Origin of the sequence: Halalkalibacter akibai JCM 9157, from assembly GCF_000513135.1 — a bacterium.
Lineage (GTDB): Bacteria > Bacillota > Bacilli > Bacillales > Bacillaceae_D > Halalkalibacter > Halalkalibacter akibai.
In genome coordinates this window covers 57,672-115,342 of record NZ_BAUV01000008.1, presented here as the reverse complement: position 1 = coordinate 115,342, position 57,671 = coordinate 57,672, and the positions used below count along the sequence as shown (strand labels likewise).

The 57,671-nt window shown below is 35.8% G+C and carries 51 protein-coding genes, 1 pseudogene and 1 riboswitch (2 of these 53 cut by a window edge); of the genes and pseudogenes, 27 read left to right on the top strand and 25 right to left on the bottom strand.

The genetic code is table 11. The features are described from left to right. A protein-coding gene (locus JCM9157_RS07200; RefSeq protein ID WP_035663401.1) for a DNA-3-methyladenine glycosylase crosses the window boundary here: on the bottom strand, positions 1 to 20 show its 5' end (the start). It extends 571 nt beyond the left edge of the window; the window shows 20 of its 591 coding nt (coding positions 1-20); the start codon lies at positions 18 to 20; the stop codon falls past the left edge of the window. 41 nt (positions 21 to 61) lie between these two features. Continuing rightward, a complete protein-coding gene (locus JCM9157_RS07195; protein ID WP_035663400.1) occupies positions 62 to 604 on the bottom strand; it encodes a GbsR/MarR family transcriptional regulator in 543 nt (180 codons plus the stop codon). A 291-nt stretch (positions 605 to 895) separates the two neighbouring features. Here JCM9157_RS07195 and proV point away from each other — a divergent pair, with 291 nt between their 5' ends. From proV to JCM9157_RS07180, 3 genes are read left to right on the top strand one after another with little or no spacing between them, the layout of a single operon-like run. Beyond that, the gene (proV, locus tag JCM9157_RS24980; RefSeq protein ID WP_035663399.1) at positions 896 to 2,125 is read left to right on the top strand and encodes a glycine betaine/L-proline ABC transporter ATP-binding protein ProV; all 1,230 of its coding nucleotides are present in this window, start codon (positions 896 to 898) and stop codon (positions 2,123 to 2,125) included. Continuing rightward, a complete protein-coding gene (locus JCM9157_RS24975) occupies positions 2,126 to 2,974 on the top strand; it encodes an ABC transporter permease (RefSeq protein WP_035663398.1) in 849 nt (282 codons plus the stop codon). Then, positions 2,974 to 3,897, top strand: coding sequence for a glycine betaine ABC transporter substrate-binding protein (locus JCM9157_RS07180; protein ID WP_035663397.1), 924 nt, complete (start codon positions 2,974 to 2,976; stop codon positions 3,895 to 3,897). Before JCM9157_RS24975 ends, JCM9157_RS07180 begins: the two co-directional genes overlap by 1 nt. A gap of 234 nt (positions 3,898 to 4,131) precedes the next feature. On the opposite strand, the gene aguB is transcribed toward JCM9157_RS07180, so the two are convergent. Beyond that, positions 4,132 to 5,007 (bottom strand): N-carbamoylputrescine amidase, encoded by an 876-nt coding sequence (aguB, locus tag JCM9157_RS07175; protein ID WP_035663395.1) that lies wholly within the window; start codon positions 5,005 to 5,007, stop codon positions 4,132 to 4,134. 12 nt (positions 5,008 to 5,019) lie between these two features. Continuing rightward, entirely contained in the window at positions 5,020 to 6,054 is a 1,035-nt protein-coding gene (locus tag JCM9157_RS07170) for an agmatine deiminase family protein (protein WP_035663393.1), read from the bottom strand. 298 nt (positions 6,055 to 6,352) lie between these two features. On the opposite strand from JCM9157_RS07170, the gene JCM9157_RS23290 reads away from it, so the two are divergent. Beyond that, positions 6,353 to 8,278, top strand: coding sequence for a triple tyrosine motif-containing protein (locus JCM9157_RS23290; protein ID WP_052013002.1), 1,926 nt, complete (start codon positions 6,353 to 6,355; stop codon positions 8,276 to 8,278). A 63-nt stretch (positions 8,279 to 8,341) separates the two neighbouring features. On the opposite strand, the gene JCM9157_RS07160 is transcribed toward JCM9157_RS23290, so the two are convergent. Further along, positions 8,342 to 8,770: a GNAT family N-acetyltransferase gene (locus tag JCM9157_RS07160; RefSeq protein WP_035663391.1), complete on the bottom strand. Its 429-nt coding sequence runs from the start codon at positions 8,768 to 8,770 to the stop codon at positions 8,342 to 8,344. Positions 8,771 to 8,897: 127 nt separating this feature from the next. Between JCM9157_RS07160 and JCM9157_RS07155 the strand changes: the two genes are divergently transcribed. Beyond that, positions 8,898 to 9,452 (top strand): YpiB family protein, encoded by a 555-nt coding sequence (locus JCM9157_RS07155; protein ID WP_035663389.1) that lies wholly within the window; start codon positions 8,898 to 8,900, stop codon positions 9,450 to 9,452. Between the two features lie 106 nt (positions 9,453 to 9,558). After that, a complete protein-coding gene (locus tag JCM9157_RS07150) occupies positions 9,559 to 10,263 on the top strand; it encodes a Dps family protein (RefSeq protein ID WP_035663388.1) in 705 nt (234 codons plus the stop codon). 53 nt (positions 10,264 to 10,316) lie between these two features. On the opposite strand, the gene JCM9157_RS07145 is transcribed toward JCM9157_RS07150, so the two are convergent. The 3 genes from JCM9157_RS07145 to JCM9157_RS07135 all read right to left on the bottom strand — a co-directional run bounded on the left by JCM9157_RS07145 (position 10,317) and on the right by JCM9157_RS07135 (position 12,626). Next, the gene (locus tag JCM9157_RS07145) at positions 10,317 to 11,396 is read right to left on the bottom strand and encodes a GGDEF domain-containing protein (RefSeq protein ID WP_235714841.1); all 1,080 of its coding nucleotides are present in this window, start codon (positions 11,394 to 11,396) and stop codon (positions 10,317 to 10,319) included. A 333-nt stretch (positions 11,397 to 11,729) separates the two neighbouring features. Then, positions 11,730 to 12,197, bottom strand: coding sequence for a thioredoxin family protein (locus tag JCM9157_RS07140; protein ID WP_035663385.1), 468 nt, complete (start codon positions 12,195 to 12,197; stop codon positions 11,730 to 11,732). Beyond that, positions 12,198 to 12,626, bottom strand: a complete 429-nt coding sequence (locus JCM9157_RS07135) for a disulfide oxidoreductase (RefSeq protein WP_035663384.1) — start codon at positions 12,624 to 12,626, stop codon at positions 12,198 to 12,200. A 158-nt stretch (positions 12,627 to 12,784) separates the two neighbouring features. Here JCM9157_RS07135 and JCM9157_RS07130 point away from each other — a divergent pair, with 158 nt between their 5' ends. The 4 genes from JCM9157_RS07130 to JCM9157_RS07115 all read left to right on the top strand — a co-directional run bounded on the left by JCM9157_RS07130 (position 12,785) and on the right by JCM9157_RS07115 (position 15,870). Then, entirely contained in the window at positions 12,785 to 13,507 is a 723-nt protein-coding gene (locus JCM9157_RS07130) for a hypothetical protein (protein WP_035663382.1), read from the top strand. Between the two features lie 133 nt (positions 13,508 to 13,640). Further along, positions 13,641 to 14,549 (top strand): alkaline phosphatase PhoX, encoded by a 909-nt coding sequence (locus JCM9157_RS25685; RefSeq protein ID WP_268870926.1) that lies wholly within the window; start codon positions 13,641 to 13,643, stop codon positions 14,547 to 14,549. Continuing rightward, positions 14,477 to 15,079, top strand: a complete 603-nt coding sequence (locus tag JCM9157_RS25680) for an alkaline phosphatase PhoX (RefSeq protein ID WP_268870925.1) — start codon at positions 14,477 to 14,479, stop codon at positions 15,077 to 15,079. The genes JCM9157_RS25685 and JCM9157_RS25680 overlap by 73 nt, the downstream gene beginning before the upstream one ends. Before the next feature lie 527 nt (positions 15,080 to 15,606). Continuing rightward, entirely contained in the window at positions 15,607 to 15,870 is a 264-nt protein-coding gene (locus tag JCM9157_RS07115) for a hypothetical protein (protein WP_035663379.1), read from the top strand. A gap of 51 nt (positions 15,871 to 15,921) precedes the next feature. Here the strand turns inward: JCM9157_RS07115 and JCM9157_RS07110 are convergent, their stop codons facing one another. The 3 genes from JCM9157_RS07110 to JCM9157_RS07100 all read right to left on the bottom strand — a co-directional run bounded on the left by JCM9157_RS07110 (position 15,922) and on the right by JCM9157_RS07100 (position 19,708). Then, positions 15,922 to 17,688 carry a methyl-accepting chemotaxis protein gene (locus JCM9157_RS07110; RefSeq protein WP_035663378.1) on the bottom strand — a complete coding sequence of 589 codons (1,767 nt, stop codon included), beginning with the start codon at positions 17,686 to 17,688 and terminating at the stop codon, positions 15,922 to 15,924. A 229-nt stretch (positions 17,689 to 17,917) separates the two neighbouring features. Next, entirely contained in the window at positions 17,918 to 18,526 is a 609-nt protein-coding gene (locus JCM9157_RS07105) for a hypothetical protein (RefSeq protein WP_035663377.1), read from the bottom strand. A gap of 12 nt (positions 18,527 to 18,538) precedes the next feature. Next, entirely contained in the window at positions 18,539 to 19,708 is a 1,170-nt protein-coding gene (locus JCM9157_RS07100; protein WP_035663376.1) for a ParM/StbA family protein, read from the bottom strand. 437 nt (positions 19,709 to 20,145) lie between these two features. On the opposite strand from JCM9157_RS07100, the gene JCM9157_RS07095 reads away from it, so the two are divergent. Beyond that, positions 20,146 to 21,204: a sulfite oxidase gene (locus tag JCM9157_RS07095; RefSeq protein ID WP_035663375.1), complete on the top strand. Its 1,059-nt coding sequence runs from the start codon at positions 20,146 to 20,148 to the stop codon at positions 21,202 to 21,204. Between the two features lie 97 nt (positions 21,205 to 21,301). On the opposite strand, the gene rlmN is transcribed toward JCM9157_RS07095, so the two are convergent. Next, positions 21,302 to 22,363, bottom strand: a complete 1,062-nt coding sequence (gene rlmN, locus JCM9157_RS07090; RefSeq protein WP_035663374.1) for a dual-specificity RNA methyltransferase RlmN — start codon at positions 22,361 to 22,363, stop codon at positions 21,302 to 21,304. 237 nt (positions 22,364 to 22,600) lie between these two features. On the opposite strand from rlmN, the gene JCM9157_RS07085 reads away from it, so the two are divergent. From JCM9157_RS07085 to JCM9157_RS07075, 3 genes are all read left to right on the top strand, one after another. Beyond that, positions 22,601 to 23,407: an alpha/beta fold hydrolase gene (locus tag JCM9157_RS07085; RefSeq protein WP_035663372.1), complete on the top strand. Its 807-nt coding sequence runs from the start codon at positions 22,601 to 22,603 to the stop codon at positions 23,405 to 23,407. Positions 23,408 to 23,436: 29 nt separating this feature from the next. Continuing rightward, on the top strand, positions 23,437 to 24,669 hold the full coding sequence (locus JCM9157_RS07080; RefSeq protein ID WP_035663370.1) for a SpoIIE family protein phosphatase: 1,233 nt from the start codon (positions 23,437 to 23,439) through the stop codon (positions 24,667 to 24,669). 239 nt (positions 24,670 to 24,908) lie between these two features. After that, on the top strand, positions 24,909 to 25,565 hold the full coding sequence (locus JCM9157_RS07075) for a hypothetical protein (RefSeq protein ID WP_052013000.1): 657 nt from the start codon (positions 24,909 to 24,911) through the stop codon (positions 25,563 to 25,565). Between the two features lie 352 nt (positions 25,566 to 25,917). On the opposite strand, the gene JCM9157_RS07070 is transcribed toward JCM9157_RS07075, so the two are convergent. From JCM9157_RS07070 to JCM9157_RS25225, 4 genes are all read right to left on the bottom strand, one after another. Beyond that, a complete protein-coding gene (locus JCM9157_RS07070; protein WP_035663368.1) occupies positions 25,918 to 27,558 on the bottom strand; it encodes a thiamine pyrophosphate-binding protein in 1,641 nt (546 codons plus the stop codon). A gap of 23 nt (positions 27,559 to 27,581) precedes the next feature. Next, on the bottom strand, positions 27,582 to 30,359 hold the full coding sequence (locus JCM9157_RS07065; protein WP_035663367.1) for a bifunctional diguanylate cyclase/phosphodiesterase: 2,778 nt from the start codon (positions 30,357 to 30,359) through the stop codon (positions 27,582 to 27,584). Between the two features lie 418 nt (positions 30,360 to 30,777). Beyond that, a complete protein-coding gene (locus JCM9157_RS25230) occupies positions 30,778 to 31,308 on the bottom strand; it encodes an ATP-binding protein (protein ID WP_235714837.1) in 531 nt (176 codons plus the stop codon). Beyond that, positions 31,308 to 31,550 carry a histidine kinase dimerization/phospho-acceptor domain-containing protein gene (locus tag JCM9157_RS25225; protein ID WP_235714835.1) on the bottom strand — a complete coding sequence of 81 codons (243 nt, stop codon included), beginning with the start codon at positions 31,548 to 31,550 and terminating at the stop codon, positions 31,308 to 31,310. The genes JCM9157_RS25230 and JCM9157_RS25225 overlap by 1 nt, the downstream gene beginning before the upstream one ends. Before the next feature lie 871 nt (positions 31,551 to 32,421). Here JCM9157_RS25225 and JCM9157_RS07055 point away from each other — a divergent pair. The 3 genes and pseudogenes from JCM9157_RS07055 (at position 32,422) to JCM9157_RS07045 (ending at position 36,183) form a co-directional block, all read left to right on the top strand. After that, positions 32,422 to 33,645: a two-component system sensor histidine kinase NtrB gene (locus JCM9157_RS07055; RefSeq protein WP_035663366.1), complete on the top strand. Its 1,224-nt coding sequence runs from the start codon at positions 32,422 to 32,424 to the stop codon at positions 33,643 to 33,645. Between the two features lie 117 nt (positions 33,646 to 33,762). Then, on the top strand, positions 33,763 to 34,515 hold the full coding sequence (locus JCM9157_RS07050) for an SGNH/GDSL hydrolase family protein (protein WP_035663365.1): 753 nt from the start codon (positions 33,763 to 33,765) through the stop codon (positions 34,513 to 34,515). A 238-nt stretch (positions 34,516 to 34,753) separates the two neighbouring features. Further along, positions 34,754 to 36,183: pseudogene (locus JCM9157_RS07045) on the top strand (NAD(P)-binding domain-containing protein). Positions 36,184 to 36,547: 364 nt separating this feature from the next. Here the strand turns inward: JCM9157_RS07045 and JCM9157_RS07040 are convergent. The 3 genes from JCM9157_RS07040 to JCM9157_RS07030 all read right to left on the bottom strand — a co-directional run bounded on the left by JCM9157_RS07040 (position 36,548) and on the right by JCM9157_RS07030 (position 41,877). Further along, entirely contained in the window at positions 36,548 to 37,864 is a 1,317-nt protein-coding gene (locus JCM9157_RS07040; protein WP_052012999.1) for an ABC transporter substrate-binding protein, read from the bottom strand. An 18-nt stretch (positions 37,865 to 37,882) separates the two neighbouring features. After that, positions 37,883 to 40,504 carry an EAL domain-containing protein gene (locus JCM9157_RS23285; protein ID WP_052012998.1) on the bottom strand — a complete coding sequence of 874 codons (2,622 nt, stop codon included), beginning with the start codon at positions 40,502 to 40,504 and terminating at the stop codon, positions 37,883 to 37,885. A gap of 51 nt (positions 40,505 to 40,555) precedes the next feature. After that, positions 40,556 to 40,635, bottom strand: a riboswitch (cyclic di-GMP riboswitch). 195 nt (positions 40,636 to 40,830) lie between these two features. After that, positions 40,831 to 41,877, bottom strand: coding sequence for an LLM class flavin-dependent oxidoreductase (locus JCM9157_RS07030; RefSeq protein ID WP_035663364.1), 1,047 nt, complete (start codon positions 41,875 to 41,877; stop codon positions 40,831 to 40,833). A 67-nt stretch (positions 41,878 to 41,944) separates the two neighbouring features. On the opposite strand from JCM9157_RS07030, the gene JCM9157_RS07025 reads away from it, so the two are divergent. From JCM9157_RS07025 to JCM9157_RS07005, 6 genes are all read left to right on the top strand, one after another. Next, the gene (locus JCM9157_RS07025; RefSeq protein ID WP_439644333.1) at positions 41,945 to 43,243 is read left to right on the top strand and encodes an MFS transporter; all 1,299 of its coding nucleotides are present in this window, start codon (positions 41,945 to 41,947) and stop codon (positions 43,241 to 43,243) included. Positions 43,244 to 43,319: 76 nt separating this feature from the next. Further along, complete coding sequence (gene rluF / locus JCM9157_RS07020) at positions 43,320 to 44,027, top strand: 23S rRNA pseudouridine(2604) synthase RluF (RefSeq protein ID WP_035663362.1); 708 nt, start codon at positions 43,320 to 43,322, stop codon at positions 44,025 to 44,027. A gap of 119 nt (positions 44,028 to 44,146) precedes the next feature. Beyond that, a complete protein-coding gene (locus tag JCM9157_RS23890; RefSeq protein ID WP_081734091.1) occupies positions 44,147 to 44,278 on the top strand; it encodes a DUF4023 domain-containing protein in 132 nt (43 codons plus the stop codon). Positions 44,279 to 44,456: 178 nt separating this feature from the next. After that, positions 44,457 to 45,530 carry a Gfo/Idh/MocA family protein gene (locus tag JCM9157_RS07015; RefSeq protein ID WP_035663360.1) on the top strand — a complete coding sequence of 358 codons (1,074 nt, stop codon included), beginning with the start codon at positions 44,457 to 44,459 and terminating at the stop codon, positions 45,528 to 45,530. A 42-nt stretch (positions 45,531 to 45,572) separates the two neighbouring features. Further along, positions 45,573 to 46,229, top strand: a complete 657-nt coding sequence (locus JCM9157_RS07010; RefSeq protein ID WP_052012997.1) for a DUF2306 domain-containing protein — start codon at positions 45,573 to 45,575, stop codon at positions 46,227 to 46,229. A 341-nt stretch (positions 46,230 to 46,570) separates the two neighbouring features. After that, positions 46,571 to 47,245, top strand: a complete 675-nt coding sequence (locus tag JCM9157_RS07005; RefSeq protein ID WP_035663358.1) for an NAD(P)H-dependent oxidoreductase — start codon at positions 46,571 to 46,573, stop codon at positions 47,243 to 47,245. A 92-nt stretch (positions 47,246 to 47,337) separates the two neighbouring features. On the opposite strand, the gene JCM9157_RS07000 is transcribed toward JCM9157_RS07005, so the two are convergent. The 6 genes from JCM9157_RS07000 to JCM9157_RS06975 all read right to left on the bottom strand — a co-directional run bounded on the left by JCM9157_RS07000 (position 47,338) and on the right by JCM9157_RS06975 (position 53,822). Then, on the bottom strand, positions 47,338 to 49,950 hold the full coding sequence (locus tag JCM9157_RS07000) for an FtsX-like permease family protein (RefSeq protein WP_035663356.1): 2,613 nt from the start codon (positions 49,948 to 49,950) through the stop codon (positions 47,338 to 47,340). After that, positions 49,947 to 50,630: an ABC transporter ATP-binding protein gene (locus tag JCM9157_RS06995; protein WP_035663355.1), complete on the bottom strand. Its 684-nt coding sequence runs from the start codon at positions 50,628 to 50,630 to the stop codon at positions 49,947 to 49,949. The genes JCM9157_RS07000 and JCM9157_RS06995 overlap by 4 nt, the downstream gene beginning before the upstream one ends. Positions 50,631 to 50,746: 116 nt before the next feature. Continuing rightward, on the bottom strand, positions 50,747 to 51,748 hold the full coding sequence (locus JCM9157_RS06990) for a sensor histidine kinase (RefSeq protein ID WP_035663354.1): 1,002 nt from the start codon (positions 51,746 to 51,748) through the stop codon (positions 50,747 to 50,749). A 2-nt stretch (positions 51,749 to 51,750) separates the two neighbouring features. Further along, positions 51,751 to 52,434, bottom strand: a complete 684-nt coding sequence (locus JCM9157_RS06985; protein ID WP_035663352.1) for a response regulator transcription factor — start codon at positions 52,432 to 52,434, stop codon at positions 51,751 to 51,753. Between the two features lie 173 nt (positions 52,435 to 52,607). Further along, positions 52,608 to 52,733, bottom strand: coding sequence for a YjcZ family sporulation protein (locus JCM9157_RS23885; protein WP_148296829.1), 126 nt, complete (start codon positions 52,731 to 52,733; stop codon positions 52,608 to 52,610). A gap of 252 nt (positions 52,734 to 52,985) precedes the next feature. Beyond that, positions 52,986 to 53,822 (bottom strand): protein-glutamine gamma-glutamyltransferase, encoded by an 837-nt coding sequence (locus JCM9157_RS06975; protein ID WP_035663349.1) that lies wholly within the window; start codon positions 53,820 to 53,822, stop codon positions 52,986 to 52,988. Positions 53,823 to 54,067: 245 nt separating this feature from the next. Here JCM9157_RS06975 and JCM9157_RS06970 point away from each other — a divergent pair, with 245 nt between their 5' ends. The 4 genes from JCM9157_RS06970 to JCM9157_RS06955 form a co-directional block, all read left to right on the top strand. Beyond that, entirely contained in the window at positions 54,068 to 54,610 is a 543-nt protein-coding gene (locus JCM9157_RS06970; protein WP_035663347.1) for a PadR family transcriptional regulator, read from the top strand. A 14-nt stretch (positions 54,611 to 54,624) separates the two neighbouring features. Continuing rightward, positions 54,625 to 55,101, top strand: coding sequence for a DUF4188 domain-containing protein (locus tag JCM9157_RS06965; protein ID WP_035663346.1), 477 nt, complete (start codon positions 54,625 to 54,627; stop codon positions 55,099 to 55,101). A gap of 256 nt (positions 55,102 to 55,357) precedes the next feature. Beyond that, on the top strand, positions 55,358 to 56,788 hold the full coding sequence (locus tag JCM9157_RS06960) for a L,D-transpeptidase family protein (protein ID WP_052012995.1): 1,431 nt from the start codon (positions 55,358 to 55,360) through the stop codon (positions 56,786 to 56,788). Positions 56,789 to 57,029: 241 nt separating this feature from the next. Beyond that, on the top strand, positions 57,030 to 57,671 hold the 5' portion of the coding sequence (locus JCM9157_RS06955; RefSeq protein WP_035663344.1) for an iron-siderophore ABC transporter substrate-binding protein. The gene runs 426 nt beyond the window's last position; the window shows 642 of its 1,068 coding nt (coding positions 1-642); it begins with the start codon at positions 57,030 to 57,032; its stop codon lies off the right edge, out of view.

The following is a 57,671-nucleotide window of genomic DNA, read 5'->3' as shown; positions in this document are numbered from 1 at the left end:
TCTAAAGGTTTAGCTTCCATCCACTAACCTCCTAGGGGTGCTCTGAATAATCCCCGTTATGTTAAGATTTATCTACCTGTTTCGGAATAAAATCAAAGATCTCTTTCGATTCAATACTATCAACTAGCCTAGTTAACCAGTCATAATATTCTAATGCGTACATTAGTTTTTCTTTATCCATTTTTGCAGCTTCTTTAATTTCTAAAGATGTCTCACTATCTTCTATTATCTCCTCTAATTCCTTTAAATTTCTCTCTATTGTCGTCATATTTAAAGAAATACCCGCTCGCCACTTAACTGAAAAAAGATCAGAAAACGTTTCATACCAGTCATCTAGTGATTGATATAAATCTTTTCTCGTTCCTTTTTTCCAAACTTTTTCAACCATTTTCAACTCCTGTAGTTGACGAACCGATGTACTCATGCTCGTTTTACTCATCCCAAGCTCATCCTTCATACTATCTAACGTCATTGGTTGTTGATTAAAGTAAAGCAGTCCATATAACCGACCAACGGACGGAGTAATGCCATAAAGATTCATATTTTGTGCCATAGAGTCAATAAATCGAGCTCTAGCATTCTCTAATTTTTCTTTTTGATTCATCCCATCACTTCCCTGTGAGTTTCAGTTATCCGATTAATAGCCTTTCATAAAAGGGTTTTCCCACCTTAAACGTACATCACTGGTTTAAGATTACCATACGAAAAACGAAAACTGAAATTGGGAATGAAAAGGATCTTGAAGCATTCAAGAGTATTTATATGCATATGTTGTGTTTAGTACGTACAGTTTTAACTGTACAAACGATATAGACTGAATTTGCTGTATTCTGCTCTTTGTGTAAAAGTCTCAAAAGCCTATAGAATAAATAAGGGATATGAAGAGGTGAAAAAAATGAATTCAAACAAACAGGTAAAAATCAAAGTAGATCAAGTAACAAAGATCTTTGGTAAAAATGTTAAACAGGCTTCAAAACAGCTTAAAGATGGTACATCTAAAGCTGAGATTTTAAAGAATACTGGCTGCACAGTCGGGGTCAATCAAGCAAGCTTCGAAGTTAAAACGGGTGAAATTTTCGTCATAATGGGACTCTCAGGTAGCGGGAAATCCACTCTTGTTAGACTTTTAAATCGGTTAATAGATCCGACTAGCGGCCAAGTTTTGATTGATGGCGACGATGTGGTCAAGATGTCGAATGACCAACTTCGAGAAGTACGAAGAAAAAAAATTAGTATGGTTTTTCAAAAATTCGCGTTATTGCCTCACTACACTGTACTAGAAAATACGGAGTACGGCCTTGAAATACAAGGTGTACCGAAAGATGAACGTCAAAAGAAAGCTCAAGAATCTTTAGAGTTAGTAGGGTTAAAAGGCTATGAACACCAGTATCCTAGCCAATTAAGTGGTGGAATGCAACAACGTGTTGGTCTTGCTCGGGCACTTGCTAATAATCCAGATGTGTTATTAATGGATGAAGCCTTTAGTGCACTTGATCCACTTATTCGTAAAGACATGCAAGATGAACTCCTTCAACTGCAGTCCTCTGTTGAAAAGACGATCGTTTTCATTACTCATGATTTAGATGAGGCGTTACGAATTGGCGACCGGATTGCATTAATGAAAGATGGTAAAATTGTTCAAATTGGTAGTCCTGAAGAAATTCTAATGAATCCATCCAATGAGTATGTCGAGAAGTTTGTAGAAGATGTTGATTTATCTAAAGTTCTTACCGCTTCTCATATTATGAAACGTGCAGAAACGGTTCAAGTTGATAAAGGACCACGCGTTGCTCTTAAATTGATGAAAGAACTTGGAATCTCCTCCATCTATGTAGTTGATAAACAAAAAACGTTAATTGGAGCCGTTACCGCTGATGCAGCTTCTGCTGCGATAGAAAAAAACCAGACGTTAGCTGATATTACTGAATCAAATGTAACGACTGTTACTCCAGATACGTACCTCACGAATTTATTTGAGGAAGTTTCAAATGCAACGGTGCCTGTTGCCGTTACCGATGAGCAAAATCGTTTAAAAGGTATTCTAGTAAAAGGCGCGGTCCTTGGAGCTCTTGCAGGAAATGAAGAACATATTAATAACTTAGTTTCACAGCCGGAGGTGATTTAAATGGAAGATCTAATTCCTAAACTCCCATTGGCTGAATGGATTGACGTTTTCGTTGCTTGGTTAACTTCAAACTTAAGTGGTGTGTTCCAAGTCATTAGTGTCATTTTACGAGGTGTTGTTGATGGGATAGAGTGGCTTCTTATTTTGCCTCCTCCTTTTCTACTAATCTTGTTAGTCGCTCTACTAGCTTGGAAAACGAGTAAATGGAGAGTTGCCTTGTTTGCCGTACTAGGCTTACTCCTTATTTGGAACCTTGGTTACTGGGAACATATGATTAAGACGCTCGCTCTTGTTCTTACCGCGGTTTTTGTCACGATTGTGATAGGAATTCCTATTGGGATTTGGGCATCACAAAGCAAGAGAGTTAAGCAAGTTGTCACCCCTATTTTAGATTTGATGCAGACAATGCCAGCTTTTGTTTACTTAATCCCTGCCATCTTTTTCTTTAATATTGGTGTCGTTCCAGGCGTATTCGCATCTGTTATTTTTGCAATGCCGCCGACGATAAGATTAACGATTCTTGGGATTCAACAAGTTCCAGAAGATCTGATTGAAGCCACCAACGCATTTGGTTCGACAACGAAACAACGCTTATTAAAAGTTCAACTACCTCTTGCCATGCCTACGATTATGGCAGGAATTAACCAAAGTATCATGTTAGCTTTATCAATGGTTGTTATTGCAGCCATGGTTGGTGCTCCTGGACTTGGAACTGAAGTGTACCGAGCTGTGACCCAAATTAAAACTGGAGTTGGTTTTGAAGCTGGTCTAGCTATTGTCATTATTGCCATTATTTTAGACCGGATTACTCAAAATATAGGAAAGAAAAAACAAGGGGGAACACATTAATGTTTAAGAAATTATTAGGTTTAACTACAGCATCTGTTTTAGCTTTAGGTTTAGCAGCATGTGGAAGTGAAGATGCTACAACGGAAGAAACACCAGCAGAAGGCGGTGCAGAAACATCAGCTTCAGTTGGCGAACAAGTTGACTACACAATTGTCGGGATTGATCCTGGCGCAGGTTTAATGAACATTACTATTAACGACGTATTACCTGAATATGGACTAGAAGATGATTGGACAGTTATTGAAAGTTCTGGTGCAGCAATGGCTGCTTCTCTAGCTAGTGCTTATGAAAATGAAGAGCCTATTATCGTAACGGGTTGGAGTCCACACTGGAAGTTTTCTGAGTTCGATCTGAAATACTTAGAAGATCCATTAAACCTTTACGGTGGTGCTGAAGATGTTCATACAATTGCTCGTTTAGGATTAGAGGCTGATCATCCTAGCGCGTACCAATTGTTGAGTCAGTTCCAATGGGAGCCTGAACATATCGAGTACACAATGGCTTTAATCAATGATGGCATGAATCCAGATGAAGCTGCAGAACAATTTGTAAGTGAACATGCTGACTTAGTTGCTACGTGGACAGAAGGTGTTGACGCTGTTGAAGGTGATAGCTTTACATTGTTATATGTAGCTTGGGACGATGTTATCGCAGGTACAAATGTAATAGGTCATGTGCTTGAAACAGTTGGTTATGATGTAGACCTTACACAAGTTGATGCAGGTCCAATGTGGGCTGGTGTTGCAACAGGTAGTGGTGATGCGACAGTTGGAGCATGGTTGCCAACTACTCACTCAGATTACTACGCACAATATGAAGGTGACTTCGAAGATTTAGGATCAAACCTTCACGGAACAGCTTTAGGATTAGTTGTACCGACTTACATGGATATTGATTCAATTGAAGATTTAGTAAAAGAATAATAATTGTTAAGAGCCCAAATCCTATGATTTGGGCTCTTTTCATATAATTTGTTGGATTCGCTTAACGAACCCGTTTCATTACGCTACAGGCACTTGCTTTCCGCGGGGAGAAAGCCAAGCCACCACGACTTCGTCTGTGGTGTCTTGCCCTTTCCTCTTTTCCTGCAGGAGTCAAGTGCCTTCCGCTTCATTCCACTTTGTTAAGCTATTCTTTAATTAGATCACTAAAAAAAGTTATACCGTTAACTCACCATCATAAGACGTAATAATTTTATATAAATCAGGTCGACGGTCACGGAAGATCCCCCACTCTATTCTTTGTACATCAAGAGCGTCAAGATCAAATTCTGCCACTAAAACAGTTTCCTCAGTCCTACCAGCTTCCTCTATTTTATTTCCTTGAGGTCCAGCAATAAATGAAGAGCCGTAGAATGTAATTTTAGAATCTTCATCTTCTTCTACCCCAATTCGATTTGAAGCAATTACAGGTACGAGGTTAGAAGCAGCATGACCTAACATACACGTTTGCCAGTGGTCTTTTGAATCAATTGTTGAATCATGTGGTTCCGAACCAATAGCAGTCGGATAAAATAGAATTTCAGCCCCCATTAGCACCATACAGCGTGCTGCCTCAGGGTACCATTGATCCCAACAAATTCCGATGCCAATTTTCCCATAACGAGTATCCCATACTTTAAAACCAGTATCCCCAGGATTAAAGTAGAATTTCTCCTCATAACCAGGGCCATCTGGAATATGACTTTTACGGTAAACACCAAGTATTTCTCCATCTGCATCAATAACCGCTAATGAATTATATCTTGCATTGTTCTTTTTTTCATAAAAACTAATAGGCAAAACAACCTCAAGTTCTTTTGCAATTTTTTTAAAATGTGAAACAGCTTTGTTTTTTTCGACTTCTGTTGCATAGATATAATAATCGGACTTTTCTTTTTGACAGAAATAAGGTGTTTCAAATAGTTCTTGTATTTGAATAATTTGAGCCCCTTTGCTTGCAGCCTCACGCACAAGCTCTTCTGCTTTTTTAATATTATTTTCAACACTACCCTGGTCACCCATTTGAGTAGCGGCAACTTTTACTTTTCTCAATGCTATTCACCTCTATTTCGATTGATCTACTATCATTTGCTGAGTCGTACAATGGACATTTCCGCCCTCTTTGATAATCGCCATACCGTCAATCGTTCTAATCTTTCTATCGGGGAAAGTCGCTTGAAGCACGTCGATCGCTTTTTGATCGGTTTCTTGGGCCGTCCCACCAAAGATCGGCAAAATAATGCCTCCATTAACAAAATAAAAATTCAAGTAACTAAGTGTTAGCCTGCTGTCTTCAAAATATACAGCTGGTGGCTGCTCTATTTCAATAATTTCCAGTTTACGTCCTTGTGCGTCTGTTGCATTTCTTAAAATTTCAAGGTTTTCCTGTGTAATTTGATAGTTAGTATCACTTGGATCATGACAAACTTGTATGATTACTTTTCCAGGAGCGGCAAAACAAGCAACGTTATCGACGTGACCATCTGTTTCATCGCCACTTAAACCTTTATTAAGCCAAATAACCTTTTCCACATTTAAATAGTCTTTAACGTATTGCTCAATTAATTCTTTAGTTAAATCAGGATTTCGATTTGGATTAAGCAGGCATTCTTCTGTCGTAAGTAACGTCCCTTCACCGTCAACGTGGAAAGAGCCACCTTCCATAACAAGTTGGGCATCAAATTGCTTTATATTGTAATGCTCAAGAATTTTAGGAGCTACTTGATCATCTAACGTCCATGGAGAATATTTTTCTCCCCAAGCATTAAATACCCAATTTACACCCGCTATTTCACCTTGATCATTTTGAATAAATGTCGGTCCATTATCACGAAGCCAAGCATCATTATGCTCGATTGGTAGTACATCAACTCTGTCAGTTGCAAATAATTTTTTAAGTTCTTCTATATCACTTGGGTTTGCTATCACTGTAACAGGTTCGAATTCAGCAATTGCCTGAACCAATTCCGTATAGCCATCCCAAACAATTTTATAATCATCAGGATATACCATTGATTCTTTCACAGGCCAGGATATGAAAGTTCTTTGATGAGTGGTCCATTCAGCTGGCATCTTAAAACCTAATTCTCTAGGATACATTGCGTCCATCTCTCTTTTTCTTTATTTTTTCTAAGCTTTAAGAAACATCATATAACAAAGTTTCGTCATTCTCAAATGTTACTTCTTACAAATTCTTTCTTAAAACGCTATGTATTTACATCATCTTTCAAAAATAGAAATGAAACGATGAAACATTTTAGCAAATTGCTTCGTTTTACAAATAGTTCCATATTTTCAGTCGAAACATTTTACTTTTCGACTTCAGTTTTCAACAAATTCCTTGTCCCTCCTTGTCTTATAATTTTTAGTAGATAATAACCATTTATGGGGGTTTATGATGAAAAAATTAACCGTTTTACTTATTCTAGTATTTTCTACCTTTTTTCTTTTTAGCCAACCGACTTTTGCTAACTCTAGCAATCAACTAATTATTATTAATAAGGCTTCTAATCAACTAGCTTATTATAATAATGGAAAGATTGTGAAGACGTTTAAGGTCGCCACAGGTAGACAAAGTGGTTACACTCCTGAAGGAACATTTAAAATCGTCAATAAAATTAAAAATCGCCCTTACTATAAAGCGAATATAGCAGGTGGCGCTACCAATAATCCATTAGGTGATCGCTGGCTTGGTTTAAATGCTCGTGGGACCAATGGAACAACTTATGCGATTCACGGAAACAACAACGCTAACTCAATTGGTACTTATGCAAGTGCTGGCTGTGTTCGAATGCATAACGATGAAATTCGTTGGTTATTTGATCAAGTACCCGTAAATACAACTGTAATCATTACAAATACAAGTAAAACCTTCGATTCAATCGCTGCTTCACACGGATATAATGTTGGCAGCAAACTAAACAATGTCACTACTTCAGTAAAGAGCCCGCAACCTACAAATACATCAGTAAAGTTCACAGCAACTACTTCAGCAGGTAAAGACCCATTATTCAAGTATTCTGTTTATGACGGAAAAAAATGGACCACTATACAAAACTACTCTACTAGTAAATCCGTTAACTGGAAGCCAACTAAAGCTGGTTCATATAAAATTAAAGCTCAGGTGAAAAGTCGCAATTCTAAAAAAGCTTTTGATGATGAAAAAGTGTTTAATTACACGGTATTCTCACCAGCTAGTGTAAAAAATGTGGCTACTAGTGTCTCGAGTCCACAACCGACCAATAAGAACATCTCGATTTCAGCTACAAGCAATAGCAGTCAAAACAATGAATATAAGTTCTCCATCTATGACGGTGAAAAGTGGAAAACCATTCAAGGCTATTCTTCCAATGCAAAGGTTAATTGGAAACCAACAAAAGAAGGATCATATAAAATTAAAGTTCAAGCAAGACACAAACTCTCTAAGAAAAAATTTGATTCAGAGAAAACGATGAAATACACTGTTTATGCGCCAGCCAAGGTTACATCATTTAAAACGAATTTAGCAAGTCCAAGTCCTAGCGATGCTACGGTACAATTAACAGCTCAGTCAAACAACAATAAAAATAACCTTTTCAAGTTCCTTGTTCATGATGGTTCTAAGTGGAAAACGGTGCAAGACTTCTCTTCTAATTCTACGTTTAATTGGAAACAAATGAATGAAGGTTCTTACAAGTTAAAAGTTCAAGTAAAACATAAATCATCAACCAAATCTTTCGATCATGAAAAAGAACTGAATTATGTTATCTTTAAGAAAGCAACGATTGATTCAATCCAAACAAATAAAGTAAGTCCACAATTCACCAAAACGAATATTGTCATTTCTACACCATCAAACAATAAAGACCATCTATACAGATTTAGAATTCATAATGGAACAGAGTGGAAAACGGTGCAAGATTTCTCAAACAAATCCACTTACGATTGGAAGCCTGAATATGGTGGACAATATATTTTAAAGATAGAAGTTAAACACAAATTCTCCAAAGAAAAGTTTGATGCATCACAAGAGCTGAAATATATTATTAATTCACCTGTTACCCTAACAGACATTGCTCCAGCAAATCTCGTTCACCAACCGGGTATGATGTTGACGGTTAGCGCAACTGCAACTGGAGGGTCAGAGCTCATGTATAAATTTGAAATTCTAGACGGCTCTACTTGGAGAACACTTCAAGACTACTCTTCTTCAAACAGTGTTGTCTGGGAGACTCCTAAAGAGGAAGGTGATTACACTATCAGAGTCTTAGTGAAGAGCAAAAATTCTCCTGACTTCGAGGCTACCTTGGAGCAAACTTATACTATTAAAGAAATAGATGAGTAACAAAACCCAAAACCTGCTATGAGCAATCATAGCAGGTTTTTTTCGTTTCACGTGAAACAATAATTATATTCTTCGCTCCATTAATGTTGATACATCTTGAAAACCTAGTGAATCGTATAAATTTTTTGCAGGATTGCCAGAAAAGACATTTAACTGCACGCGTTTAAATCCTTTTCTTTTATAAAAGTCTATTGCATATTGCATTAATATTTTTCCATATCCATGTTTCCGCCATTGTGGTAACACATAAAGCTCTAACACCATTCCAACTATTTCATGTTCATATGGTAATGGAGTTTCTCCTAATAAAATCCAACCATGAATTGATTGATGATCTCCTATCACATAATATTCTCCTTTATAATGATTCATCATATCAAAATTAATTAAAGCTGGATTTCCACTCATATAACCTAATGTCGCTTCTTGTTGTACAATCGCGGCATGATTTTGAATCATTTGCAAATCTAGATTAGTAGCTTTTCTAATCATCTCTAATCCCCTTCTTATTTGTGTTTTCAATATTGTATTCATTCAATAAGCATTGGTTATTGAATCTTCATTGATAAATTAGCTGTACGTGTTATGCTAAAAGAAAGACAAATGTAGGGTGATTGAAATGAATAATTGGGTCTCCACAGCAGAGAAAAGCAGTTTCTTGAAATGGTTCCTTCAACATCATCAGCTAAAACATAAAGACGCACGTATATTAATAGATTACTTAGTTAAACAACATCCGATTCTAGAAAATCTTAGTTTCACTAACTCTATTAAACAAGGAGAAAAGACGATAGTCATATCCAGCATGCAATCTGATCAACCAGGTTTTGTTTATTACAATGGAAAAAGAAAAACGGAAGATGTCTCTAAAGCACTTGGGGATTTAATGAATCAACCAGCTGACAAATTGAATATAATTCTTCATTTTTACGGTAAACAGTCGAATCAACGCTTCCTTCAGCTACTTGAACCGTCCAGAGATTACTTTGTTCGTTATAAACAATTTGAAGAATACTCTAATGAAACGAACTTGCTTATTGAAAAAACACTTATTGACCAGGAAATTAAAAAAGTTCGTGAGCAAATTGATGAAGCTTTAGATCAGAACGATAAACAATTATTTAATAGGTTAGTTGAACGATTACAACAATTAAAAGAATTAGAAAAAAAATAACCTAAGAGGGCCCTTGTGGTTCTCTTTTTTATTTTTCCTTGCGCATACTGATAAAAAATAACAACATACTAAAATTGACAAATCAAATACGAAAGAAGGATTTCAAATGGAAACACATGATAACCAAGGTTTTTCACATGATGAATTTAAACTGAACCAAACTGGGTTTAACATGGCTATGCCTGGTCACCAATCAAACCACCCAAATGACATGGTCTTAAGACAAGAACCCAGAACAGCACGTAAAGAAGGTTCGGGTATAAGCCTCCCTTATGAGACTCGCTTGGAAATGGGCTTAATGTTAGATGAACACCTTTGTGCTTTAAATGTTGCCTTGCACCAATATACAAAACACCACTGGCTTACAGAAGGTGCAGAATCATTTGGTAGCTTACACCACATCCTTGATGAACACATCGACGTCACTCAAGATCATATTGATAGGGTTGGCGAACGTGTCGCTAGGCTCGGTGTCGTTCCCACTGCTCATCCTGTTACCCAACATGAAATCTCATACATCAAGCATGAAGTCGAAGGTCGTTACACAATGCGAGATTATCTTCGTAATGATTTAGAACATGAAATTAAAATTCAAGGGATGATGAGAAAAACCATCAAACGTGCTCACAGCCTAAATGACTTTGGTACCGTTCAAGTATTAGAAGACATTTTATTGAAGCGCGAGGATCTTGGTTATCACCTATGGAGTCTTTTAGAGGATGATTCTCTTGTTCGTGGTATGACTCACCTACTGGATGGTCAAAATGATATTGCCTCAAATCGCAACCTCAATCCAAATCTTAAGCAATAAATTCATATAAAAAAATGATGCAAAAAGGGTTGCCCCCTTCTTGCATCAACCTATCATATGCATAATTGAGTTACTTGCTCTTTTTCATCTTGAAAAACAATTCGATTTCTTCCCTGCTCTTTTGCAGTATAAAGTAACTTATCGGCTTCTTCTATCAATTCAAGTGGTGTTTCTTCCTTATGTTTAATGCAACCAAAGCTCATTGTGACTGAAAATGAGCCAATTTCAACAATAAATTGTTCAGCTGCTATTTTATCTTTCATTTCACTTAGTATTGCTTTCACAACTGCCTCTTCGTTATATAAGATGAGAGCAAATTCCTCTCCCCCGTATCTAAACGCATTTCCAAACTTAGCAGAAACAGTCTCTTCTAATATAGTAGCTATCCTTTGTAGAACCTGATCCCCTACTACATGCCCATACTTGTCATTTACCTGCTTAAATTTGTCGACATCAGCTAGTACGAGATAAAATTTATTCTTTTGTTCATACGCTTTTTTTAAGTGTTCTTGAAAAGAGCGGTGATTCAATAAGTTAGTTAAAAAGTCCCTGTTTGCGATCCCTTCTAGTACTGACTTATCTAGAAAATGCTGCCGCTCTCTTGAAACGATCAATCCGCCAATAAAGCCAACTAAAAATAAAAACACTAGTTGAGAAATAAAATAGGTAACCGTTTCTAAATCAAATGCTCCTTGAATAACAAACACACCTGAATATCCCAACATAAGTAAAACGGAAGTGATTAAAGCTCCTGTAAATTTCCAGTAAACGGAGGCATGTAAGATGATTAAATACCCAATTGGAAATAGTGGACTGTCTATACCTCCAGTAAGAGCTATTAAAGCCAAATACGCAATGTAATCAAAGACCGGACTACCTTTAGTCATAATGGTATACCATTTTGACCTAATTGGAGCTTTATGTAGACAAAGATCTGCTAATGCCATATATATAACACCAAATAACACAAGGTATACAAATAAATACAATTGACTCGTTTTTCCTTCTTCGTATTGAGACCAGAAAACAAGAATTGACACTACTAGAAAAAACCAACGGGATGAAGAAAAAATGATTTCTAATATATGGTCTGATTGATATGCTTTTCTAAGAAATGATTTCATTATACTCATAATCTCCACACCCCATAACTACTACTTTATTCCTATTATAAGGGTAAAATGTGGAAGATGCTATAGCAGAAAAAAATAAAAAGGCTAGGATAATAAGTTTTTAATAACGAGACATTCGAACGAAAAGAGGGTAACAGCGTAGCAAATGCTCCGGAAATACACTTAGCTTTCCGCGCGCGGCTCGTGAGCCTCTTAATAAGACCACTGAAAAAGGTTTATTTCACCTTTTTTAGTGGTCTACCTCTTAATCCCGCAGAAGTCACGTATATTTCCTCCGCTAAGGCTCTTCTACGCTCATTTAAAAACTTTAGTTATGTCCTAGCCTCTTTTATTTTAATTTAAAACTCTATCAAAAAATTGTTTGAAATCATCATCTGTAGCTGCTCCAACGATGCGTTCTTTTTCTACCCCATTTTCAAAATGAACAACAGTTGGTGTAGCATCTATGTTGTATTGATTCCACCCTTCTTCAAATTCAAGAAGATTATATTGCACAAGATTAATGCCAGCATCATCGGCAAGTGGTACTAGACGAGGTGTTGTCTCCTTACAGAATTGACAAGTAGAACTATAGAAATATACCGTTACCGATTCCTCGTTAGAAAGTTGACTTTCTAATTCAACTGGTAAAATAATATTTTGATAGTTTTCATTGTTTAATAAATCTAGAGTTGCCGGGTGTAATTGAGTTTTACCAAATGGGTTTCCTTCAGCTTTTTTTGTTTGTTGTGCATTATTAACCACAATTAACGAAACAAATAACAGCAAAACAACTCCACCAAAAATTAGGATTTTTTTCATTTATTTTAAATCCCCTTTCATTCTTCTTATTATCAAGATACTACAAACGAAAATAATAGCAAAAGCGGTTAAAGCTAAAAACGGAATCGTGACAAAACCAAACCAATTAATATATTGCCCTGTACAAGGAACTCTTCCACAGCTTGGCGCCGTTTCAGCAAAAAACGAGATTTTCTGAATTGCATAATGATAGCTTGCTAGACAAAATCCTACAAATGAAAATACTGCAGAATAAATAGCCACACTCGCATCTTTTCTCAAAATACCAATCGCTAAGATAAGAACTAACGGATACATGAGAATTCGTTGGTACCAACATAGTGTACAAGGTTCATACAGTCTAATTTCAGAGAAATATAAGGAACCTAATGTAGCAATTAGAGAGGTAACCCAAGCAACAATCGTAATATTTTCAATTTTATTCTTCATGAGTTCATCCTCTTTTTCTATGTGAGATTCAAATCTCATTATACAAAAAAACAAAAATACAAGCTACTTTTTCAAGTTCCAAGCTTAACAAATTTTAGGTTTTCTTTTACGACGAATAAGGAATATTTCAAATAAGTCGTTTTTTAGGAGTGAGCTTAATGGAATTGTCAGCTCTTTTTATTGCTGTACTATTCATTTGTATTTATTTATTAGCTAACAAAATCATCCCCACAGCAAAGATAAAGCGGCTACGCTGGCTTTCCTTTTCAGGTGGATTAGCGGTCTCTTATGTTTTTGTTTATATTTTACCTTCAATGCATAGAGAGCAACAATCACTTGAACAAACTGAAAATCAACTAACAATGAGTTCCGAACTTTACTTTATCGGTTTAATTGGCTTACTAACCTTTTTTGGTCTACAAACAAAATTAAGTCAGTTAGGAAAAACAGAAGTAAAAACAAAACAACCTTTATTATGGACGCAAACTATTTTTTTCGCTTTTTACAACTTATTTATTGTTTATACGGTTATTACCTCTCATGTAACAGGCATCCAAGCTCTTTTCTATGCAGCAGCAGTTGGCTTGCACTTCATTGCAGTATCTCATGATTTGTGGCGTGAAAACCAAGAGATTTATCTCAAATACGGACGTTTTATTATGGTCTTCTCTATAATTGCTGGGTTATTTATTGGCACATTTATACCATTAGGTTCATTAGCCGATTCTCTCATATTTGCTTTTGTATCTGGTGCAATGATTTTAAATGTATTAAAAAATGAACTCCCTAGTAATCAGGAAGCTCATTTTCCGACATTTGCTTTTGGAGTCATTGCGTATACATCTTTTACTATTACGTTAAAATTCTTTTTCGAATGGTGATCTTTACAAAATGTTTTCAAACATTACATAAACACCTGACACATACTTAACATCTATTTAAACTGGCTTTGTTATCTTCTTATTAGACAAGCTCCTAGATCATACTTCATACAAACAAGTGGAGGAATGTTTAATGAACGTTGGTAATGATGGTTTAAACAGACGTGATTTCTTAAAAATGGGTGGCATTGGTACGTTAGCTTTAACTCTTGGAACAACTGGGCTTTTTTCTTTTAATGGTTTAACAAAGACTGCAGCTGCAGCAGGAAATCCTACGAGTGGTTTTGGTGGATACGGTCCATTAGTTGAGGATCCAAACGGAATTGTCGATCTTCCAAGAGGATTTCAATATAAAATCATTTCACGTACAGGAGATCCGATGTCAAATGGAGACAGTATCCCAGGATTAATGGATGGTATGGCTGCTTTCAAAGGTGAGAAAAACACAACCATTCTCGTACGTAATCATGAGTGTGGCACAAATCACCAATACCCAGTAAATGGGAAAAACCCATGGAGTAAAGGCGCTGCTGGTGGGACTACCGCCCTTGTTGTTTCACCAAATCGGGAGGTTATAAGTGAATATGTCTCGAACTCAGGTAACATTCGTAACTGTGCAGGAGGGCCGTCCACTTGGGGAACGTGGTTAACATGTGAAGAAACTCGTAATATGGGCCATGGTTTTGTTTTTGAAGTCGATCCACTTGATCCTGAGAATGAAATGTCTAGAACACCGATTCGTGATATGGGTTACTTTTCTCATGAAGCTTGTGCAGTCGATCCGATGACAGGAGTTTGGTACTTAACCGAAGATAATAGTCCAAGTTTCTTTTATCGTTTTACTCCATATGATCGAAGTCAGAAGCTTGGGTCCCTACAAAAAGGTGGAAAGTTAGAAGCTGCTGCTTTTGATGAGTTACCTTCCAATCAAGCAAGCCAATTTGCATCTGGTCAAAAATTCGGGGTTGTTTGGAAGGAAGTGAACCCAGAACGTGCAAAAGAAGATGCCACTGCACTTGGTGCATTCGTTTTAGCCGTTTAGAAGGAGCTTGGTTCTCAGAAGGTGCATTTTGGTTCGATGATACGAATGCAGGTTCAGGCAGACATGGTCGAGTTTATCGATACTTCCCTTCAACGAATACACTAGAGCTTTTTTATGAGTCTTCCGACAGCAATGATTTAAGAGCTCCAGATAATATCACGATTACTCCTTGGGGAGATCTGTGGATTGCAGAAGATGGATCAGGCCCTGACCGCATTATTGGATTAACACCAGAGGGCAATGTCTACCCATTTGCATATAACCGTTTAAATGGCGAAGAATTTGCGGGTCCTGTTTTCTCCCCTGATGGTAAGACATTGTTTGTTAATATTCAAACACCAGGTTTAACTCTTGCTATTTGGGGACCTTTTGCCCGCAGAAATGCTGCACGTGCACGCACGATGAATCACGCTGCTCCACCTGCAGGCTTTGCTCCTAAAGTAACAGACAAGCTAACAGCATTTGCAGAAGAACAAGGAATTTCCATTCTTGAAGCCGCTGCACTAGAGAGACATGGGGTTACAATTTAGAATAAATTAACCGGGTGATTGAAAAAACGATTTAAACTCTTGTCGACTCATAAAGAGCATTTTCTTTGTGAGTCCATTTCCTCTTTATTATTGTTCAAAGGAGAATTAATATGCTTACACTAAGTTCAAGTCAAACAAAAGAAGCACCTACCTCAAATTCTCAAACTTCTAGTCATACAAAGAAATTAGCTTGTACAAACTGTAAAAAATGCAATGTTATTCTTAAAATGAATGACTAATTTGAATTAAATTCATTTTCTTTTCTTTATTATGGGAATAAGAGGTTTGATCGAGACCTCATAGGCAAAGCCAAAGAGGCTCGGCACCTCCCCGCTGTAAGCGAGGAAGGCCAATGGAAAAGGGTGGTTAATGGCCTCGAAAGCAAAGGGATGTAGCGATATAACCGCAGTATCTTTATTAAACTCACTTATTAACAAACTTTCTCAAAATATGCTTATAAAAAAAATCCCCTCTTCCTATAAAAAATCAAGATAAAGCGCAACATAAAGAAGAAGGGAGTTGTTTAAATGAAAAATAATATTTCTAGCTTACAAGCTCAAAATGAAATTTTTCAAGCACAGCAATCTGTCGAGCACGTTCAAAACGCTGTCAGTCAGGCACTAAGTCACCCTAATGAAAAATTGATTGATCAAGCGTATCAATCAATTGAAAAAGCGGAACACGCTCTTAAGCAAGCTTCTAGTTTTGATAACCAAGATGCGGTTGCCTTAGTTCAGTCTGAGTTAGAACAACAAAAACAAGCTTTGCAGCAATTATCTAACCAACAATAAGCAAAAAGGGATTATCGAAAAGTTCTACAGACTTTTCGATAACCCTCCCGTTTATAACTTGTATCTTTGAATTAAATGGCTTAAGTCTTGCGCCATTTCACTTAACGCTTCTGCTGATGTTGAGATTTCTTCCATTGAAGCTAGCTGTTCTTCAGAAGAAGAAGCAACGTTTTGTGAGTTAGCTGCCGTTTGTCTTGCAATATCCTCCAACAATTCAATGGTTTCTTTTACTTTCGTTGTATTTTGATCAATCAGAAGAGCAGAACCAGAAACACGCTGGATTTCTTCTGTCACTTGTTTAACTGATTGTAAAATGAGTCCGAATAAGTCACCCGCTTCGTTTACAAGAGTCACACCATCTTTAACATCACCTGTTCCTCTTGACATCACTTCCATTGCAGCGGATGAATCAGCTTGAATCTCCTTGATTAGTTCTGAAATAAGATTCGCTGATTGCTTGGATTCTTCTGCTAATTTCCTAACTTCATCAGCAACTACAGCAAAACCTTTTCCATGTTCTCCTGCTCGGGCCGCTTCTATTGCTGCATTTAAAGCTAGTAGATTGGTTTGATCTGAGATGCCTGTAATCACTTGGATAATTTGACCAATTTCTGAAGAGCGGTCATCTAACTTCTTTACCACCGTTGATGAATCATGAACAGATTGTGTAATTGAACTCATTTGATTAATGATTTGACCAATCATTTTGTTGCCTTTTTCTGCTTCTTTTGCTGTCTTATTAGATTGCTCTGCCGCATTTACTACAAGTCCAGTTACCTTATTAATTGAATCAGACATTTCATTTAAAGAAGTCGTCCCTTCTTCAATACTACGAACTTGCGTTTCATTTGATGCTGCAATGGATTGCATCGCCACTGTAACTTCATTTGTAACAAATTTCGTTTGTTCTGCACTAGCTGTTAACTGCTCCGAAGCCGCTGCAAGTTGATCACTTGAGTGATTAACTTCATTTAACAAGCCTTTAATCGTGTAGGTCATTTCTTTAAATGAGTTAGCAAGCTCACCTATTTCATCATTAGACTGTATTTCAGGTATTTCAACAGCTAAGTTTCCTGCTGCTATTTCCTTAGCACTTTGATTCAAAAGTTGAATTTTCTTCAAATAGCTTCTTATAAATAGATAATAAATAACTGACCCTGCAAGTAACGTTAACACACTGACTAGTAAAGACATTATCTTTAAAATACCAGTATTTTCATAGAACTCTTCTGTGTAAGCCCCAATTCCAACCATCCAGTTCCAAGGCTCATAGAAACCAGTGTAAGCTAACTTCTCTCTTGCTACCGTTTCTCCTGAATTTATCCAATCATAAACATGGACACGGTCTTTAGGATTCTCTATTTTTGAAGCAGCTACAAGTTCACGAATTAAATAATTATCATTCGCATCTTGTAAATCTGTTAAATCTCTTCCCTCAAGTCCCATTGGATGAATTGCCGCAACATGATCATTAGTAAAAGCAAACATATAGCCTTGCTCTTTATATAAAAAAGCGGCTTTTTTATAATCTCTAGTCTTTTCCTCAACATTCATATACGGACCAGCTAAATAGACTCCAGCCATTTCCTGGGCTTCAGCTAAGGTTAATTCCCCAGCTACAACGCGGTTGTTTAAACTATCTAAAATAGCTAAACTCCCATTAATAGAATGTTGTAAATCAAGAACTCCTGCATCAATTAATTGTTTTTCAGCAAATTTATAACTGGTAACACCAAATAATAATGAAACAACAATTAAAATGAGAACATTTAACATTAGAACTTTTTTAGTTAACCCTTTTATTTGAAGCGCTTTCATATACCTCTCCCCCATTCTGAAAATTTTGTATATACTTACTTATCGGCAAAGATCGACAAAAGCTTTAGCTTTTATCCTAATACAAAAGAACTATTTTTACTTAATGGTATATACAAAACCGTTTAATGAATAGGAATAGAAGAAATCTATCTGCAATAATCATTCGAAATTAGCTAAACAAAAAACCAACGTCTTCGGTATCACCGATTACGCTGGTTAAAAGAGATTCCTATTTATTCATTTGTGCTAAGAAGTCACCCAATAAATCTTCTCCGTCTTCTTCCGAATCCGCTTCTTCCTCTTCTCGAGTGGAAGCAACCTCATCTTTAACTTTGCCCCAATCAAAATTCATTAAATCATCGTCAGATACTTTAGGTTTTGAGATGATTTCTTCTTCAAAAATATCCTCAACATCTTCAGTATAATCCGATTCTACTTCTTCTGTTTCAAGATCTTGATTTTCTTGAAGATAAAGAGCTTCATCAATGTTAAATGAATTACTGTTTAAAGCAGCTAGTACCGATGTTGCTCGGACTGGATCGCATAATAGTTGATAGATAATACTTCCTAATAACGATTCAGAGTGAGAGTGTTTAAGCCAACTTCTTTGTTCTTTACTAAGTTGCCTCGGAAGCGGAATTGTGACCGTTTCTCTTTCTTTAGTTAAAGTATTACTTACCCCTTCAATCGTGAATTCAGCGATTTTACTAGAGAAGTTTCTTCTTTCTGTTTCTTTTAATTTTTGTAATTGTTTTATGATGTGATCAGGTGTATCAGAAGGGAGACGGAATGTTATCGCCTGCCCTCTCTGTATTCCCGTCGTCCCCTTTTTTGTCATCAAATCACCCTACTAGTTTTTCACGGCCTTTTTCTCGGAATCTTTTACATTCTTTCTATCAAAAGCAGCAATCAACTTATAATAAGCATTTGCCATCATCCAAATACTTTCTTTCTCATCTTCAAAAAACCCAATATTATATCCATCTAAGTTGTTATTTAACGTAATTAAGTAATCTTTTAACACCATCGCTCCGCCACCGACAAAATAAGCAATTTCTGTTTGCGAGTTCTTCTGCCAAACATTGCGAAGATGACGGTATTGCTTTTTCGCTAACTCAACAAGAATTCGGTCCGTTATATCATGAACACTCGTACGACTTCCTTTAACCATAATATGGTTACGATCTTGTTTTTTCGTTAAAATTTCAACAACATCTCTACGGCTGTCGAGTTCCACACCGTGTTTTGTTCTAATTTCTTCACGAATCGCTTCAAGTGATTCAGACACACCTAAATTGAAACCTTGAGCTTTATCATCATCTACATTACGGTTTTTAATAACCGCGATATCTGTTGAAAGACCACCGATATCTTGAATGATGATGCGCTTATCTACTAAATCTCTATTAATAATGTTTAAATTCTTATCCATTACCAAGTTAATATAAGCAGCAAAACCTTCTGGATACACTTTTAATTGATCGAAACGAATATTTACTTTTAAGCCTTGGTATTTTGGTGTTACTAAAAATTCAACTTGGTGAACAGAGCTTAATAAGCGTGATCTATAGCCTACATCTTTACCTTCCTTTACTTCACGAAGTGGAAGTCCTGTTCCAAGAGTGTAGTTTGCATCTACTACGTTATTATTCTTTTTGAAAATATCCTTATTTTCTTCTCTAACAGCATCTAATGCTAATGAAGCAAACAACATGACTAAAGTTTGATCTTCTTCTGATTTACTGCTTCCTGGATCTAACTCTGATGGGTTGTCACTTTTAGTAGCCAGGTTTCCAACACGATAAATGACATTGTTTTCTTTCAGGGCAGGGGAGTGAACTCTAATATGTATTCCCTCTAAAGGATCTTTGTCATTTAATTCTTCTATTCCAATTACAGGTCTATCTTCTGTATCTCTAGCAATTACATTCGGAATACTTAATTCAAAATCAGCTTGTCCAAATAACGCTTTAATTGAATCGTTACCTACGTCAATTGCAGCAATTCTACTTTTACTCATATAACCACACCTTTTATTAAATTAGAGGGGTTCAACTTTATCCCACCTACTACAGATTATAATAGAGTAGTAGATTCGTCAATCAGCCTTAAGTTGTATTCAATTTTGAATACATGTATACAAAAACGTATACAACAATAACAATTTGTACACACGTTGCTACAACAACATGCATACTTGTTTGTAAACTTGTATACATTAATGTAAACATAATGTTTACATATTTGTAAACTTGTATACTTTTATGTATACATTAGAATTCCACACTTAAAATAGTTAAATATTCCCTAATCTACTCCTTTTTAACTACCTTACATATCACTCTATCTTCTCCCCTCCCCCACCATTAAAACCCCAAATAGAAATACATACATGAAGACATACACTCCTAGCATAGTTATCACTAACCACACTTTACCTAAAGGAGGTAGGTTTTCATGTCTGACTCCATCAAGAGTAACCCAACAAGAAAAACACATAGTTTAACTCCAGAAAATAAAGAAACACCGATCTCATTTGTTCAAACAGATGTCACTTCAGCTAAGTTCTTTTATTTAAGGAATCATTTCTCTTATCCCTCTTTTACTTATCAAAATCATTGGCTTTCAATTAGTGGTTTAGTTGATATTCCTATGCTTTTTTCTATGCAAGATATAAGAAAACTCCCATCAAAGAAGATAAAGGTTGTTCTAGAATGCGCAGGCAACAAGCGAAGTTTATTTCAACCTAAAGTGTTTGGGGAACAATGGGAAAAAGGAGGAATGAGTCATGGTTATTGGAAAGGAGTTTCTCTGTTAACGTTGTTGCAAATGACTGGAATAAAAAAAGAAGTTAAGGAGGTAATCTTTGAAAGCCATGACATGGGAACACAACCTAGTACTGACCAGCCCCTCCCCTACTCTCGAAGCTTGCCACTTAATAAAGCCATTCATCCAGATACGATCTTAGCTTATGAATATAACAACGAACCGATTCCTTATAAACACGGTTTCCCTTTAAGACTGATTGTACCTAATTGGTACGGCATGGCTTCAATTAAATGGCTTAAACATATTAAATTAGCTGATAAAGAGTTCGGTGGACATTTTCAAACAAAAGATTATGTTTTTTATCCACATGTGAATAACGATAATGATAGTTTTCCTGTTACAGTTCAAAATGTAAATTCTTCTATTCAACAGCCAACTGATCTACAAATTTTATCGACAGGAAAAATACAGATAACTGGAATAGCTTGGACTGGAAAGGGGTATATTTCAAAAGTTGAAATTAGCACAGACGGTGGAATAACTTGGTCAAACGCTCTATTAAAAAAGAAAGAAAGTTATGGTTGGGTATCCTGGTCTTTTGAGTGGGTTGTCTGGCAGACAGGAGAGTATACTCTCTTATCGAAAGCTACAGATTCGCATGGACGCGTACAACCTGAATCTCCATTTTGGAACAGAAAAGGATATGGTTATAATGCTACTGATCGAGTGTCAGTAAAAATAGAATAATTTCCCTAGTTATTAACATGTTGATAACTTGTTAGGCGTTACCACTTGGATCTTATAACAAAAAGAAACCAAATCACGTTGATTTGGTTTCTTTTTGTTATTTTTGAGGTTGCTTCTTCATTTGCTTGCTTCTTAACTGCCCACACGCAGCGTCAATATCTGTACCGTGCTCCACACGGATACCGCAATTGATTTTGTTCTTCTTTAACACATCGTAAAAGGCAAGAACGGCTTTATCATCACTTCTTTGGTATTGACTGTGTTCGTCAACCGGATTATAAGGGATCAAGTTTACATATGCACGCATATCCCCAATCAAATCGGCTAATTCCTGCGCATGCTCAACTTGATCATTAACATCTTTTAATAAGATGTATTCTAGTGTGATTCGTTTATTTGTTTTTTCAATATAAAAATCAATGGCTGGCATTAGTTTTTCTAATGGGATTGCACGGTTAATTTTCATAATCTTTGTCCGCAACTCGTTGTTAGGTGCGTGTAATGAAATCGCTAAATTAACACGTAAATCTAACTCCGTAAACTCGTAAATCTTATCAGCAAGTCCACTCGTCGAAACCGTTATATGTCTTGGACCAATTTCCAATCCTTTTTGATCAATAACAATTTTCAAGAAATCAACCATATTCGTGAAGTTATCAAAAGGCTCCCCTATTCCCATTACAACAATATGACTTACTCGCTCATTTTCACCTTTTTGATCAAGGTAAAGTTGTACTTTCATAATCTGTTCGACAATTTCACCACTTGAAAGGTCACGATCTTTCTTTAAAAGTCCACTCGCACAGAAACTACAGCCAATATTACAACCAACTTGAGTTGTAACACAGACAGATAAGCCGTACTTATGTTTCATTAAAACCGTTTCGATTAAATTACCATCGTGAAGTTTAAATAAGAACTTAACCGTTCCATCAGAAGCTTCTTGTTTTAAATGCTCAGACAATGTTTGAATAGAAAAATGTTCATCTAACACCTTAAGGCAATCTTGATTAACATCTTTCATTTCAAAGAAACTTGTTACTCTTTTTTGATATAACCAATCCCAAACTTGTGCCGCTCTGCCTTTTTTATGTCCACGCTCTAATAACCACGCTGTTAACTGTTCATTCGTTAATCCGTAAATGGATGGTTTATTCATTGTGTTACCCTCTTTTCAACCATGAAAATGTCTTTTCATTCTACTTCAAGTAATCTGAACTATCAATTCTATAGTATTGTCCCAAATTTTTTTAATTTAAACAAGGTAAAGCTACTAACTCTCTTACCAATTATTCTCACCATGAAAACTCACATCTTTAAATAAGTTTCCTATACAATTACATAGAAAACCTCATATAATAAAGTTAAGATTATCATGTCAGGGAGGAGTCTACCTATGGATCAATATATTCTTAGTCGAAACAATGTTAAAATTAACGGAAAAGGTCGTCAGCCAATGGTATTCGCTCCTGGTTTTGGTTGTGATCAGACTGTTTGGAAAACCGTTGCTAAAGCATTTGAAGAAGATTACCAAGTAGTTTTATTCGACTATGTTGGCTCTGGTAATTCAGACTTGAGTGCCTACGATTCAGGAAAATACAGTGAATTAACAGGGTATGCCCAAGATATTATAGATATCGGCTCCGTATTAGAGCTTAATAATGCTATATTTGTAGGCCATTCCGTTAGCAGTATTATTGGAATGCTAGCTTCAATAAAAAGGCCTGAATTATTCTCTAAACTTATCATGATTGGACCTTCCCCTTGTTACTTAAATCATCCACCAAAATATATTGGTGGTTTTGAAAAAGAGCAATTAATTGGCTTACTAGATATGATGGAGAAAAATTACATTGGCTGGGCAACTATGTTTGCTCAAACCGTAACAAACAATACTAATTTCCCTGAGATAACAGACGATCTTAAAGATCGTTTTTGCTCTACCGACCCTATCATTGCCCGGCAATTCGCAGAAGCTACTTTCTTTTCGGATAACCGCGATGACTTGAAAAAGGTACAAACGCCTTCTCTTATTTTACAGTGTAGCGACGATATTATTGCGTCTGAAGAAGTTGGTCAATACATGCACCAGCATCTTTCTAACAGCACATTAAAATATATGGGAGCGACTGGTCATTGCCCACATTTAAGTCACCCAGAAGAAACCATTAACCTCATAAAAGATTATCTAGTAAACAACTAAGTCCGAACTATAGAAATAGGTGGGAATTAATGAACAATGAACAATTAGATTTTGCACCATGTGGATTTCTTACTTTAACTGAAGAAGGTAATATCGTTTATATAAACGATACACTACAATCTCTACTAGGGTATTCCCATGATTCATTAATCAGCGAAAACATTAATAAAATTTTAACCTTACCTTCTCAAATCTTTTATCAATTGTATTTTGTCCCACTTGTAAAGGTTAAGCAAGTTGAGGAAATGTATCTTTCTTTAGAATCTATTCATAAAGAGGAAGTTCCCGTACTAGTGAATGCAAAGCAAAGAAAAAAGGACGGAAAGGTTTTTATTGACTGTGTCCTCATCAAGATGCAGAAGCGAAATGAATTTGAAAATGAACTACTTGAAGCTAAAAAAGTGGCGGAGACAGCTCTAGAAGAGAAAGCGCAAGCAAATGCTGATTTACAACAAGCACTCTTAACACTTGAAAAAAAACAAGAGGAACTCCTGATCTTATATAAACAAAATCAACAGTATAAGTTAGAAACAGAAAAAGAACTCCAGTTAGCAAAATTAGTTCAAAAAACATCTTTAACTAAGCCATTGCATACTGAACATTTGCAAACAGAGGCCTACTATCAACCTTCTAATCAATTATCTGGAGATATGTATGGGTTCTACCAAGTGAACGAACATACGTATGGAATCATGATTGTCGATGTGATGGGGCATGGCATTTCCTCATCTTTAATTACGATGTCTCTACACTCTTTATTCCAGAAATTAATTTCTGCAGGCTCTAAAGCTGATATTGTAATGAAAGAATTAGATCAACACCTTCATACTTTATTTCAACATAACGAGGAAGCTAGACACCATAGTACGGCCATCTATATGTTAATAGATACGAAAAAACAAGAAATTAGCTACATTAATGCTGGACACCCTGGGGCAGTCTGGCAACCTTTAAATGGGGAACAGGTTGAACTTTCATCTACAATCCCACCAATTGGTTTAATAAAAGGTATTCAATTTGAAACTAGTATCTTTACCTATACTAGCCCTGGTCGCTTATTTCTTTATACAGACGGGGTTTCAGACATAATAGAATCAAACACACTTCTCTCCATTATAAAAGCTGAAAAACAAACTTCGTTAATAGAGATGAAAAAGAAACTAATCAGTTTGATCAACAAAGAATTACCCGAAACAGATAAAAATGATGACAAATGTTTTATAATTATAGATCTAAATGAAAAATTATTAACTTATCCTTAGCGTCGTATTTATCCTAAGCGACCGCTACGCTTCAACTAGTATACGCTTCATTTTTTTATTAATAAATACTCTTTCGCCTTACCCCTTTTTATATAAGATTATTTTCGTAATTAATCCTCTAAGTGAAATGGAGCAAAAGTCAATCGGCTCCTGCAGAAATAGAGGAAGGCACTTATCAAAAACAATAATGTAACGAAAACAGCTTTATAAGAATATTACTTTGATAGGAGTTAAAAACCATGACTCAGTTAAACGTAACAAAGCAAGAAATGTTAGAAATAAAACAGTCAAAAGTGGAATTAATGGACTTAGAACTCTCTACCATCTCAAGTGACATCACAAGCACTGAAGTATGTGAAGTGATCACAGAGGTGTATGGCATCGTACTAGATCACGTTCCTATATATAAAAGAGCTCAAAATCTAATTGATATATCCTCCCTTACTCCAGAAGAAGTAAGTAAGAAGGTTATCGATGCACATTTAACGCAGCATGGAAAACCACTTACAGGGATGGACATACGAACCATAATCAATTTTATTTTCGGCATTAATTTAAATGGAATTTCGTCTCTTGAAAAATCAGGTATATCACTTTTCTCAAAAGGACAATGGATTTCCAGGTATGATTATGATTTATTTGCGGTTCATACAGGTTTGATGGATATAGATGTAAAAGTCTGCATTACTGATCGTTTCACCGAACTAACTGGTCTTGGTAGTTTACCTAATGAGTTAAAAGACTCGTTAATCTCCCACGGCTTTACATATCGTACGGAAAATGGAGATTGCTATTTAGTTAGTTCTACAGGCGACTCTGTTGCAGATGATTTTAAAGTAGAAACGATGAAAAAAATTATGGCTGTTATTAATAAGTCATACGCACACATGATATAAATTGCTTTAAAACCTAGGTTTATTTGAGACCAGAGGCGGACACCAGAGCACTTATTTAAGGCAAGTAGAGCCATTTTACGACTTTAGAGGACTGTAGAGCCCTTATCTAGCTAATCAAACGTTAAATTCTAGTGATTTTCAGGTAATAAAAACCCCTCTGTCCTCTCACCTTGTTAAAAACTAATTTCATAATAAATAAGGTCTCTCATGTCCCCTATCAAGACCACTAAAAAGGAAAAAACCACTTTTTTCAGTAGACCTACTAATTTCTCCACTCTAATTAACTACACTCCCAAAAAAAGACCGAATCACCCCTAAGGTGCAATCCGGTCTTTAACTTCAAAACTAGTATTTACTTACCAAACGAAGAAAGAAATTTAACTCGATCTCCCATTGGAGGAATGCTATTATCAACCAAAGCTACTTCTAAAACAGCTGGACCTTGTAAGTCAGTTAATTTAGCCATTGCTTCTTGATTTATATCTTCCATATGTTCAACTCGGTAGCTTGGAATTCCCATCGCTTCAGCCATTTTTGAGATGTTAATAGGCTCTTGTCCGAAACGCTCATGCGCGCGTTTATACTGTAAAGAATGACCATGATAAACCATTCCAAGACGAGCATTATTCATAATAACAAATAAGATTGGCAGATTATATTCCTTCGCTGTTAGAATTTCCATACCATGCATGAAGAAGCAGCCATCACCAGTAATACAAACAACCGGACGCTCTGGCTCAGCTAACTTCGATCCAATTGCTGATCCAATTCCACTTCCCATTGCACCAAAATGAACATTAATATCAAAACTATCATAATCAACTACGTCCATATGATGGATTACATAAGACATAAATTCACCAATGTCTACCGAGTAGCGAGTAGACTTCGGAAGAAGCTCTTGCAACTTAAGAAATACATTTTTTGAATTGTATTCACTTAAATCTTTTTCATCATTTTTAACAGTTACTGGTTCTTCATTTCTGTTTTTACTTGTTAAACCGAGAGTCTTCAATTCTTCTATTAAAAATAGCAGACTAAGATTAATATCACCTAAAACCGGAATATCAGCTTTATACTTTCGGTTGAAAACCGTTTGATCAAAATCTAATTGAATCATAAACCGATTTCGTGTCAAGTTTTGATTCCAGTTATTCGTTGCTGTTTCTCCTAAACTTGATCCAATCACTAAAAGTGAGTTTACATCGCCCTCATTAATTAGCTCAGACGCTTTCTCGTGTCCGGCGAATCCGAAAACACCAGCGACTAAGGGATGGTTCGGAATAAAGCCTTTTGCTTGAGGAGATGTAATAATTGGCCAGTTAAGTAGTTCCGCCAATTCAAGCAATTGGTCAACTGAATTTCTAATACCTTGTCCGACGAAAATATAACCCGTTTGTCTCTCAACTAGTTCTCTAGCAACTCTAGCAATCGTTTCTGCACTAGGTACAATCGGCTTTCTAACAGGAGCTGAAGGAATGTCAACAGGAGCAACCGTTTCAAGCTGAACATCAATTGGCATCGCAATATGGACAGGGCCTGGCACTCCCGAAATAGCAATTTCAGTTGCTTTTACAATTTCAGGTAGTAAATCCTTTGCATCAGTCACTGTAACACTGTATTTCGTAATAGGTTCAAATATAGGCTCTGCATTCAACTCTTGAGATGCATTTAAACCGACGGTATTAACCGGTACGGCTCCTGTTAAGAATAAGACAGGTAAATGCTCTCTCATTGCATTTGCGGCTCCTGTGGCTAAATTGGTGCCCCCTGGCCCACTGCAAGCAATGCACACACTCATTTTCTTCGAGAACTTAGCGTACGTAGCAGCCATATATGAAGCTGCTCCCTCATGCTTTGTGATAACAGGTGTGATTTCAGGCATATCATATAATTCGTCAAAAAAAGCATTTACTGATCCTGCTGGTATTCCAAACACATATTCTACTCCATTGCCTTTTAAATACTCTAATACGGAACGTACTGCTTTCATTCCTTAGCCTCCTTGTAATCTTCCTATATATTTAAATAATTACCTAAAAACTTTTCTACTAATTCATTTGCACTGACAGGACGACTAAAATAATAGCCTTGCATCATGTAGCAATTTCTCTCTGCCAGAAATTCAGCTTCTTCTTGTGTTTCCACACCTTCAGCAATAACGTCTAGCTTTAAGTTTTGAGCCAATATAATAATCGTATCGGTTATTGCCGCATTATCACTATCGGTCATTAAATCTTGAACGAAAGACTTGTCAATTTTTAATGTGTGAATCGGAAAATTCTTCAAATAACCAAGTGATGAGTAGCCTGTCCCAAAGTCATCAATGGCAATGTTAATTCCTAGCCCTTTTAACTGTTCCATCGTTTTTAATGTAACGTCTTTATTTTTTATAATCTCATTTTCAGTTAACTCTAAATGTAAATATTGAGGTGAGAGTTTAACATCATCTAAAATACTTTTGACTACTGAAAATAAGTTGTTTTGCTCAAACTGCCTTACAGATAAGTTCACAGCAACACTAATGTCTTTATAGCCTTGTTCATGCCATTCCTTAATCTGTTTACAAGCGTTTCTTAGAACCCATTCTCCAATTGGAACGATTAAACCCGTTTCCTCTGCAATTGGGATGAAGATGTCTGGAGAAACCATTCCCTCAGTCGGATGCACCCATCTTAACAGAGCTTCAACTCCTGTTATCGTTTTTGTTTTATAATCAATTTGAGGTTGATAATAAATGACTAGTTCTTCTTTCTCAAGCGCTTTATATAAATCATTTTCAAGCTTAATGCTTTCAAATGATCTATTATCCATACCTGATTCGAAGAAGTGAAAATTATTCCCTGGTAGTTCTTTTGATTTATACATGGCTGTGTCTGCGTTTTTAATGAGTTCTTCGCTTGTCATGCCATCTTCCGGGAACATACTAATTCCGATGCTACTTTTCACATAAACTTCATGACCTTTTAAATTAAAAGAGTGGAAAAATGAACCGTTTACGTTATTAACGATCTCAATTACTTCTGCTTTGTTTTCTATACTCGGAATGATAATCGTAAATTCATCCCCTCCTTGTCTAGAAACTGTCGCACAAGTTGGTACACTTGCACTTAGACGTTCTGCTACATCACGTAATAGAAGGTCACCATAACTATGTCCGAGTGTATCGTTAATTAACTTGAACCGGTCTAAATCAAGGAAGAAAACTGCCATTTGTTCACCATGTTTTTGCGCATACTCTATAGCTTGATCTAAGCGCTCCTTTAAGAGCACACGATTTGGTAAATCCGTTAGACTATCATAGTAAGCATGATATCTAATTCTCTCTTCCATTTGCTTCCTCTGAGTAATATCTTTAAATGTAACCACATACCCAACCACATTACCGCCCTCTTTGATATGAGAAATAACATATTCAACTGGTAAACCGGTTTCATCTTTGCGGTAAAAGTATGCATCAGTATGACTATCACTTGCAGAAATAACTTTTTTAGTAACTTTTGCAGTTTTGTCTTTATGAAAAATATAACTATACGATTTCCCTATTAATTCAGCCGAAGCATATCCTAGCATCGAAGCACTCGCAGGGTTACAAAACGTAATGTTTCCATTTAAATCCAACCCAAAAATTCCTTCACCTGCTGAATTTAGAATCAACTCTTTTTCACGACTCAGCCTTTGCAGGTCGGCAATTGCTTGTTCCAACTCTTGATTTTTCACACTAATTTCTGAAGTTCTTTCCTCTATAATGGTTTCTTGTTTCTCCATATAAAGAAGATTCGATAAGGTGGATGCTGTTGCATCAACAATAGATTGCGCAAGCTGCATCTCCGCTTCAGAGTAAATTTTAATTTTTTCTCCTTCAAAATTCGGGACAGCTATTAGGCCAAGTACCTCCCCCATTGTAACGATTGGCATTATAAATAAGCTTTTGATACCAAAATTTGAACAAGCCACATGGTTCGGTCTCGGATCGTTAAAAACATCTGGAACAAAAATGGCTCTTTTCGTTTTAATAACTTCTTTGAAAAGATCATCATCTTCAAAAGAGATATCATTATGAGATTTAACCCAATCCTCCTCAGTCCAATCACTGTCTTTACTTAACTTAGCTGGTTTAATTTCCCTTTTGGCGATGATTTCCAGTAAATGAACACCTACATTGGCGTTATCAAGTACTTCACCTACATAATAAAAACATCTGTCTAAACTTTCTTGCATCGTTGAACACAATGATAAATCTCTTGTAACATCTAAGAGAAGTTGCTTTTCTTTTATGAGATTTTCCTTCCGGGATAAATTGGTGGCATTTTGAATCGCTACACCCGCCATATTTACATACGCTTCAACCGTTTGAATCTCTGCTTCTGTCAAATTCATCGGAATGCCATAATCAAACAGAAAAACAAGCCCAAACAATTCATTTTCATAAGAAATTGGTAGAGCAAGTAGCGACTTTATTTTAAAACCCTCAACAGCTCTAGGATCTGGACGATTATCCTTTGACGTATCAGGAATATAGATGGTTTTTTGTGTTTCAATTACTTCTTTTGCTAAGAGATCCATATCAGTGTCAATTACTTGCATATCTAAAGTCATGCCATTGATAACTTCAGGCTTTCCTACATATCCTCTAAATGCTCCATCATCTTGGGGTAAATAAATACCAACTGAATCACATTGGACTATTTCTTCTGATATAGCGGTTACTACATGCTGGAGTACGTCTCTCAACTCGAGTTTTGTATTAATCAATTTTGTGATATTAGCAAGTTGCGTATACCTTTGATCCAATGTTTACACTTCCCTTGTTCTAAATAAGTCTTGCTTCGATTCCACTCATGCTCAGCCTTTTCTTCCTTTTTCGACAATTTCAAGAAAAATCCCTTTAAAGCTAAATATATTTATATATATTTCTAAAAAAGATTTATATATTTTATTATATAGGCATTATATCACAGGCCATACTTCAGTTTGTTAATAAATAAAACCAAATAAGACCTATAATAGACTTAGATAAATAACATTATTTTTCAAATCCAAGCTGAAATATTATATCTAAAAAGTAAAATTGAACCTAATTGTTTAATAATGATTTTTAGACGGTCTTCGACATTTTTGTCCTACAATTTAAATATATATGTTAGTGTCTACTATCCCAATATAAAAAGGCCTACTAAAAATGCCTTCTTAGTAGACCTTATCTTTATATTTATTTAATCGCGGAACTTGTACTTAAAAGTCTTATAACAACTCTTGTACCCCTATCTAATTCACTTTGAAAGTGAATGGTCCCTCTGTATTTTTCAATTATTTGAAAACAGATCATTAACCCAAGTCCAGTTCCCTTCGTTTTCAATGAATAAAAAGGTGTACCCAACGATTGAATGGCTTTCTCCGACATTCCTTGCCCTTGGTCCTGAACTTCAATGAAAACATAATTGTTATCTCGCTTAGCTTTGACATGCACATCTTTGCCAGTGCTCGATGCTTCTATTGCATTTTTTATTAAGTTGATCATGACTTGTTTAAATTCCATTTCATTTATAGAAATGACACAATCCTCTTCAATCTCTAATACAATACTAATATCATGGAACAAACCATAAGAAGACAATAAATCGGTAACACTTTCTAGAGAATCACTTACATTAACAGCTTGTAATTGCATTTGGGCATTAGGTTTAGCAAGTGATAAAAATTGTGTAATAACATGTTCGGCAATATTTAGTTCATCAATCATTAATTTAAAATGCTTTTTTTCTTATCATCAAACGTTGGTTCTTTCTCATATAACTGAAGAAATCCTTTCACAACCGTTAAAGGGTTTCTAATCTCATGCGCAACAGCTGCTGCTAATTGGCCTGTTGTTTTTAAGCGTTCGGTTTGCTGAATTTGCTCATAGTATAATTGCTGCTTTTTATTACGAACATCACTTAAGAAATAAATTAAAAAGATAACGATTTGACTTCCTACAAAATTCAATGTGTTCCCAACTAAATCCTGTTCTATGTGGGAAAATAATTTACCCTGATCAACCAAAATAATATACAGTAAAGTAACCGATATAAAGATAAAATTCAAAACTAAAGAGAAATAGAAAATTTTTGAGTCAAAATATAAAATTGAAAAAGCTGGAATTAAGCAGAGAAAGATAAACGTTGACCAAGTGTCTGGGTATAAGAAGAACAAAGCATAAAAATATAAAGATGCTATTGTAATAGTTATGAACCTCAACATATATGTTTCATATTTTGGATAAATCAAAATGCATATAGAAAATAAGGTAACCAAAGTTAAATGTAGGACATATCCAAAATCAAAAGCTTCCATTCGAGGATTTAAGACAAACAAGCCCATACTCATAATAATAATCATGAAGACACAAGACAGGTAATAGATTTTCTTATTAACTATATTATAAAATTCCCTCATACTTACTCCTTTAGAACGATACGGTTTGTTATAGTCTATCAAAAAAACCATTTAATTCAAATTTTTGTTTAATAGCAAAATAAATAGCTTACTTTTTCAACTTAGTAAATATACAACAGAAAACGGACGTTCAGCTGGTTCTTCATTAGATATGACGTCTACCGTAAGACAGTGTTGCACATGTTGAAGTTGATTTAGAAGAAGCGCTTAAGATAGCTTCTACCTATGTAGCGGAGTTTCTTGCATCTTCTGATAAGCTTGGCTACATTTATGGTTAACCTCAAACTGTTCTGTCTACCAAACTAGTTCTATTTACACAGCCTGATAGATCAAGTATCATAACTAACATGAGAACTACTTTTATTTTAGATTAACTATAAATTATATCTTAAGCTTTTAGTAAGAATTGGAGTGAGATCCCATGCCCAATCCTCCTACATTTACGTCTTTACAAGAGGAATTAGATTTTTATAAACGTCTGATCAGCGAACTACCTATAGATATTAACTACACGGATTCTATCTTAAATAAATCATTCGTAAAAAAAGCCAATGAACAGGATAGTAAAATAAAAAAGGTAGATAAGCATCTAAAGGAACTAATTGACCTACGTTTTTTTTCAGATGAAGAGGAATTTGCACAACTAGAACTTTTCCTGCAACCTCTCTTTGATCTTGTTCCACATCATATTGTGATTATCAATAAAGCTGGAAATGTGACGCTATGTAACAAACAGGTGTTAATTGACTTTAAGACTTCCTTAAAAGAAGTACTAGATCAACCAATTAAACAACTTCTAAATCTAGAAAATAACGAGATCAAATTACTCGAAACATTAAGAACAGAAAAAGAACTTATTAATGAAGAAATATTAGATTCCAACTACGGAATTATAAATACACGTTTAATACGGGATCGCTCTGGCCATGTCATTCGAGTCATTGGTGTATTCCACTTTTTAAACGAATCAAAAGAAGCAGAAAAAATGAGAATGATTGGGCAAATATCAGCAAGTATCGCTCATGAAATTAGAAATCCTTTAACGACTGTGCGTGGTTACCTGCAACTACTCTCAAAAGAAGAGCAATCAAAAACAACAGACTTATTCAAAGATCTTCTTATTCCTGAGCTTGATCGTGCCAATAAAATAATCAGTGAATTTCTAACGGTTTCCAAACACAATCCTATTGAAAAAAAACCAAAAAAAGTGGTAGAATTCTTTTCTCATTTCAAAGACTTGATGTTCAGTGAAGCCATGATTCAAGATGTAGATTTCCAAATAACGTATCATCCTAATGTGTTTAATACACTACTGCTAATTGACCACAATGAACTTATCCAAGTTTTCGTCAATTTGTTTAATAATTCGGTTGATTCAAAGCAAAAGACTCACCTTACAATTACAGTAGAGTGTGATAGATCGGGAGATGACCTAGTTATTTTATTTAAAGACAATGGTGTTGGTATTCCGCAAGAAAGCCTACATTATATCTTTGAACCTTTTTATTCTACTAAAGAAACCGGGACAGGATTAGGTCTTTCGCTCTCAAAGAAGATCATTGAATTACACAATGGAACGATTTCCGTTTCAAGTAGTCCTAATGAAGGAACTTGTTTTACAATAAAACTTCCTATCTATCAGTAAACCGAGATACTAGCTAATTAATTTTAGTTAGTATTTTTTATTCCCTACCCTAGTTTCGACAACTTCTTCTATATTCTTGTTTTATACTTAAAGTGAATATATCTAAGGAGGAATAAAATGAAAGCGTTGTCGAAAACATTGATATTACTCATCCTAGCCTCACTCTTTTTCTCAACTAGTGCATTCGCCAAAAGTGATCAAGCCAAGCTCTCCCTCGTTTCTTTAGGTGACTCTATTCCATACGGCTATAATTTAACTAACAATGATAATGCCACAACATCAAAAGAAGCTTTTCCTTATCTAATCGGAGAGGCAACAGATATGCGCGTACGTAACCTAGCCATTCCAGGTTGGCGTACAGATCAAATGCTAAACGCATTACAAAACGATCAAAAATATCGTCAAGCTGTTCGACATGCAGATACGATTACTCTTACTATCGGAAATAATGATTTATTAGCTGCATTGCGTACAGCACAGGCTCGCAGTGGTGGGAGTCAAGACCTTTTTCTGTTTTATTTACAACAACAACTAGAGGAAAGTGACCTTTTTACTAATTTGGGAACCATTATTACAGAGATTCGCTCATTAACATCCGCTCCAGTGGTTGTTTATAATGTATATAATCCATTTCAAAAAACAGACCCTCTTCACTATGTAGCTAATTCGGAGAGTGTATTACCTAGTATTAATCAGCATCTTTTAGGGTTTGTTGGCATGCTAAATACTCAACACTCTAATATTTTACTAGCAGATGCTTATCATGCTTTCGGCGACAATCAACAATTGTACGTCATTGCAGGGGATATCCATCCAACCGTTGCAGGACAACAAAAGCTGGCAGAGATTGCAATAAAACTAATAAAATAGACTTTGAAGCTGAGCCGATGATTGGCTCAGCTTATTTCTATGTTCGATCATCTAACACTTAATTGAAACAACTGATTATTAAGATCTTTTTACCAATTAACTAAAGCTTTAGTTATAATGAATAATTTATATTCATTAGTTTAGTTAAAGCATACATCCAACCTTCTAGATAACCATGCTACGATTAAAAAAAATCTTAGAGTCGTGGAAGTTACATAAGTTGAAGGGAATGAAATGTATGAGCTTAGATGCTTTAAACAAACGTGTCAAGACGGAACTCTCTTATCTAGCTTATGGTCGTTCAAATTGGGTGCGCCCTTTCATTCATTCAGAGGGACATGTTTATGATGTAGTCATTATCGGAGGCGGGCAAAGCGGTTTAGGAGCTGCTTTTGGACTTTTACGTGAACGCGTCTCTAACATACTAGTAATTGATGAAAATCAGGAAGGTTTAGAAGGTCCGTGGGAAACTTATGCTCGTATGGTAACATTAAGAACACCGAAGCACTTAACTTCTATTGATTTAGGTGTACCATCACTTACTTTCAGATCTTGGTGGGAAGCGCAGCATGATGAGGAAGGCTGGGAACAGTTGGATAAGATTCCTCGTGGCGAATGGATGAATTATCTACGTTGGTACCGAAAAATTCTAAGTTTACCGGTTATAAATGAAGTGAAATTAAATCTTGTAGAGCCTGTAGAAAAAGGATTATTTCGACTTCACTTGAGTGGCTCAAATACATCGTCAAATGAAATTTTAGCACGAAAAGTGATTCTTGCTACTGGCATTCAAGGTGGCGGCGAATGGCATGTTCCTCCACTCGTTAAAGATACTTTACCAAGCCACCTTTATGCACACACATCAAAATCAATTAATTTTGATGTACTAAAAGGAAAGAAAATTGCTATATTAGGTGGAGGTGCTTCTGCCTTTGACAACGCCAACTTCGCCTTATCAGAGGGAGTAGCCGAGGCACACGTATTTATTCGTCGCAAAGAAATGCCACGTATCAACCCTATCAGACAAATGGAAGTTTCAGGTATGATTGAACGCTATCATGCTTTAGATGATCATGAAAAATATGCCGTCATGACTCATTTTTCAAACATAACCAACCACCGACAAATGATACATTTGAACGAGCAAAAGCTTGGCCCGGATTTCACCTGCACCTAGATTCACCATGGCAACATGTAAAAGCGGAAGATGAATGTGCAGTGGTAACAACTCCTCATGAAACATTCACTTTTGATTTTTTAATTATCAGTACTGGGTTACTCACAGATCCTGCCCTCCGACCAGAGTTAAAGCTCGTTGAAAAAGAGATTACCCGTTGGAGCGATCGGTTCAGCGCACCAAAACATCTATCAAACCCTATTCTAGATGCACACCCTTATCTTAGTCCTGGCTTTGCTTTTATAAGTCGCGATAAAAAGAGAGATAACAACTTACATGGATTGTTCGCATTTAATTATTCTGCCTTAATTAGTTGTGGTGTTTCTGCTTCTGCTCTTTCAGGTCTACGCTTTAGTATTCCAAAGCTCGCAACTGCAGTCGCCGATCAACTTTTCTTAGATAATCGTGAAGAGGTTCTTGAAGACTACTTTAGCTATAATGAGATTGAGTTTTTTGGGGAGTGGTCTGAGGGAAGTAAGGTTGAGATGTGATAAAAACTTAATAAGCGTTACCCTATTTTTTAAAACATATTAATTATGTAAAACTTTAAGGATACCAAAAGCAGTAGTTAATTAACTACTGCTTTTTTCATCTCCATTTTATAATATCACTTTCACTTTTCCTCTTTTGTACAAATACTTTTAAATTATTTTAAATAGGTAAACACTACTAAATACGTTTTACATTGGTAGGTTTACTAGAAAGATTGTTACTTCTTGCTGGTCTTGAACTACTTTTATTAAATGTTCTAGTTTTAATCGTCTTCCTATTAATTACACCAATTCTTTTAGTGTTGCACACTAACCATTTTTTCAAAATATAAAAAATGGTTCATCAATATATAGTCATCATAATTCATTTTCTCTGAATATCTTTCTTACTCCCTACTCCCCTCAATATCTCGATATCCTTCCCTAGTTGTTCCTCAATAGCTTCATTAACCATCCCAACAATCTCATGACTTTGAAACTGCCGCTCAACCCCTGTATTAATAGTAGCTTCCCAGATCGTTTTCGCCTTTTGATCAAGTGGCGTTATATATGGTTCATCCACATGTTTTATAAGTTTCTCGTACAATTGCTGGTCTTTTTGTCCACCAAAAAACTCATTTTCATAATTCATCCTATCTACATTATTTCTGCCTGGAAGATAACCTGTTACGGTACCCGTAGTGCCATATTCTTTAATTTTAATCGTATAAAACTCCATGAATTTCCATGCTGCTTCTTTCTGAATACTATCTGCTGGAATCGCCATAATTGTACTATTGCTTGCTCCATATTGATTAAATGGAAGTCGAGTTACTCTCCACTTTCCTTCTTGCTCCGGTACCCAATTTTTCAATTGTTCTGCGCCCCAACTTCCTAAATAGAGCATGGCAATCTGGTCTTTTTTTAATGCCTGTAAACCATTTGATGACCATATATCAAGATAGGATACTAACCCCAGATCACGAGATGTTATAGCAATTTCTATTGCTTGTTCAAAAGTTTGATCATTTTTTATGAATTCTAGCTCTTTATTAAAATTACCCCTCGTTGATTCATAAATATGAATTGGATCCATTAACCATTGGGTAATCGAAATGTGATCTTGTTTCAATGCTTTCCCTATCTCTAGCCAGTTATTTGGATCCTCCAAGAAATTTCCAAGGGTTTCCGGATCTGAGGGAAATCCATACTTCTCCATAAGGTCAGCTCGATAATACGTCACAAGAGGTGATGTTTCATATGGAAGGCCAACCATTCTTGACTCATCATGTGAAAGGCCCATGTTCCATAGAGGTATGGAGAAATTCTCCTTATACTTAGTTAACTGGTAAGGAGGCTCTAGTAGATTATCTAGTCCGTCAATTGCTTTAAAAAGCCCGAAGTGTGAACTATCTATAACCATGAGATCTGGAACTTCCTTATTCGCTAAAGCACGTAAATAGTAATTTACATAAGTGTCATAAGGTAATGTACTTACTTTAACCTTTATATTTGGATGAATTTCCTTAAATGCATCTATAACTGTATCCCAACCTTCCCCATAATATGACCAGAGCTCTAATTCAACAGTTGACTCGCTTTTATTAGATTGAGTATCCATAGTACTTTGATCTATCTCTTCAACCTTTTTTTGACAACCAACAACTAATAAAAAACTCATAATTAAAATGATGTACTTCATCATACACCTCTTTCTCTCTTAAAATTGAGGCGCTTTTAGGAATTGTTCGAATATCTCCTTAGGAACAGGTTTACTAAAAAGAAAACCTTGTAATTCGTCACATTCAATCTGCTTTAGAAACTCTAACTCTTCACTTGTTTCTACGCCTTCAGCTACCACATTAAAGTTTAATTGGTGAGCCATCTCAACAATATGACTAGCAATAAGCGCTTTTTTATGATCAGCATTTACATTGGTTATAAATTGTCGGTCTAGTTTAATTTCACTAATTGGTAGATTCATTAAGTGACTTAATGATGAAAAGCCCTTCCCAAAATCATCAATTGATACCGAGACACCTAACTGTCTTATTTGGTGAATCATTTCAATGACAGTTTCACTATTTTCAATGAATACACTTTCAGTTAACTCAATTTGTAAATATTTTGCCTCTAATTTTGTTTCGACTAATGTTTCTTTTAATTTTTCTACTAATTGAGATTGATGAAAATTTTTAACAGAGACGTTCACAGAGACTTTAATCTTTGGATAACCAGCATTCTGCCACTCTTTATTTTGTTTACACGCATGATATAAAACCCACTGATCTATTTTATGAATTAATCCACATTCTTCAGCTAAAGGAATGAATAAAGCTGGACTAACATCACCCATATCTTTGTTTTTCCATCTAATTAAAGCTTCTACACTTTTAAGCTGTTTAGATTTACTTACTTTTGGTTGATAATGAAGTTGAAATTCGCCCCTCTTTATTGCCTTTTTTAATTCATTTGTTATCTTAATTTTATCTGTGAAGTCTACTCTCATCTCTTCATTATAAAATTCAACAGTCGTTCCTGGTTTTGCCTTGCTGCTATACATCGCAATATCGGCGTTTTGGACTAAAGTGTGTTCATCTTCTCCATCCGCTGGATACATACTAATTCCAACACTACCTGATACATGCAACAACTGCTCTTGAATAAGGATTTGTTTTTCAAAAATTTCTTCTATTGCTTTTGCTATTTTTAACACTTCATGTTTATTTGCTACTTCCTTTACGATTATGACGAACTCATCCCCACTTAAACGAAAAGCTTGAACTTTACTAGTTTCAAGCTCAACTAGTTTATTGGCTATAAATTTCAATAGTTCGTCTCCGGCTGAATGACCTAACGTATCATTAATTTGCTTAAATTGATTCAAGTCCATAAATAAAACCGCTACATTGAATTTCTTATATTTCGCTTCTTGAATGGTCGTAGGTAAATACTGTTGGAAATATTGTCGGTTAGGCAAAGATGTTAAACTATCATAGAACGCTAGTTTATGTAACATATTCTCCGACCTCTTTAGTTCCTCTGCTTGCTCTCTTAGCTTTTCATTTAACTTATTACTTTCTTTTAACATGTTTTGTAAACCTACTGACATTGCCTTGAAATTTTCTATTAATGAGGCAATCTCTGTAATACGAGAAGCTGGCCATTGGACTGGCTCAAAGGTTTTCAACTTCCTTGCTAAACCATTAGTTGTTTTTGCCAACCGATTAAGTGTTTTAGCTAAAAGGCGATGTAACGAGATTGAAAAGACCAAGGCAAACAACACAAAAATAGTCAGAAACATAAATTGGTCAACAAACTCACTAAAAATTTTCTCCTGATGGGGCTTTATCGGTTGTTTTACTAACAGCTTTAATTCAGGAGAGTCTATAAATGTTTCATAAAGATAATATCCATTCGCCCACTTGTGAACCGGGATTGTATCGTCATCTGGAATAACCTGATAAAAATGAGGATTTACTTGTTGAACCTTATTTTCTATCATCCAATCAAAGTAGTCTTTAGGTTGGTACATATCGTTATTTGTGGCAATGATAATTCCATCAGTAGTAGTCACTATCAACTCTTCTTGGAGAGTTGTAGTCGCTAGAAACTGTTCAAGATAGCCAATTTGGATAACACCGAACAACTTTAAACTTAGAATGTCTTCCGTATTCCAAGATTTCAATTCTTGCTCTACTTGCTTCACATTTTGTTCCGCACTTTGAATTAAATTTTTCTCCACGGTTTCAATTGAATTCCATAAATTAAACGTGGCATACAATAAAAATGGCAAAATCATGGACGCACAAGATAAATGGAATAAAAGTTGTTTTATATCTATCGTTTTCGGTGATCTTTGTCTCATCCATTTGTGAAAAGGAAGATAAGTTAGAAGTATATCAAACACCAAAATATTAAAGACTCCATTCAAAATATCCTTTGCTGCAGAAAATATTAAAACGCTCTCATACTTTAAATCAAATGCGAAATAATAAACCCACGCTGAACTAATTACTCCTATAAAGACCCAAAATAGAGCTCCCCATATAACAATATTTGATTTTGGTTTATAACGAAAAACTAGAGATATAAAAACAAGTTCTAAGAACATTCCAATATCCCACAAAATAAATTGAAAATTAAAAACAGAGATGAGGTGAATAAGCAATGCAGATAAAAGAGCTGTTCTCAAATTATAAAGGCGCAAAATTAAAAGAAGAAATATACTTACAAATGTAATTGTAATTCCTAAAGGTAACTCAATTACATTTATTCTTGTAAAAAAAGCTAACGAAAATAAGATTACAAACATTATAATTTTCGCTCTATTTAGTTCCATATACCTATTCACCCCCTATAAAAAAATAAAAAACTGCTCCATAGCAGTTCCCTTTGCAACCCGGCTATCATGCTATGCGAAGACCCGTGGCTTTGCGTCCTATGCTTTCACACAGTTTGCCAAATTATGTAATTAACAATTAAGATCACTCAACTTTAGACCTATTATAATACAATCTTACAGGTTTTAATAGATATTGTTGAACAAAGTCGAAAGATGTCACATTTTAACTAAATATTCCTTTTTATTCCTAGATTATCTTTCTATTTTATAAAAAAAGGCTGCAAATTTATGTTTTTCTGCAGCCTTCTTAATACCTTTGATGATTACTTAGCTTCCCACTTCGCTATTTCTTCTCGGACGCGTGGAGCTACTTCTTTTCCTAGTAATTCAATCGCACTCATCACATCATTATGAGGCATAGAGCCAACTGGTACGTGAAGCATGAAACGGGTAATTCCAACATTTTTTCTTAAATGAATAATCTTTTCAGCTACTGTTACTGGATCACCTACATAAAGGGCTCCTTCAAAACTTCTCGCAGCATCGTAGCTTGCACGGTCATAATGACCCCAACCACGTTCTTTCCCAATAACGTTCATTACATGTTGAGTAGGCGCAAAGAACTTATCGGCTGCCGTATTTGTATCCTTAGCAATAAAGCCGTGTGAATGCGATGCAATGGGTAAAGTAGAAACGTCATGACCCGCCTTAGCTGCAGCTCGTTTATAAAGTTCAACTAAAGGGGCAAATTGTAACGGTCGACCTCCGATAATAGCCAACACTAGCGGAAGGCCAAGTAAACCAGCCCGAATAACAGATTCTGAATTTCCACCGCTCCCAATCCAAACAGGTATTGGGTCTTGCACAGGACGAGGGTAAATACCTTGGTTTGTAAAGGCTGGTCTATGACCACCTCTCCAGCTTACTTTTTCTGAATCACGTAGCTTTAGCAGCAAATCAAGTTTTTCTTCAAACAACTCATTATAGTCGTTTAGATCATAGCCAAATAGTGGAAATGACTCAATGAAAGAACCACGTCCTGCCATAATTTCTGCACGACCATTTGAAATTCCATCTAGCGTCGCGAAATCTTGAAAGACACGAACTGGGTCGGCTGAGGAAAGCACAGTAACCGCACTTGTTAACCTTATTCGTTTAGTTTGTGACGCAGCTGCGGCAAGTACAACGGCAGGCGAAGAGGCAGCAAAATCTTTGCGATGATGCTCGCCAACTCCAAACACATCCAATCCAACCTGATCAGCTAAAACAATTTCTTCTACAACCTCACGTAACCTCTCGGCATGACTAATTACCTTTCCCGTATTCACATCTGGGGTTACTTCTACAAAGGTACTAACTCCAATTTCCACTACTTACTCCTCCTTATTTTCAATTTCATGATAACTATTAACTTTATTTTGAGTTTACATCTTTACCATTTCAAGTTTTTTAACTGATTTAGAGAATAAGCCGTCACGGATAGCTAGTTTTTGCTCTACATATGGTAAAATAAGTACAATTAAAAAATATAACAGTTCAGTATCTGGAGTGAATACAATATTGGAATCAAAAAAAGCGTTACCTGTCTTATTTGCTGTCATGTTTCTTGTCATGGTTGGATTTGGAATCATTATTCCTGTAATGCCCTTTTACGTTGAAGAAATAGGGGCTACACCAACACAATTAGGTTTATTAATGGCTGTTTACTCCGTTATGCAGCTCATATTTGCACCGATGTGGGGGCGTATTTCTGATCGAGTTGGACGTAAGCCAGTTATCATGATTGGAATTTTCGGTCTTGCTCTATCTTTTTTCTTATTAGCCGTCTCCTCTACACTGTGGATGCTTTTTGCTGCAAGGGTGATAGGTGGATTTTTCTCTTCTGCTAATATGCCGACTGTTATGGCTTATGTAGCTGACATTACCTCAGACGAAGACCGTGGTAAAGGAATGGGAATAATCGGAGCTTCTGTCGGTTTAGGATTTATTTTTGGACCAGCTATAGGAGGTATTTTTTCTCAATCTAACTTAAGTGTTCCTTTTTACATTGCTGGTACTCTATCCATTATCACATTTTTATTCGTTTTTCTTGTTCTAAAAGAATCATTAACTGCTGAACAACGCAACAAACAATTAACAGAAAAAAAATCCTTGTTTAGTGCATTGCAAGGTCCTGTTTCGATTCTTTTTATCCTTCAATGGTTCGTGTCTGTCTCTTTAGCTGGCTTAGAAGCAACTTTTGCTTATTTTGCTTATGAGAAAGCTAATTTAGGCGCTGTGGAACTTGGTTATATTTTCATGATCATGGGTCTTGCTGGAGCACTTGTACAAGGTGGGTTAGTCGGAAAACTAACGAAGAAGTACGGAGAAGGCTTAGTTATTCAAATTGGAATTGTCATCTCAGCAATCGGTTTTTCTCTTATTTTATTTATTGATAGCTTCTTCACTGCAGCTCTCTTCTTAACGATTTTTGGTGTCGGTAATGGCTTAATTCGCCCTAGCGTTTCCTCTTTAATAACGAAAAAAACACCGACCGGCTATGGTCGTACAACAGGTCTTTTATCATCATTTGATTCGCTCGGACGAGTCGTAGGTCCCCCACTTGGCGGATGGCTCTTCACTATTACAATCGGGTTACCTTACATATTAGGGATTGTATTGTCGGTGCTAGCATTATTGTTATATCAAGTTTATAAGATGAAAGCTAAATCACCTCTTAGGGAGATCTCCAACTAGACTTTGATTCAGCTTTTTAAATAAGTTATAGTAAAGTATTCCAAGAAAATGAACCTGCACTAAAGGATGTGGTAACATGCGTATTAATAAATTTATTAGTGAAGCTGGAAAAGCATCAAGACGAGGTGCTGATAAATTAATCAATGAAGGCCGAGTTACAATCAATGGGAAACGCGCTGAGATCGGAAGCCAGGTTGAACCTGGAGATGAAGTTCTAGTTAACGGAGCACCGATACGTGTCGCAAGAGATAATGTATATATTGCTTTAAATAAACCAGTAGGTATTACTAGCACAACAGAAAAAAAAGTAAAAGGAAATATTATTGACCTAGTCAATCATCCATTACGAATTTTTAACATCGGAAGATTAGATAAAGATTCAGATGGCCTTATCCTTCTGACGAATGACGGCGATATCGTTAACGAAATTTTACGTGCTGAAAATAGACACGAAAAAGAATATATTGTCTCTGTGGACAAGCCGATCACCCCTGAATTCCTAAAAAATATGTCAGAGGGTGTAAACATCTTAGGTACAAAAACGCTACCATGTGAAGTCCACCAGCTATCCAAGTTCGACTTCCAAATCATCTTAACACAAGGCCTTAACCGTCAAATTCGCCGTATGTGCGAAGCATTAGGTTACAACGTCTTCAGACTTCAAAGAACAAGAATTATGAATATCCATTTAGGCAATCTCCCTCCTGGGCAATGGCGAGACCTATCCAAAAAAGAACGCACTCAATTGTTCAGAGAGCTCAATTATGAACCGAAAGAGTGGTAATTTTATATGAATGGGCTAAGCATTATTATGCTTAGTCTTTTTTCTTTCTAGTTTGAAGGTGTATGAATTTCTTTAGTGAGGAGAAATTAACTAGGAATTCTATAAAGGAGGTTTTCATAATGGATGATACACACGAGTTTGTAGAGAAATTACATGAAAGACAAGAGAAGGCAAAGCAAAATGAAAAGCGTCAAGGTAAGGCACACGCTAATCGTAAGTTGCCTAGTAAGCAGCATAGTACGAATAAGTAGTTTAGGTATAACCTTTATCACATAATTACTGATGAACCTTTTATTAATTAATGATAAAAGGTTCATTTTTATATTATTATAAAGGGATTTTCCATTCGTTTGTTAAATAAAATACTTGATACACAGCTATGAGTAAATAAAAGTAAATACCCAAACAAACTATTGGAGGAACTAACCCATGATCTCATTTAGCATCATAGGAGGCGCTAGTTTTAGAGCACAATATTATTTAAGAATTGCCAAAGCTCTCCCCGAGCAATTCCGTATTTGTGGGATGGTTGTGAGAGATGAAAAAAAAGGACGCGATCTAGAAGAAAAATGGAATGTTACTACTTACCGAGATTTAACTGCCTTGTTGCAAAATGAAAACCCTAATTTTGTTGTCGTTTCAGTTAGTGGTTGGGCATGTCCAGAATATTTACAACAACTAGGGCAACTTGGTATTCCAGCATTAGCCGAAACCCCTCCCGCTCCAACAATAGAAGAATTAATAACTTTACATGAACAACTAACTTGTAAAGGAGCCAAACTACAAGTTGCAGAACAATACCACTTGCACCCTCTACATCAAGCAAGACAATCCATCATTAACTCAAATAAGTTAGGAAACGTCACTCAAGCTACTGTTTCCATTTCTCATTTTTACCACGGAATAAGTTTAATAAGAAAGGTGCTCGGAATTGGTTTTGAAAATGCAACCATTAGAGGAATGCAGTTTAAAGCGCCTGTAATAGCAGGTCCGGACCGAAGTGGACCACCAAAAGAAGAAAAAATGATTATGGCTGAACGTGATATTGCTTGGCTCGAATTTGGAGGAAAGCTAGGAATTTATGATTTTACAAAGGACCAGCATCGTTCATGGATTCGCTCAAACCATTTATCAGTACGTGGAGATCGTGGCGAACTATTTGATACCCGTTTAACGCTACTCGAAGACTACTCCACTCCTATTCACTTAGATTTAAAGCGTATTAATAAAGGTGAAGAAGAGAACCAAGAAGGATATTATCTAGATGGGATTCTAGTAGGAGAAAGTTGGGTTTATAAAAATCCTTTCAAGCCTGCCAGACTTTATGATGATGAAATTGCAATTGCTTCTTGCTTAATAAAGATGGCGGAATACGTTGGAGGTGGTCCAAGTTTTTATAGCCTTCCTGAAGCTTCACAAGATCAATACCTAGGTCTTATGATAAAACAAGCCATTCTCTCTTCGGAAAAGGTAACAACATCCCGTCAGCCATGGGCTGAATAAAGCCGACTAGTACCCTAACAACTATATTAAAGGAGCACGTAAATGAAATGGTCTCTTAAAATAACGACAGGCTTCATTATTTTATTCGCATTACTACTCGGTATAGCTTCTATTAGTAGGTATTTTATTTTTGACCCTGTTATAGGAAATCAAATCATAATAGAACAAGGGCTTGAGATGTTTAGAATGGAATATAAGCCTTGGAACTATGTCTTATATCTACATATTTTAACAGCATCTCTTGCTTTAGTAATTGGTCCCTTTCAATTTCTATCTCAAAAAAAGCCTCGCCAACTAAAAACACATCGTTTTCTGGGAAAGGGCTACGTTCTCTCCATCATTATTAGTGGATTCGCTGGTATTTACTTATCATGGTTTGCCTTTGGTGGTTTTCTATCTAAACTTGGGTTTCTATCACTCTCTATTTCATGGTTATTTTCTACTTACCTAGCTTATTCCTTTATTAGAAAGAGAAACTTCAACCTACATAAAGAATGGATGTATCGAAGTTATGCCATTACTTTCGTCGCTGTGACCTTTCGGATATGGTCAGCTGCTATTGGGTATTCACTTGATCATTTTGCAATTGGATATGTGAGTGCTATTTGGTTAGGTCTGATAGGTAATCTTATAGTGATTGAGATTTGGATAAGAAAAACGAGAAGAAAAAGGAGCCAACTTAAGTCGCTATCAATTTAAAATGTAAACGACATAACACCTATTCTGCAAAATTTAACTTTAGTAACAGAGTAATCGAATACGTTCTGGTATTTTCGTCTTTAAAAACACCTGAGAATAACTAATTTTTTTCACAAAAAAACTGAACTTGTTATTCGGTTTCTTTTGTGAATTTTATCGTGACGATAAACACTCTTTAGCTTTATTGAATCGTAGTCATTTAAAAGTTTATACTAATTAGGAAACCTATCTCGTGAAACAATTATTTAATTCTGATATGATTGTTAATCTAGAAAACCATAGACACTCATTCGAAGGAATATCAGAATATGGAACTTATACAAAACAAGGAGGATTCACAGTTGAATCAAGAAACTAAAAAACAGGAAATTCTTGATGCTTTTCATTTTAGACATGCCACTAAAGAATTTGACCCAACAAAGAAAATCTCTGATGAGAATTTCGAATTTATATTAGAAACTGGAAGGTTATCACCAAGCTCTGTTGGGTATGAGCCTTGGAAGTTTGTCGTCGTTCAAAATCAACAATTACGAGAAAAACTACGTGGGATTACATGGGGTGGACAAGGGCAGCTCCCTACCGCAAGCCATTTTGTCATCATACTAGCTAGGACTATTAAGGATACGAAATATGATAGTGACTACGTAGCGAACCAAATGTTACACGTGAAACAAATTCCTGAGGATCTTTTTGAACAGATAAAAGTTCGTTACAAAAGCTTTCAAGAACACGATCTTAATTTGTTGGAAAGTGATCGCTCTATGTTCGACTGGGCAAGCAAGCAAACGTATATTGCTTTAGCTAATATGATGACAGCTGCTGCTCAAATAGGCATTGATTCTTGCCCTATTGAAGGGTTTGACTATGATAAGGTACAAGCACTTCTTGCAGACGAAGGGTTGCTAGAGGATGGACACTTGGCGGTTTCAGTCATGGTAGCATTTGGTTATCGCAAGAATGAACCAAGGCCCAAAACGAGAAAACCAATAGAAGATATTGTGCAATGGATTGAATAAAAACATAGGAAAAAGCAACTTTTGACCTTTGCTTTTTCCTAAAAAAACAAACATTAAGAAATCTCTAATGTTTGTTTTTTATTTTTACCTAATCAAATATTTTCCTGTTTCAACGTTTCAATAATGTTCTCTCTCCTAACTTTCGAAATCGAGTAAAGCATCGCAGTACCTACGATGATAAACACAGCTATCACGACAGATAGAATACTCATCCATGGCAATTCAAAACGATACTCAAATGTATTCATCATTGATCTGTGTAAAAGATACATAATCCCTATACTTACAGGAACACCGTAGAGTAATGCTTTCACTCCATAAAAAATACTTTCATAATTGATCATTTTATTAAATGATTTTGGTGTCATCCCAACAGACTTCAACATAGCAAACTCTCTTTTCCTAAGAGATATACTCGTTGAGATCGTGTTAAAAATGTTAGCTATGGAAATGACAGTAATTAAAGTGATGAAACCATAAATAAAAACAGACATCAGTAAAATCATTTGTTGATTTTGTTGACGTGATTTATAAACGTTGTAAATATAAGTATTGCCGTTGTTTAGTTCTTCAATTTCTTCTTGTGTTTTTAAAGGATCTGAGCTCTCTAAATAAATAGATATATTTGACTCTACCCTTTTTTCTAAATCTAAAGTTAATAATTCATTAAAAATCTCTTCTGAAACAAACATCGTAAGCCCACCTACTCCACCGCCATACGTCACTCCCATAGGTAACTCATCTGTAAGTGCTCCAATCGTAATAGCATCTACAAACTCGCTCTGCTCGTTTTCCCAGTCTTGATAATACAGGTCTATTTTCCCGCCTACTGATGTTTGAATGGTTTCTATCTCAACAAACTTTCCTTGTTTTGAATCCTCATATTTTGTTTTCTCAATAACGATCGCAGGTAACATTGCTTTATCGAATAAAACTGAAGTGTTCATTCCTACTTTCTCAGCATAACGAACTAACGTCTCATCATCCACGGAATAAAGATCTACATAATAAGGATATTTTCCTTGCTCTAATAAGTCTGGTTCTTCTTTCACTAAGTCTTTTAATGGAGCTGAGATGTTTGATTCATCAACCATCGCTTGAAAGGTGGCTTGTTTAATAATAGAGAAGTCCGTTACCTCCTCTAAGCTTGTAATCGATTGGACAAACTGCTCATCAAGGCGATCTTGACTAAATGTTAATTGAATATCATAGTTCAGATTTGCTTGAGAAAGATCTATAGACTTTTCTAATGATTCCGTAAAAAATGATACCGTTAGGAATAAGACAATACTAACTACCAAAGAGAACACCGTGATTTGGTATTTTCTTTTATTTCTCTTTAAGTTCTTCAGACCAATTTCGGCTTCCATACCAAATAACCTGCGAACAAGTTTAGATGTTTTAACCGCTTTACCTGTGAGTTTAATATCTGTTGTTTGTCTTATCGCGTCAATAGCAGATATTCTCGATGCTTTTCTCGCAGGTAGATACGTAGAAATAAAAATCGTTAACATAGATACGAGAGCCGCAATAAGAATTGACATAGGTGTAACAACGACTGTTAATTTCACGGATACATTTAACGCATCGTGAAGTAATCTATTAATAAACCAGAACGTCACACCGATCCCTAATAATCCAAAGACGACGCCTAGTGGAATACTGATAACACCTATTACAGCCCCTTCAAAAAAGACTGAGTTTCTCTTTTGCCTTTTTGTTGCACCAACACTCGATAGCATTCCTAAATGTCTAGCACGTTCTGAAACGGAGATCGCAAAGGCATTGTAAATTAAAGCAACAGAACCGATTATAATCACTGACATAATAACAGCAACCAACGAAAACATCGTACTATTCAAATTATCGTTATTGGTGACGCCATAGTAACGAAGCAAATCATTATTATAACTAATAAATTTTGTGTCTAAGTTAATTTTACTCGCTAATTGTTCCGCATAATTATAGATCGACCGGTCGACTTTATTTAAAATAACCAGGGCACTAACTGGAGACTCGCTCGAAATGAACGTCTCATCTGTATAAGTAATCGCTGTATAACCAGGAGACCAAGCTGGTTCCCACGTCGGCCGATCAATAATTCCTACAACCTTATATGTTTTGGTTACCGTATTTTCAATTATTTCTTGAATCTCACCGTCTACCACTTTAAGAGAATATTGCTGTGTAATCGGATCTTCTTGCTTTTCTTCATGAAGAAAAACACGTTCACCAATCTCTAGTGAAAGTTCATCTCCAATTTCATACTCAACTTTGGCATTCGCCATAATTTCTACTGACAAGACGATTTCATCAGGTGTTTCAGGTAGCCTTCCTTCACTCAACGCAATAGGAAAATTCTCAAACCCACCTTCATTATATTCCTTAACAAAAATATATGGCTTATATTCATTCTGGCTACCTTCCAAATATGAATAACCTCGGTTTCCCGAAAGGATATACCCTTTTGTCGATACATCATTCTTAATTGCTTCAGCCTGAGCTTCACTTACATTGTGATACTGAACATGCCATTCTCCTCGGTCAGCTATCTCTTGTCGCTGTATCAAATCTAAAAAGGAGATTGCTAGTGTTGCAACTGCTGTAATCATCGCAACCGAAATAATTGTACCTATAACTGTTACAAGAGTTCTTCTTTTATTTTCTTTAAGGTGCCTTAAAGTGAGCTTCTGCATAATGTTCATGGACGAATCACCTCGTCCCGAGCTAGCTTACCGTCTTCTATTGCAATCACACGGTCTGCCTGAAGCGCAATTTGCTCATCATGGGTGATCACAATTAACGTTTGGTTAAATGTCTTATTAAACATCTTTAACAAATCCATGATCTCACTACTATTTTTACTATCAAGGTTACCCGTAGGTTCATCAGCTAAAATAATCGCAGGGTTACTAATTAACGCACGTCCAATTGATACACGTTGCTGTTGCCCTCCTGAAAGTTGATTAGGTAGGTGTGTTAAACGATTAGTCAAATTGAGGATCTCCACAATATCGCTTAATTGTTTCTGGTCGACTTGATGCTCATCCAAAAGCAGAGGTAGCGTAATGTTCTCCTCCACTGTAAGAATTGGAATAAGGTTATAAAATTGATATATTAATCCGATTTGTCTTCTGCGGAAGATTGCTAACTGTGTTTCGTTCAATGCATAAATATCTGTATTGTCGACAAATACCTTTCCATTTGTAGGCTGATCGACACCTCCCAATAAATGAAGCAATGTTGATTTCCCTGAACCAGACGGTCCGATGATCGCTACAAATTCTCCTTTTTTCACACTAAATGAAACATTATCTAGTGCCTTTACTGCTGTGTCACCTTTTCCGTAAACTTTAGACAGATTTTCTATTTTTAATATTTCCATATGAATACCCTCCATGTGTTTCTTGATAGTTTTATCATATCTGTCTAAAATGACTGTCCAGTGACTTTAAAATGACAGTTTAGTCACATTAGGTCTTTTTACAATTTGATTGCCGTTTATATGACTTGTTTATAAAACTTTATCTTGAATTCCGTCCCTTTACCTACTTCACTTCTAACTTCAATTGTTCCTTTTTGGCTTGTAATAATTTTCTGTGCTAAAGCAAGTCCAATCCCTACACTATCTTCTCCAGCATTTTTGCCTTTATAAAAACGCTTGAAAATATAAGGAAGATCTTCTTTAGGGATTCCTTTCCCGTTGTCTCTTATGAGAATTTCTGAAAACAGGGCATTTTCTGAATATGTAATCGTTATTTCTCCACCATCAGGAGTATGCTCGACACAGTTTTTCAAAATATTTATAAGAGCTTCAGACGTCCAATTCAAATCTCCAAGATAACGAACGTTCTCTTTTCCATTAATAACAAGAGACTGTTGTCTAATGTCCATCGGGATCAGAAGGGGTTCTAATGATTTAGTGATAAGCTCTTTAATTAAAATCGGATTACGCTTAAATTGAATCGACCCCGCATCAATTTTGGAGAGCTTTAGCAACGACGAAACTAACCACTCAATTCTCTCCAATTGTACGCTAATATTTCTTGTAAACTCTTTTCTTTTCCCTTCTGATATTTCAGACTCACTTAGCAAATCAGCCATAATAATCATCGAAGTAACAGGCGTTTTGAGTTGATGTGAAATATCTGAAATTGCTTCTGTTAGCATGCTTTTCTCTTTCTTTAACCCTGAGCTTTGCTCTGACAACATGAGAGTCACTTTATATATATCATTTTTTAAAATACTAAGTTCCCCTTCTCTATTATCTCGGACGTCTAAAGAGAAGTCCCCTCCACTAATTCTTCTTAAATAGCCTGAGAGCTTTTGAATTTCCCCATATCTCCAATGAGTAAAAAGCAAAGTAATTGTAATCAAAAGAATGGAAAGAAATAAGACTACAAAAAAGGCTTGTTGAGGAAAGACAGAAACGAAACAAAGAGCTAGGATACTCGGAACACTCATCGCCAGAACAAGTACTTTCACCTCACGATTACGAAACACTTCTACTCACCTACCTTGTAACCTAAACCACGTACTGTTTTAATAATCGTTGGTTTTTGGGGATTGTCTTCTAATTTCTCACGTAGCCTTTTAATGTAAACTGTCAGTGTGTTATCGTTAACAAAATCTCCTGCTACATCCCAGATTCGTTCTAGTAATTGAGTTCTTGTAAGAACTTGTCCGATATGGTTAGCAAAAATTAGCAATAGCCTATATTCAAGTGCTGTGACCAGTATTTCCTCTCCATGCTTATACACTTTGCCTTCTAGCGTATTTATTTGAATCTGATGCAAGTCGATAATTGCTTTCGTATGCGGTTGTTTATGGTATCTTCGCAAAACTGTTCGAATCCTGGATAGTAATTCTCTAATCCGAAATGGCTTCGTAATATAATCATCGGCACCCATATCAAGCCCCATGACAACATTCACTTCGTCATCAATTGCCGTTAAAAAAATCACTGGTAGGTCACGAGCTTCTTTCACTTGCTTGCATAAATCATACCCACTGCCATCAGGCAATGATAAGTCAAATAAACATAAATCAATTGTATGTAATTGCTCACTAATCACTTTATTTGCTGAAGTCGTATCATGACAAAGAATCGTTTCAAACTGATCCTGTTGTAACGAATATTCCAAACCTGAAGCGATAGTTCTATCGTCTTCTACAAGTAAGATCTTCATTTTCTCCTCACCTCAATTAACCAATGTAAACACAAACACTATACATTTTCTGTCTAATAAAGTAAATTCAAACTTAAATTACTGGCCACATAATAAAAAGCCAGTCGTTTATTTTAAATCACATAAACAACTGACCTTCCTTTTAAACCCTCATAGATAGAGCGCCTCTTTTATTAGAATTTAGGGAAACAACTACCTACAATAACCAATAAAATAAACAATACAACAATTAATGTGAAACCGTGTCCGTGTCTAGGAGGAGCAGCATAACCATATCCATATCCATAAGCAGGAGCCATATAAGTTGGCATAGGTTCATCCATTGCACCAGCACCATAGTAGGAGGGATATTTGGTGGTACATTTGCCCCTGCCATCATATTAGACGGTATGTTTGGTGGTACATTTGCTCCTGCCATCATGTTAGGTGGTACATTTAAGTTAGGGTACATATTCAGCACTTCCTTTTGGGTTAATATACTACACTACATAATACTCACCTAGCCGAAATATGAACCTGTCAACCCATTAAATGGGTGAATGTCATAGTTTTTAATAAATATTAAGGTAAAACTGATACTGAATACTGGAGATCGAACAAAGATTATGGTGGATGACTCCTTTTAGTTGTTTATAAACGTTTCGACCACTTTGTAAAGATAGAAGCTTCTGAAGTGTTGTCGGCGATATTCTTGTGATTAAAGTATCTAAATATGCGGGTTGCACACTACCTGGAAACCTTTGTGAGTTCAAAAACTCGATCATCTCCTCGGCAGTCATGATACCAAATCCATGTCCAAAAAATGTTCCATCGCTCAATACAACAGCATTTTCCCCACGATACCATGGCGTATCTGGGTGAAAGTCAGGATTATTAAAATACACAACATCCCCAGGTAAAAACTGATCCGAATAGAGAATTTGTAATTCTAAATCAGGATCTGTATGCCAACTGTATAAATAAATATTTTGAAAAAATGCATTAAATTGAGATTGCCCGATACTCTTTAAGATAGCCTGGTAATAGATAATAATAATCGCAGTTGCACATTCAAATGCGTACAAAGAGCTGTTACCATAAATGTCTAAAATAGCATCAGATGGTTCAACATCTGGTCTTAACAAAAATCCCCCAGTATTTGTCAAAGTCCAATATGCGGGATTACATCGAGCCTCTTCAAAGATCGTAAACGTTACTTGACTCGTATTCATCTCGTTTGCGCTTTCCATAATAGTTTTCCGCATGTTCACTTCAAATCTTAATTCATTTATAGAAAAATAAGAAAACCATTCAGCAGAATCATGCATTTGTTGAATGATTAGTCTTTCTATCCTTCCAAAATCCATTACACTATCTGGTGAAACTGGTCTTCCAGCTACTTGTATCATGTCATTCCCCCTTCATTTGATTCAATCAGATGCTTATTTATTTATTGCAAATTTCTCTTGGAATCACCATGAAGCCATGTTACATCCCTTTAATTTATATGATTAGAAGAAACAATACTTGCTAGTTGGTTTCACGGTAAGCAACCGTATTCAACCCATAAATTTGGAAAACCCACTTGCTTTTTCAATTTATATCCATTATTATATATCTAAATGATATATCTTTTAGATAGGTGTGTGAAAGAATGAAAGCATATAACGATACAACGTACGCCATATTAGGGATCTTAACAACTGATTGTAAGTCAGGTTACGCCATTAAACAGTTCATTGATCGGAGCTTAAGTCATTTTTGGAAAATTAGTTATGGACAAATATATCCGACTCTTAAACTAATTGTCCAAGAGGGTTTGGCTGAGGTTAATGTCTCAACTACATCAGGGAGAAGCGATAGAAACGAGTACCATCTCACATCAAAAGGAATGGACACATTAAAAAATTGGCTAGAACAACCTCTTCAACAAGCTCCAGTAGAACGAAATGAAGTATTACTTAAATTATTTTTTGGATCCTATCAATCACCTGAAAAAACCATTGCAATTCTTCAAGATTATAAAAACAGGCTAGAAATTCGTTACGAGATGTATGAAACGATTGAAAAGGGAATTCATCAGCACAACAAAGATGAAAAGGATGCAATGTACTGGTTAATGACGTTGGATTATGGAAAAAGAGTAACCGAAGCGGCAATTAAATGGTGTGATCATACCCTTAAAAACTGGTCATAGAGGAGGAATAATAAATGAAACAACAAATTTTCCCTGGACGTCACACAGTAGAAAATACAGAGGATCTCGTTGTCTTTATTATCGGAATGCGGTTTAATAATCGACTAGCCATCCACAAATGGTTCCCCGTTTTCAGCGCTATGCCAGGAATGCTTAAGGAACTTTACATGAATAAAGAAGATTTGGGATTTCTATCAATGGAAAGCTATTACGGACTTAGAACGACAACCATGATTCAATATTGGCGGTCGATGGAAGATCTACTCTCATATGCAAAAAATGAGAAGCATTTGACGGCTTGGAAAAAGTTCAACGAAAAATTAGGCAATAATAATGCTGTTGGCATATATCACGAGACATTCCAAGTGAAAAAAGGAAATTATGAATCTATTTATTCCAATATGCCTTTCTATGGTTTAGGTAAGGCGCTGAACCATATTCCGGTTACTTTCGAAAAGAACTCCGCTCGTAAAAGGATGAAAGTAGAATAATATTGTTTTAGTTTTTAAAGAGCACTTTATAGTATTTTATTGAGTGCTCTTTTGTAAGTAATGTTCCATAAACCTCCTATATTTTATCTTCCCTCAAACCAATATCTCAGTATAAAGCCTCGACCAACAACTAAATATCATAATAAACTTCTCAAACATACAAATTGTGACAAATTTCACTCTTTCTGTCTAGTAAAATTAGAATTAATCATTATAATTTAAAGTCTAAGAATGTCTAGATATGGGGGAATATTGTATGGGCTATCCCGTAGAAAAACCAATTGAAGAGCATAACCCTCCAGAAAAAAAATCATCTCATTGGTTTAAAAATTGGAAGATTATTTTAGCAATAATCATTATTTTTATTGGGCTAATTCTATTAACAATGAGTATTTATCAAAGAACTCACTTCAATTCAAATATCACCATTAATGGTATTGAAGTAAGTGGATTGACAGCGGGTCAAACTCTAGAAAAATTACAAACATCTCTTTTGAGCAATAATATCTATGTCGGAGATCATCTTATTTTAGTAGGTAATGAAACGAAAATGAATTTTACAGAGAAGGATCTGACTGAGATTAAAAATACATTAAGAGATCAATGGACTTTTTTTCCTTCATCTGAAGAAAAAACGTATTACTTACTACCAAGCGATAAAGATCTATACCGCAGCGAAGTATTGCGGAACGAACTAGAATTAGAACTCTTCTCCTTAAACCAAAGTTTGCAGGCCCCTATAGATGCTAGAGCACATATAGAAAATGGTGAAGTCGTTATTTCTGAAAGCGTTGACGGTGAACATTTCGATGTTGATAGCCTATTGGAGGACTTTGATAAACAAGAATATATTAGTGACGTTTTTTTAAAACCAGTTTACTTGCACCCTATCAAAGATGACAGTCAGGTTGTACAAGATCAAGTGAAAAGACTTCAAGACTTTCTCGAGCATACCATTGAATATCAGATTCAAGATCAAGTCTATTCATTAGAAGCTAATCAACTTATTGTTGATGCCTCTTTATCAGAAAACCTGAACGTATTAATCCACTCAGATTTAATTGTGGAGAAAATAGCTGAGATTAATGACTCTCAATCAACTCTTGGCAAAGATTTCACTTTTAATACTCACTCAGGTTCAGTTATTACAGTTAAAGGACAAGGCTATGGCTGGGCACTTAATGCCGAGAACGAGGCAAGCATGATTAAAGAAGCTTTCCAAAATGGAGAAAAGACCATTTCAGCTTCTAATATATACGGCAATGGCTGGAGTGGTGAAGGTTACGGTTATGAAACACTCTCAAACTTTGGCATCGGGTCTACGTATGCTGAAGTTTCAATCGCAGCACAAAGAATGTGGATTTACAAAGAAGGCCAATTAGTTTTAACAACCAATGTGGTTACTGGTAATCGAAGTACACAACAAGATACCTTAAAAGGGGTATGGTATATTCTCTATAAACGGACTCCTTACACCCTTACAGGTGATGATTACTCAACTGAGGTAGATTATTGGGCTCCGTTTACTAACAGCGGGCAAGGCTTCCATGATGCAAGCTGGCGAACCAACTGGTCAGGTAATGCTTACCACAATGCTGGGTCAAATGGCTGTGTCAATGTTCCTCCTGATGTAATGAAAAAGGTTTATCATTATCTAAATGTTTACGATCCAGTTGTCATTTATTAAATAAAAAACAGGAAATCATTAATGATTTTCTGTTTTTTTATTTAAGTAGAATGTTAAGTTTAACCTCCTTCTTTCCCTTCTCCTCAACTAAAAAAGCAGTGGTGTAACTGTAAAGCTGATAGATTGAATAGATCTAGATCTTCACCTTATAAAATAGTTATTGACAACCCCATAAAGTGGATATATATTAACAATAATGATAATCATTATCAAATAAACTCGTATTAAGGATGGGTTACAAATGACTGCAAAACAAAAAACTTCACTAACGGCATTACTACTTACTATGCTTTTGATTACTCTAGTTGGGTGTTCGGGCGAGTCATCAAGTTCACAAGCTGAACCAACCTCTAAAGAAGAAACAAATACAGAAATAGCTAATACTGAAGTTACAGCTGAATATCCAATCGTAATTGAACATGCCTTAGGAGAAACTGTAATTGATGAGAAACCAGAACGTGTAGTTACAATTTCTTGGGCAAACCATGATGTAGCTCTTTCTCTTGGTGTTGTACCTGTAGGTTTTTCAGCAGCAAATTACGGAGTTCAAGATGAAAGCGGTATGTTACCTTGGACTGCTGAGAAATTAAAAGAACTTGGTGTTGAACAACCAAATATCTTCCAAGATACCGATGGTTTAGATTTTGAGGCCATCTCAGATGCTAATCCAGATGTTATTCTAGCTTCGTATTCGGGAATTACTCAAGAAGAATATGATACATTAAGTCAAATTGCTCCAGTAGTAGCATATGTGACTGGTCCATGGGTCACTTCATGGCGTGATCAAGTTACTTTCAATTCTATCGGTATGGGAATGGAAGAAGAAGGTAAGCAACTTATTGCTGATACAGAAAAACTAATTCAAGATAAAGTAAATGAGCAC

Bases quoted from the DNA above. Each gene is read 5' to 3' on its own strand.
- JCM9157_RS07160 (WP_035663391.1), bottom strand. From the start codon at position 8,770: ATGATTAGAAAAGCTACTAATCTAGATTTGCAAATGATTCAAAATCAT.
- JCM9157_RS06965 (WP_035663346.1), top strand. From the start codon at position 54,625: ATGAAACAACAAATTTTCCCTGGACGTCACACAGTAGAAAATACAGAG.
- JCM9157_RS07000 (WP_035663356.1), bottom strand. From the start codon at position 49,950: ATGAACATTATGCAGAAGCTCACTTTAAGGCACCTTAAAGAAAATAAA.
- JCM9157_RS07195 (WP_035663400.1), bottom strand. From the start codon at position 604: ATGAATCAAAAAGAAAAATTAGAGAATGCTAGAGCTCGATTTATTGAC.
- JCM9157_RS07040 (WP_052012999.1), bottom strand. From the start codon at position 37,864: ATGAAGTACATCATTTTAATTATGAGTTTTTTATTAGTTGTTGGTTGT.
- proV (WP_035663399.1), top strand. From the start codon at position 896: ATGAATTCAAACAAACAGGTAAAAATCAAAGTAGATCAAGTAACAAAG.
- JCM9157_RS06970 (WP_035663347.1), top strand. From the start codon at position 54,068: ATGAAAGCATATAACGATACAACGTACGCCATATTAGGGATCTTAACA.
- JCM9157_RS07105 (WP_035663377.1), bottom strand. From the start codon at position 18,526: ATGACAAAAAAGGGGACGACGGGAATACAGAGAGGGCAGGCGATAACA.
- JCM9157_RS07050 (WP_035663365.1), top strand. From the start codon at position 33,763: ATGAAAGCGTTGTCGAAAACATTGATATTACTCATCCTAGCCTCACTC.
- JCM9157_RS23285 (WP_052012998.1), bottom strand. From the start codon at position 40,504: ATGGAACTAAATAGAGCGAAAATTATAATGTTTGTAATCTTATTTTCG.
- JCM9157_RS07115 (WP_035663379.1), top strand. From the start codon at position 15,607: ATGAAAAATAATATTTCTAGCTTACAAGCTCAAAATGAAATTTTTCAA.
- JCM9157_RS25685 (WP_268870926.1), top strand. From the start codon at position 13,641: ATGAACGTTGGTAATGATGGTTTAAACAGACGTGATTTCTTAAAAATG.
- JCM9157_RS07180 (WP_035663397.1), top strand. From the start codon at position 2,974: ATGTTTAAGAAATTATTAGGTTTAACTACAGCATCTGTTTTAGCTTTA.
- JCM9157_RS07075 (WP_052013000.1), top strand. From the start codon at position 24,909: ATGACTCAGTTAAACGTAACAAAGCAAGAAATGTTAGAAATAAAACAG.
- JCM9157_RS23885 (WP_148296829.1), bottom strand. From the start codon at position 52,733: ATGGCTCCTGCTTATGGATATGGATATGGTTATGCTGCTCCTCCTAGA.
- JCM9157_RS07130 (WP_035663382.1), top strand. From the start codon at position 12,785: ATGGAATTGTCAGCTCTTTTTATTGCTGTACTATTCATTTGTATTTAT.
- JCM9157_RS06960 (WP_052012995.1), top strand. From the start codon at position 55,358: ATGGGCTATCCCGTAGAAAAACCAATTGAAGAGCATAACCCTCCAGAA.
- JCM9157_RS07140 (WP_035663385.1), bottom strand. From the start codon at position 12,197: ATGAAAAAAATCCTAATTTTTGGTGGAGTTGTTTTGCTGTTATTTGTT.
- JCM9157_RS07155 (WP_035663389.1), top strand. From the start codon at position 8,898: ATGAATAATTGGGTCTCCACAGCAGAGAAAAGCAGTTTCTTGAAATGG.
- JCM9157_RS07080 (WP_035663370.1), top strand. From the start codon at position 23,437: ATGAACAATGAACAATTAGATTTTGCACCATGTGGATTTCTTACTTTA.
- JCM9157_RS07100 (WP_035663376.1), bottom strand. From the start codon at position 19,708: ATGAGTAAAAGTAGAATTGCTGCAATTGACGTAGGTAACGATTCAATT.
- JCM9157_RS07145 (WP_235714841.1), bottom strand. From the start codon at position 11,396: ATGAGTATAATGAAATCATTTCTTAGAAAAGCATATCAATCAGACCAT.
- JCM9157_RS23890 (WP_081734091.1), top strand. From the start codon at position 44,147: ATGGATGATACACACGAGTTTGTAGAGAAATTACATGAAAGACAAGAG.
- JCM9157_RS07055 (WP_035663366.1), top strand. From the start codon at position 32,422: ATGCCCAATCCTCCTACATTTACGTCTTTACAAGAGGAATTAGATTTT.
- JCM9157_RS06985 (WP_035663352.1), bottom strand. From the start codon at position 52,434: ATGAAGATCTTACTTGTAGAAGACGATAGAACTATCGCTTCAGGTTTG.
- rlmN (WP_035663374.1), bottom strand. From the start codon at position 22,363: ATGAATAAACCATCCATTTACGGATTAACGAATGAACAGTTAACAGCG.
- JCM9157_RS24975 (WP_035663398.1), top strand. From the start codon at position 2,126: ATGGAAGATCTAATTCCTAAACTCCCATTGGCTGAATGGATTGACGTT.
- JCM9157_RS06995 (WP_035663355.1), bottom strand. From the start codon at position 50,630: ATGGAAATATTAAAAATAGAAAATCTGTCTAAAGTTTACGGAAAAGGT.
- JCM9157_RS07010 (WP_052012997.1), top strand. From the start codon at position 45,573: ATGAAATGGTCTCTTAAAATAACGACAGGCTTCATTATTTTATTCGCA.
- JCM9157_RS07110 (WP_035663378.1), bottom strand. From the start codon at position 17,688: ATGAAAGCGCTTCAAATAAAAGGGTTAACTAAAAAAGTTCTAATGTTA.
- JCM9157_RS25230 (WP_235714837.1), bottom strand. From the start codon at position 31,308: ATGATTGATGAACTAAATATTGCCGAACATGTTATTACACAATTTTTA.
- JCM9157_RS07085 (WP_035663372.1), top strand. From the start codon at position 22,601: ATGGATCAATATATTCTTAGTCGAAACAATGTTAAAATTAACGGAAAA.
- JCM9157_RS07070 (WP_035663368.1), bottom strand. From the start codon at position 27,558: ATGAAAGCAGTACGTTCCGTATTAGAGTATTTAAAAGGCAATGGAGTA.
- JCM9157_RS23290 (WP_052013002.1), top strand. From the start codon at position 6,353: ATGAAAAAATTAACCGTTTTACTTATTCTAGTATTTTCTACCTTTTTT.
- rluF (WP_035663362.1), top strand. From the start codon at position 43,320: ATGCGTATTAATAAATTTATTAGTGAAGCTGGAAAAGCATCAAGACGA.
- JCM9157_RS07150 (WP_035663388.1), top strand. From the start codon at position 9,559: ATGGAAACACATGATAACCAAGGTTTTTCACATGATGAATTTAAACTG.
- JCM9157_RS07170 (WP_035663393.1), bottom strand. From the start codon at position 6,054: ATGTATCCTAGAGAATTAGGTTTTAAGATGCCAGCTGAATGGACCACT.
- JCM9157_RS07135 (WP_035663384.1), bottom strand. From the start codon at position 12,626: ATGAAGAATAAAATTGAAAATATTACGATTGTTGCTTGGGTTACCTCT.
- JCM9157_RS07015 (WP_035663360.1), top strand. From the start codon at position 44,457: ATGATCTCATTTAGCATCATAGGAGGCGCTAGTTTTAGAGCACAATAT.
- JCM9157_RS06975 (WP_035663349.1), bottom strand. From the start codon at position 53,822: ATGATACAAGTAGCTGGAAGACCAGTTTCACCAGATAGTGTAATGGAT.
- JCM9157_RS07095 (WP_035663375.1), top strand. From the start codon at position 20,146: ATGTCTGACTCCATCAAGAGTAACCCAACAAGAAAAACACATAGTTTA.